This is a genomic window from Aquabacter sediminis, assembly GCF_028863665.1.
Taxonomy (GTDB): domain Bacteria; phylum Pseudomonadota; class Alphaproteobacteria; order Rhizobiales; family Xanthobacteraceae; genus L1I39.
The window spans coordinates 1-56,533 of record NZ_JARBFX010000013.1 but is presented as its reverse complement, the minus strand read 5'-3'; the positions used below and the strand labels follow the sequence as shown (position 1 = coordinate 56,533).

Genomic DNA, 56,533 nt, shown 5'->3' with positions numbered 1-56,533 from the left:
CCCTTCCAGGTGCAGCTTTACGAAGCTGGGATTGAGCTTGAGGGCGTCGATGGGGGTAAGGCGCGCCCCCAGGGTACCTGTGGCCGAGACCTGCGAGGCGAAGCCGAGGCCCGCATGGAACAAGGCGGGCCGGGCGCGATCGCCCAGCACCGCATCGAGAACACGGACGCGGCGCATCGTCTTTCCGGGCCATGCGGCGATGGTCTTTTCCAGCACGGCGCGGCTCTCCGGGTCCGGCTCCACCGCCCAGGCCGCCCCGATGCGGCCGCCAGTGCCGGCAATGATCTGTGCGAGCACCGTGCCATGGTGGGCGCCGCCATCCAGCACCCGTTCCGAGGGTGAAAGCAGCGGCGTGATCTCGGGCAGCAGGAAGCGCGTGGCGGTCTCGACGGGCGCGCCGGCAAAGTCCCACTCCTCGCGCGCCAGCCGCCAGGCGGCAAAGCGCAGATAATGGGCGCGGGAGGCATCGTCGGCGAGGCCCGCCAGCATGGCGTCCGCTGCCTCGAGGCCGGGGCCGCGCAGAGGTGGGGCGAACCAGCCATTGCCCAGGGGATGACGGTCGCGGAAGGCCTCGGTCACGTCATAGGCGGGGATGCAGCGGGCAAAGCCCTGGCGCCGCAGATCCCGGGCCAGGGGCACATAGGGCGCGGTGACCACCGCCACCGCGACCAGGGCTTTGGCCTTCACGGTCTCCGGAACCGCATCGGGCGAGAGCACGGGCAGCCCCGCCCAGGCAGGATCGCGGGTGCACTCGCGCGCATTGCGGTCGATGACGCCCGAAACCGGCTGGCCGACCGCCGCCAGATGGGCCCGGACCAGCTTGCCCAGTGCGCCGGCGCCATAGATCCACAGGTCGTCGCCGGCGGGGTGCGCTGGCGTGCCGGCGGGCGCGCCGGCATTGGCCATGCGCAGCAGCGCGCGGGCGGCGGCAAGGTCGGGCAAGGAAGCAAAATGGCGGCTGAGATGGTGCGCGCATCCCGGCCGCAGGCCGGGGCCGGGCGCCAGCGCGGACAGCCAAGGCGCACGGGCGCGTCTTTCGTCCAGCATCGGCAATCCCTTCACCCTCTCGACCCCTGCGGCAAGATCCGGTGCGAACCGGGCGGGGCACAGTGACCGGCGGGCCTGTCGTGAGCCTTGTGTCCGGCCCGGGCGAGGAAAAGACAGCCTCGCGCCATGCGGGGCCTCTATGAACAGGGCGCCTTTGCCAGCCAGGAGCCGATCGTGCCCAGCCTGCCACCCCGCACCATCCTCTTGACGGGCGCCACCGGCTTCGTCGGGCGGCAGATCCACAAGGCGCTGGTGCGGCAGGGTCACCGGGTGCGGGCGGTGGTGCGGACGGGCACGGCAGGCCGGCTGGGCCATGAGGCGCAGGTGATCGAGGCGCCTGACCTGTTCGCCAAGGATGCCGCATTCTGGGGACAGGCGGCGCAGGGCGTCGACGCCGTGATCCATGCGGCCTGGGTGGCGACCCCCGGCCAGTATCTCACCTCGCCGCACAACCTGGAATGCGTGCGCGGCACGCTGGCCCTCGCGCATGGCAGCGCGGCGGCGCGCGTGCCGCATGTGATCGGCATCGGCACCTGCTTTGAATATGCGCTGCCGGGCGAGCATCTTACGGTGGACGCCCCAGTGGGGCCGGCCACCCTCTACGCCACGGCAAAGCTTGCCACATTCCAGCTGCTGGAGGCCTTCTTCGCCGGCAGCGGCACCACCTTTTCCTGGGCACGGCTGTTCTATCTCTATGGGGAGGGCGAGCATTCCGATCGCCTCGTCGCCCACATCAAGGCCAAGCTCGCCGCCGGCGAGGTGGCGCGCCTGTCGGCTGGAACGCAGGTGCGCGACTTCCTGGACGTGGAAGTGGCGGGCGCCATGGTCGCCCGCATCGTTGAAAGCCGACAGCCTGGCGCAATCAACGTCTGCTCAGGTGTGCCCGTCACGGTCCGGCAACTGGCGGAGCGGACGGCGGACGCCCTGGGGCGCCGCGACCTGCTGGAATTCGGCAGCGCGCCCCCCCGCCCCGGCGATCCGACCGCCGTCGTCGGTGTCTGCAACCTGACGCCGGAGCTGTGCTGACGAGGAGGGGAAGCCCAATCATGAAGGCCGAGATCAAGCCGCGCATCAACCTGGAGGGCCGCACGCGGCTGGAGACGGTCATTCCTCTCGAGGCGCCTTACATTGTCTTTGTGGACCCGGCGAGCGCGTGCAATTTCCAGTGCAGCTTCTGCCCCACTGGCCACCGCGACCTCATCCGCGACACAGGCCGCTACCAGGGCGCCATGAAGTTCGAGGTCTTCACCAAGATCATCGACGACCTGTCGGCATTCTCCCGGCCCATCAAGGTGCTGCGCCTCTACAAGGATGGCGAGCCCTTCCTCAATCGCCGCCTCGCCGACATGATCGCCTATGCCAAAGCGAGCGGGCAGGTGGACTATGTGGACACCACCACCAACGGCACCTTTCTGTCGCCTGAGCGCCTCGCCCCTGTGCTGGAGGCTGGCCTCGACAAGATCAACATCTCCGTCGACGGCATGACTCCCGAGCAATATCGCCGCTTCACCGGCGTCGACTTCGATTTCGACGGCTTCGTGCGCAATGTGCGCTGGCTCTATGACAATAAGGGCGACTGCGAAGTGGTGGTGAAGATCCCCGGAGAGCTGATCAGCGAGGCGCAGCGCCAGGACTTCTTCGATACGTTCGGCGATCATTGCGACCGCATTTTCATCGAGAATTTCGCGCCCTGCTGGCCGCAATTCGACATCGAGGCCCATACGGGCGTGACCATCTCGCAGGGCATCTACCAGCAGCCCGTCGGCGAGACCGAGACGTGCCCCTACATCTTCTACGGCATCTCGGTGAATGCGGACGGGCTGGTGAGCTCCTGCTTCCTGGACTGGGGTCGCAAGCTGGTGGTGGGCGACGTGCGCACCACCTCGCTCAAGGACATCTGGAACGCGCCGGCGCTCAACGCGCTGCGCCTCCAGCATCTGGAAGGACGGCGTCGGGAGAATGCGGTGTGTGGGGGCTGCGGCCAGCTCTCCCATTGCCTCCCCGACAACATCGACCCGTATCGGGGCGAGCTGCTGGCGCGCTTCAAGGCGACGGTTCAGCTCGATCCCTCGGTGCCCGCGCCCGGCGGCACCGTCGCGCTTCCCGCAGCAGCGGAATGAAGATCCTCCACATCAGCGCCCATCTGGGCGGCGGCGTGGGCAAGGCCCATGCCGCCTTGATGGAGGCGGCCCTGACGGACGCGGCCGCCGGCCGAGGCAAGGCGAGCGAGGTCCGGCACACCTATGTGCTGCTGGAGCCGCCCAAGGATCTTGACTATGTGTCCCGCATTGCCGCCGCCGGGGGGCACGTCGTGGTGGCGCCGCCGGTTGAGGAGATCGTCCGTCTGGTGGAGGCGAGCGACATCGTGCAGGTGGAGTGGTGGAACCATCCCCGGCTTTACGCCCTGCTCGCCACCGCTGACCTGCCGCCCATGCGCCTGGCGCTGTGGACCCACATTTCCGGTCTCAATGCGCCCTTGATCCCCGCTGGCCTTCCGGCTCTGGCGGACCATACCCTTTTCACCTCCGCCTGCTCCTATGCCGCGCCCAATCTGGCGCCGGTGATCAAGGCGGGACGCGAGCGGTTTTCGGTGGCCAATTCTGGCTTCGGCTTCGCCCCCATGGTCCGCGCGCTCCCCCAAGCGCCCTTGCGCTGCGGTTATCTGGGCACGGTGGATTTCATCAAGCTCCACCCGCAGGTGTTTGACATCATTGATGCGGTGGAGATGGATCTGCGGGTGTCCTTCTTCGGGCATCTCGATCCACTGGGAGACGTGGCGGTGCGGGCGGCGCGCATGCGGCATCCGGAGCGGGTGCGCTTCATGGGCTATGCCTGTGACCCCGCCTCCATCCTGAGCGAACTGGACCTGTTCCTTTATCTGCTGACCCCGGGCCACTACGGCACGGCCGAGAATGCGCTGGTGGAAGCCATGTCGCTGGGCGTCGTGCCCGTTGTCTTCGACAATGCGGCCGAGACGAGCCTCGTGAGCGACGGCCGCAATGGACATGTGGTCCGGGACGCCGATCAGTGCGTCGCGCTCCTTGATGCGCTTCACCGCACGCCGTCCCGGCTCGCGCCGCTGTCGGCGCAGGCAGCGGCAGACATGAGGCGCACCCGCACGCCGCGGGCCACCTTGCGCACCCTCAGGCGGGTCTATGCCGGAATGATGGGGCTGCCCCGCCGCCGCCGGGATTTTGCCACCGCCCTCGGGGTGGACCCCCGCGGCTGGTTCCTCTCCACCCTGGGCGAGCGGCCCGATGGGGCAGGGGCCTCGGAGCGCCTGATGGGGCGGACCTGCTCCAAGGGGAGCCTCGGCCATTTCCATGCCTGCTTCCCGGAGGATGCCAGCCTGACGGCACTCGGGATGGACATGCGCCCCTGAACAGTCCGCCCGCCGGCCGCACGCGCTAGCGCGCCAAGTTGCCGCGGGCCGGACCTCGAAAGCGCTTCGCCGCGCCTTGCACCCCCTTGAAAAAGAAAACCCGCATGCCCTCCGCCGGTCCGGCCGAGGGCATGCGGGCGCACACCTGCCCGATCAGAGCAGGACGGACTGGCGGATATCCCGCTCGCTGACCACGAGGCCGGGCGCATAGCCCTGGTCGATATATCCCTGCCGCTGGCTCTCGTCGGAGACGAAGACGATGCTGCCGGCGAGGGTTTTCGCGCTGGGCTCAGCAGGCGGGGGAAGCACGAGAATGCGCCGCTCCAGGCCCACGTCCCGCAGCAGCTGGCCGAGGGCTTGCCCGTCATCCACGCCGCTCACCAGGAGCCGCTCGATGCCGGCGACGCCATTGGCGAAACGGGCCAGCGTCTGCGCCATGACCAGAACCGGCAACTGGTCCATATGCTCGAACTCGGCGACCCGGCGCGGGTCCAGATAGGTCAGCCGGCAGATGATCTCATAGGCGCGGATGAAGTCCTTGCGCTGCAGCCACAGGCGCAGGGCGACCCGCATGCGGGTCTCCACGAAGACGTCCACCATGTCGCGGAAGGCGCGGTGCATCTCTTCGTTCAGCACGAGGTTGCGCCGGCGCAGCAGGCTGAAGATCATGTATTCGATGCCGCCGCGATAATTGTCCCAGATGGTCATGGCGTCATCCACGCCCGCCTGGCTGCGCTCCGGCATGACCGGGGTCAGCGTCACCGAGCGGAAATAGGGCATCCGGCGGAAGGCCACCGGCCCCTCGGCGATGACACCGGCAATGTAGCTGAAGGCCCAGTAGCAGAAGCGCGGCGCGGCCGTGATCTGGCGGGCGGCATCGGCGCGGTAGATGACGATCTCCGGGAAGATGTGGTGCTCCACCACATAGCCCAGCAGCGCCGCCTCCTCGCCCGGCCCGAAGATCTTCAGTTCGTCCGGCTGGTGGTAGAACAGGCAGGTGGTGGTCTTGTTGAGGTCGTCATAGACCTCCCACGGCGTATAGCAGGCCCGGATCTCCGGGTTGGCCATCAGGAAATGGATATTGTCGGCCACCGCTTCCGGGATCAGAAGGTCATCGTCGGCGAGGAACAGCATGTACTGCCCCTCAGCCCGGTGGAACACGCTGATGAGGTTGAAGAGAACCTTGTTCTCCTCCTGCCGGAAATAGCGGATGGGCAGGCCATCTGCGCGGTGGCGCTCCACCACCTCCGGCGTGTCGTCGGTGGAATGGTTGTCGGAGACCACCACCTCGTAGCTGAAGTCCCAGCTCTCGCCCCACGCCTTGATCTGGGGGAACAGGTGCTCCAGGAACCGAGCCCGGTTGTAGGTCGGGATGCAGATGCTCAGCGTCACGCCGCCCGCCATTGGGGCCTTCTGTGAGGTCATGGACGATAATCCTGCGCCGCTGCGTCGCGGTCGGAAATGAGGGTGGGGGCGATCTGCCATTGGATGGCGAAGGCGGGGTCGTCCCAGCGATAGGTGCGGGCGAGGTCCGGCGCATAGACGTCGGACACCAGGTAGAAGACCTCGCACTGGTCTTCCAGGGTGAGAAAGCCGTGGGCGCAGCCCTCTGGCACATAGACCGAATTCTGGGCCTGCGCGCTCAATTCGATGCTGGCCCAGCGCAGATAGGTGGGCGAGGCCGGCCGCAGGTCCACGACCACGTCCTGCACCCGGCCCCGGACGGCGCGCACCAGCTTGGCCTCGGCGCGGGGCGCATCCTGGATGTGCATGCCGCGCAGCGTGCCCTTCCTCGGATTGCCGGAGAGATTGGCGTGAACGAACCGGTCCATGAGCCCACGCGCCCGGAAGGTCTCGGCGCAGAAGGCCCGGCCAAACGTGCCGCGGGCATCCTGGAAGGGCGTCAGCGTAATCTCATAGGCGCCGTCCACGGCGGTCGGCAGGAAGGTGAGGCCGGGCAAGGCGGGGGGCGTTGCGGCAGCGGGGGCAGGCGCAGAAGGGGCGCGCAGGGGCCGGCGGGTGCGCAAGCGGGTCGGCCGGCCGCGCGCGGGCTCCATCGGGCCCGGCAGCCCAAGCGCCCCCGCATCCGGCAGGCGCGGCTCGAAGCCTTCGGGCGAATGCGCATTGTCCATGCTCGGTCCTCCCCGGATGGAAGATGCGAAGCGCCCACGCGCCCGATCCTCTTCCACGTCCAGGGCTAAAGGGCCTCGGTTGCCTGGGGCTGACTCTCCGCGGGGCCCGCCGTGGGCGGCGCCCGCCGCATGGCGCATACGTACATTCCCAGATTGTTGCGGTGCGTGCTAACCGTTATCGAGCTATTCTCACCTAGATATAGGACAGCCCAGCGAAAGGCGCGCGCATGGCCGAACCCACAGCGGAGCTTGAGAGGCTCCTGATGCAGCGATCCCTCACCGATCCGCAGCTGCTTGAAGCCGCGGAGACGGCGAGCGATTTCCGCATCCTGCCCGACGCCACCGTGATCAAGATCGGCGGCCAGAGCGTCATCGACCGGGGGCGGGCGGCGGTCTATCCGCTGGTGGACGAGATCGTGGCCGCCCGCAAGGTGCACACGCTTCTCATCGGCACCGGCGCGGGCACGCGGGCGCGCCATCTTTATTCCATCGCGGCCGATCTCAGCCTGCCGGCGGGCTTCCTGTCCCAGCTCGGCGCCTCCGTGGCGGGCCAGAACGCCGCCATGCTCGGGCAATTGCTGGCGCGGCACGGCATTCCCGCCGTCGAGGCGGCGGGATTGTCCGCCGTTCCCCTCTATCTGGAGGAGGTGAATGCGGTGGTGTTCGGTGGCATGCCGCCTTACGCGCTGTGGATGCGCCCCGCCGCCCAGGGCGTCATTCCGCCCTACCGCACCGATGCCGGCTGCTTCCTGGTGGCCGAACAATTCGGCTGCAAGGCCATGATCTATGTGAAGGACGAGGATGGCCTCTTCACCGCCAATCCCAAGACGTCCAAGGACATCGCCTTCATTCCCAGGATCTCGGTGGATGAGATGAAGGCCCGTGGCCTGCACGATTCCATTCTCGAATTCCCGGTTCTGGACCTCCTGAAATCCGCACGCCATGTGCGCCAGGTGCAGGTGGTCAACGGCCTCGTGCCCGGCAATCTCACCCGCGCGCTGGCGGGCGAGCATGTGGGCACCATCATCACCGCCGACTGAGGGCGCGCCATGGCTGAAACCTCCAACAGCATCAAGCATCTGGCCTCCGCGCTCGCGCGCCAGACGCTGCTCGACCGCGACCTGACCTCGCCGGTTGCGGGCCGCAAGCCCATCCGCCTCCTGCCCTGGCTTCAGGTGGTGAAGATCGGCGGGCGCTCCATCATGGATCGCGGCGCCGCCGCCATCCTGCCCCTGGTGGCCGAATTGCGCGCGCTCCTGCCCGAGCATCGGTTGCTGATCCTGACAGGAGCCGGCGTGCGGGCGCGGCATGTCATGAGCGTGGGGCTCGACCTCGGTCTGCCGGTGGGCTCGCTCGCCCCGCTCGCCGCCAGCGAGGCGGGGCAGAACGGGCACATCCTGGCCGCGCTGCTGGCCAGCGAAGGGGTCTCCTATGTGGAGCATCCCACCATTGCCAGCCAGCTCGCCATTCACCTCTCCGCCGCCCGCGCGGTGGTGGGCAGCGCCTTCCCGCCCTATCACCACCATGAATTCCCCAATTCCCGCATCCCGCCGCATCGTGCCGATGCGGGCGCCTTTCTCCTGGCGGATGCGCTGGGGGCGGCGGGGCTGACCCTGGTGGAAGATGTGGACGGCGTCTATTCGGCCGATCCCAACGGGCCGGACGGGGCAAGCGCCCGCTTCCTGCCGGAAGTCCATGCCTCCGCGCTGGCCGAAGCCAAGGGGCCGCTGCCGTTCGATCGGGTGCTGCCGGACCTGATGGCCAATGCCCGTCATCTCACCCATGTGCAGGTGGTCAACGGCCTCGTTCCCGGCCGCCTCACGGCTGCGCTCCGGGGCGACCATGTGGGCACCATCGTGCGCACGGGCGCCGGCACTTGAAGACGGGGGCGGGGCCTTGCAGGCCTCGCTCCGTTCCGCTCATGGGCGGCAGGCCGCCTATTTGTTCAGATAGTAATAGATGCTGCTGCGCGCAGTGCCGAGCGCCTTTGCTACCAGGTCCACGGACCCCTTGAGCGACATCAGCCCCTCCTCCTCCAGCAGGGCCATCAGATCGCGCTTTTCGGCGGTGGTGAGCGATTTCGGCTCCTTGTTGCGGGCGGCGGAGAAGTCGCGGATGCGCTTCAGAATGTCCTCCGACCGCGGCCCCTGGATTCTCTCCTTCAGGCCGTCCCCGGTGCGAATGGCGGTGAAGGCCCGGATATAGTCCGCCATGCCGTTGAGGTACGACACGTCCATATTGAGGCAGAGGGCGGCCACGTAGGTGCCACTGCTGTCCCTGAGGCCAATGGAGGTGCTCTTCACCTGCCGGCCGTCGCGGAGCGTGTTGGCGTAATTGACCAGCTTATCGGGAAAACCCGGATCGCCGATGCGTGCGAGCCCCAGCTCGGTGGCCGGATCTCCAACGGCGCGGCCGGAGATATTGTTCTCGATCTTGACGATGGCATGGGACGGGTTGGTGAGGTCGTGCAGCACCACCTCGCAGAGGGGGGCGAACGTCTCCGCGAGCGCCTGCGCGATCTTTCCGGCTTCCCGCAGGATCAGTTCATGTTCGGAGCGCTTCGACATTTTGTCCGTTTTCGACAATTTTGTTGACATAAATTCAGTTTTCGACATTTTGTCGAAATGTTCAATGGGCGGCCGCGCATCCTCCCTCCTAAGGTGCCGGGGCCCCGTTCTGTCGCGAGCCTGACGTGCCCTCATGACCTCCGAAGCACCCGCTTTTCTTGATCCCCGCACCGGCCAATACTTCCCGCTCCAGACCCTCGCCTGGCGCTCGCCCGAGGGCCATCCCTTGATGGTGACCCCGATGGACGGGCTCACGCGCGGCCAGATCCGCAGGGATCACCGCTCCATCTGGCGCTATGCCGCTGCCCTGCCGGTGGATCCGGCGGGCGCGGTGTCGCTTGGGGAGGGGCTCACTCCGCTCGTTCCGGCCTCCATCGACGGCCTCTCATGTCGCCTCAAGCTGGAGTGGTTCTCTCCCACCGGCTCGTTCAAGGATCGCGGCGCGTCGGTGCTCATCTCTCACCTGCGGGCGCTCGGAATCGAAGGGGTGGTGGAGGACAGTTCGGGAAATGGTGGTGCCGCCATCGCCGCCTATGGGGCGGCGGCTGGCATGCGCGTGGGCATCTTCGCGCCCGCCTACACCCAGCCGGCGAAGATCGCCCAGGCGCGAGCCTATGGGGCGCAGGTGACCCTGGTTCCCGGCACCCGGCACGACACGGAGGAAGCCGCTATGCGCGCGGCCGAGACGACGTATTATGCCAGCCACAACTGGCATCCCATGTTCCTGCAGGGCACGAAGACGCTGGGCTATGAAATCTGGGAGGACCTTGGCTTCCGCGCCCCGGACAATGTGATCATTCCCACCGGCGCCGGGAGCAATGTGCTCGGCTGCCACATGGCCTTCCGGGAATTGCTGGCGGCCGGGGAAATCTCCCGCCTGCCGCGGATTTTCGTGACCCAGCCGGAAAACTGCTGCCCCATTCACGCCGCGCTTCATCCCGCGTGGCGCGGCGGCGCGCCGCTTGAGGTCCATCCGACCGTGGCGGAAGGCACTGCGATCCGTGCCCCCATCCGCTTGCAGGAGCTGGTGGCAGCGATCCGCGACACGGGCGGCTCGAGCGCGGCTGTGTCCGAGGACGAGATCATCGGGGCGGCTCGGCTCCTGGCCTCGAAGGGTTTCTACACGGAGCCCACCTCCGCCCATGCCTTCGCCGGGCTGAAGCAACTGGTGGCGGCGGGTGTGATCGAGGACGGCGAGGAGACCGTCGTGGTGCTGACCGGATCCGGCCTCAAGGCGACGCAATTTTATGCGGAGCGGTTCGCGCAAGTGCCCTGAGTTCGCGGAGGTGCCCTGAGGGAGATGCGGGCCGCTTGGCCCGCATCCATCATTGTAACGCGGTCACTCAGCCGCGCGGATGTTGAGCTTCGCCTCGGCGATGGAGGTGAGCTTCTGGTCGGCCGCCTTTTCCTCGGCGAGGGTGCGTTCCAGGACGCGCGCGCAGTCGGCGCGGCCGAGGCGCTTGGCCCAGGCGACCAGCGTCCCGTAGCGCGTCATCTCGTAATGCTCCACCGCCTGCGCGGCCGCGGCGAGGGCGGCGTCGAGCACTTCCGGATCATCCACCTCGCTGGCGATGTCCTCGGCCTCGTCGATAATGCCGTCGATGGCGGGGCAGGTGGTGGTCTTGGCTTCCACCCCATGCATGCGGAAGACCTCCTCCACGCGGGTCACATGGCCCTGCGTTTCAGTGAGGTGCATCTGGAATGCCTGCTTGAGGGTGGGGTCGCTTGCCTTGTCGATCATCTTGGGAAGCGCCTTCACGATGCGCTTCTCGGCATAATAGATGTCCTGCAGCGTGTGGACGAACAGGTCGTCCATGGTCTTGATGTCCTTGGAGAAAAGACCCATTTCAGTCTCCCTTTCGGTATCGGGGCGCAGCGATTGCGCCCGTGGGCACGGGCATCCCGGGGAAGGGTGGGAGGCGTGCCGGCCTGCCTTCCCAACGGACGCGGGGCAGGGAGGTTCCTCCGGCCAAGCTGGTTGAATGGGCGAAGTGGGCTCGCCCTTTCCCGCGTTAGGCTTATGGTCGGTTGCGTGGAACCGCCTCGTGTCGGGCGCGTTGTGCGCGGTCGATGCACCCGAGACCGGGTCGCGGGGAGAGATTCGATGCAGCTCTTCAAGTGCCAGAATTGTCAGCAGGTCCTCTATTTCGAGAATACCTCCTGCGTGAAATGCGGGCTTCGCCTGGGCTACCTGCCCGACCGGAGCGTGCTCAGCGCGGTGAAGCCGGACGGATCCAATTGGGTGGCGCTGGCGAACCCCAAGGCGCGCTATCGCTTCTGCGCCAATTGGGAGAGCTATGCCTGCAACTGGATGGTGGATGCGGGGGAGGGGGAAAGCTTCTGCCGGGCCTGCCGCCACAACCGCACCATCCCGGATCTCTCCAGCCCCGAGAATCACCGCGACTGGCAGAAGATCGAGCAGGCCAAAAGACGGCTGTTCTACTCCCTCATCCGCCTCAAGCTGCCCTTGCCCGTGCCGGGAAGCGACGATCCCGAGCCGTTGGTGTTCGACTTCCTCGCCGATCCGCCGCAGGGACCGAAGGTGCTCACCGGCCACGACAATGGGGTCATCACCCTGTCTCTGCGCGAGGCGGACGATGCCGCGCGCGAGCAGGTGCGCGCCTCCATGGGCGAACTCTACCGCACGCTACTCGGCCATTTCCGGCACGAGGTCGGCCACTTCTACTGGGACAAGCTGGTGCGCGACGGCGGACACCTGGAGGCGTTCCGCGCCCTGTTCGGGGATGAGCGGGAAGATTATGGCGAGGCGCTGAACCGCCATTACGAGCAGGGCGCGCCGGCCGACTGGCAGGATCGCTTCGTGAGCTCCTATGCCACCATGCATCCCTGGGAGGACTGGGCCGAGACTTTCGCCCACTATCTCCACATCCTCGACACACTGGAAATGGCCGGCGCGTTCGGAATCCGCATTGATCCGGACATCACGGATGATGCCGCGCTCCAGGCGGACATCTCGTTCGACCCGCACCGGGTGCGGGATGTGCGGCGGATCGTGGATGCCTGGCTGCCGCTGACCTATGCGGTCAATTGCCTGAACCGGTCCATGGGCCAGCCGGATCTCTATCCCTTCGTGATCCCGCCCGCCGTGGTGGAGAAGCTCGCCTTCATCCACGATCTGGCACAAGGCCGGGTGCCGAAGGCGCAAGCGGCCTCCCAGGAGGCCGTAACCGCCGCGGCGCAGTAGTCCCGTGGGCGCCGGGCCAAAGCCCGGCTAGCCGGGCTGCTTCGGCCCGTAACCGGCGAGGAAGAGGCGCACCGCCTCGTCTACGGCAACGGCGATCTCGTCCGGCGTGGGCGGGGCGCTGCAGCCGAACAGCAGGCCCTTGACCTTCTTGTCATGGCAAAGGCTGAAGAAGATGTGCGCAGCCTGCACCTCGTCCTTGATCTGGAGGCGGCCGAGATTTGCCTGTTCACGCAGCAGGTCCGCCAGCCGACGCCCGCCCTGGCAAGGGCCGGCCTCGAAGAAGGCCGCTCCAACGCTGGGGAACTTTTCAGCCACCCCCATGACCATGCGGACCATGCGCAGATGGTCGGGCTGCACCATCATGGTCATGAAGGAAATGCCGATGCACCGCAGCATGCCGGCAATGTCGTCGCTCGAGGCGTCCATCTCGAACAGACGTTCGGCGGACTTGCTCCGCTCGCTCAGGACCAGGGCCTTGAACAGCTCTTCCTTGCTGCTGAAATAGACATAGATGGTCGCCTTGGACACGCCGGCCGTCTTGGCCACTTCGTCCATGCTGGCGCCGTCGAAGCCCTTGTCGAAGAAGACCCGGCGGGCGCCGTCGAGAATTTCCCGGCGCTTGGCGGATTCCGGTTCCTGGCGGCTGCCCGTGCGGGCGGGGGCGTCTGTGGTTGTGGTGCTCATCTCTCCCTCGGCCCGAGAGCCCGCTCCCGCATCATCGCGGCAGCGAGACGGTGTGCGCGGCAAGCCCCTGGATCACCGGGTTGCATGGCATGTCCCACACCGTCACGCCAGACGCTTCCGGAAAAAACCGACGCACCCCAGGTTTGAATCGGGCGCATCGCGGCTCGTCCAGGGCATTGACTAAACCGTTTGGTTTGGTATGTAAAGAAATATGAACTGAACGTTTCAGTTTGATCCCATCCTGCACAACGAGGCCCTCAATGGCCCAGACTTTGGCCTCTCCCGTCTCCGCGCCAGTGGCTTCCCCGGCGGCGGCCTCCCCCCGTTCCAGGCGGGAGGATGCCGCGCAGGACGCGCGCGCTCCCGAGCCGTTGGACCGCGAAGGTCACGCCCCAACCCATGCCGAGGCTCCCTCCGTCACGTCCCGGCAGCCGGAGACTGCGGCGCCCTTGCCGCCGACCAGGGACGGGAGCCGCCCCCGCAAGCCGTCCCGGAGGCGCAGGATCCTCGGCGCGGTGCTCGCCGTGGCCGTGGCAGCGGGCGGCTATTTCGGCTTCCACTGGTGGACGGTGGGGCGCTTCCTGGTCTCCACCGACGATGCATATGTGGCGGCGGACACGGCCGTGCTCGCGGCCAAGGTGAGCGGGCACATCGTCAGCATCGACGTGGACACCAACCAGCCCGTCCATGCGGGCGACGTCATCGCCCATATCGATGATGGCGACTATGCCCTCTCCCTGCAGGCGGCGGAGGACAAGATCGCCACCCAGCAGGCCACCATTGCCCGCTATGGCCAGCAGATCATCGCCGGGCAGGCGAGCGTGGATCAGGCGGTCGCGGAACTGGCGGCGGACGAGGCGGAGTTGAACCGCACCCAGCTCGACTATGAGCGGCAGTCCAAGCTCGCCAAGTCGGAATTTGCCAGCCGCTCCACGCTGGAGAATGCCGTCGCGGCCCGCGACAAGGCGCAAGCGTCCGTCGACGCCGCGAAGGCGGCCGTCGCCTCGGCTCAGGCCAATGTGGCGGTGCTCAAGGCCCAGCAGACCGAGGCCTCCCGCACGCTGGCGGAACTGACGGTCTCCCGCGACCAGGCCAAGCGCAACCTCGACTTCACCTTCGTGCGCGCGCCCTTCGACGGCATCGTCGGCAACCGGGCGGTGCAGGTGGGGCAATTGGTGCAGGCGGGCACGCGCCTCATCGCCCTGGTGCCCATCTCCAAGGTCTATGTGGACGCCAATTTCAAGGAGACCCAGCTCGGCCGCCTGCATCCCGGCCAGGCGGTGGATGTGGAGGTGGACGCCTTCCCCGGCCGCGCCTTCCATGGCCGCGTGCTGAGCATCGCGCCGGCCTCGGGCTCGGTCTTCAGCCTGCTGCCGCCGGAAAACGCCACCGGCAACTTCACCAAGATCGTCCAGCGCGTGCCGGTGCGGATCGAGCTTGACGACGAGGCGCGGCAAGCGGCTGTGCTGCGGCCGGGCATGTCGGTCAACGCCATCGTCGACACGCGCAGCTGAGGCCCGCCATGTCCGGCTCACTCGCCTTGCCCGCCGCGGCGGCCCGCCCCTCGTCCGAGGGGCGGCGCATGTTCGCCTTCCTGTGCATGGTCTTCGGCATGTTCATGGCGATCCTGGACATCCAGATCGTCTCGGCCTCGCTGTCGGAGATCCAGGCGGGGCTGGCGGCGAGCTCGGATGAGATTTCCTGGGTCCAGACCTCCTATCTCATCGCCGAAGTGGTGATGATCCCGCTGTCGGGCTTCCTGTCGCGCGCCTTCTCCACGCGCTGGTTGTTCGTGGCCTCGGCGGTGGGCTTCACCACCATGAGCCTCTTGTGCGCCACCGCCACCACCATCAGCCAGATGATCGTCTATCGCGCCCTCCAGGGCTTCCTGGGCGGCGGCATGATCCCGACCGTGTTCGCGGCGGCCTATTCAGTCTTCCCGCGCGAGAAGCAGTCGGTGGTCTCGCCCATGATCGGCCTCGTGGCGACGCTGGCGCCCACCATCGGGCCGACGGTCGGCGGCTATCTCACCGACCTCTTCTCCTGGCACTGGCTGTTCCTGGTGAACGTGGTGCCCGGCATCTTCGTCGCCATCGCCTGCGCCATCCTGGTGGATTTCGACGAGCCGGACCTGTCCTTGCTCGACCGCTTCGACTGGTGGGGCCTTCTCTTCATGGCCGGCTTCCTGGGCAGCCTGGAATATGTGCTGGAGGAAGGGCCCACCAATGACTGGTTCGAGGACCACACCATCCTTGCTTTCGCGGTGGTCTGCGCGGTCTCCTCGGTCGCCTTCTTTGCCCGTGCGCTGATGGCGCGCCACCCGGTGGTGGAGTTGCGGGCCTTCGCCAACCGAAATTTCGCGGTGGGCTCGGCCTTCAGCTTCGTCATGGGCATCGGGCTTTATGGCCTGACCTATCTCTACCCGCTCTATCTGGGGCGGGTGCGGGGTTATTCGGCGCTCATGATCGGCGAGACCATGTTCGTCTCGGGCCTTGCCATGTTCCTGACCGCACCCATCGCCGGGCGCCTCTCGGCCAAGGTGGATCCGCGCATCATGATGGCGGCCGGGTTTCTCGGTTTTGCGCTGGGCACGTGGCAGGTGACCTCGATCACCAAGGACTGGGACTTCTGGGAATTGCTGGTGCCCCAGATCCTGCGCGGCGTGTCCTTGATGATCGCCATGATCCCCATCAACAACGTCTCGCTCGGCACCTTGCCGCTGGCGCAGCTGAAGAATGCCTCGGGCCTGTTCAATCTCACCCGCAATCTCGGCGGGGCGGTGGGGCTCGCGCTGATCAACACCGTGCTGAACAATCGCTGGGACCTTCACCTCGCCCGCCTGCACGAGAATGTGCAATGGGCGCGGGGGGCGGCCGTGGAGCGGTTGGACACCATGACGTCGGCGCTCTCCGCGCTCGGCTCCGATGCGGAGCTGGCGGCGCTGAAGAAGCTGGCGGGGCAGGTTCGCATCCAGGCGGAGGTGATGGCCTTTTCGGACGTCTTCCTGGTGCTGACCGGCCTGTTCGTGACCCTCTTCTTCTTTGCCCCGCTCATGCGGCGGCCGGTGAACAAGGGGGGCGGCGGGGGCCATTGAGGGCGCCCGTCAGGCGCCCATCACGCCTTCCAGGCGCCGGGCCAGGGCAATGAGCCTTGGCCGCACGTCCTTCAGCAGGAAGTCCGGCGAGGTGATGACGGTGGGCGCGCCGCAATTGACCACCATGGGATCGAGCCCGCCGCCGGGGCGGAAGCCCACGGCGATGGCGCTCACCGTCTCCTGCCACTCCCCGAAAGAGCAGCAGCAGCCCAGCGTGCGATGGTCCTCCAGCGCCTGTTCCAGGCCCTTTTGGAGCTTGGGCCAGGCCAGCGGATCGAGCCGGCTCAGCTCCTCATAAAGCGCCGCGCGCTCGTCCGGTGCCAGCGCCGCCACATAGGCCCGGCCCATGGAACTGCGCGCCATGGACATGCGCGAGCCCACGTCGATGTTGAGCGAGATGGCCGCCGCGCCGCGCAGGCATTCCACATAGCGCATGCTCAGCCTGTCCCGCACCCCGAGGCCCACCGTGCCGTCGGAGAAGGTGGCCAGCTCGCGCATGCCGGCGCGGGCGATCTGGCGCACCGAAAGGCCGCCCAGCGCCACCGACCCCAGCGCCATCAATTGCGTGCCCTGGCGGTACTTCCCCGCCTCCTCGACGAAATGCAGGTAGCCGAGCTTGGTCAGCGTGTAGGTGAGCCGCGAGACGGTGGAGCGGGGCAGGCCGCAGCGGGCGGCGATCTCGTGATTGGCCAGCAGCGTTTCCCCCGGCTTGAAGGCCGAGAGCACCTCCAGCCCCCGGGCCAGCGCGGTCACGAAATGGCGGTCGTCCTTCGGCCCGGCTTCGGCCTCGCTCTGAGAAGGGGGGACGCGGGGCATGGGTGAGCCTCAGAAGGGGCACGGTGGGACACAGGGCAGCGGCCATTCTGCAATGCAGAATGCACGCTGCTGGAAGCACCAAGCCAATGCCGGACATGGCTTGACATGGGCTCATCCATAGCCCAACACGACCCTAACTGTGAACTTCAATTCTGCAATGCAGAATGCGAGGGAGGATGCCATGGGACCGGTGCGGACGGAAGCAGGTGCGGACGGCGTGATGCGCCTCACCATCGACAATCCCCCGGTCAATGCGCTCTCCGCCGCCGTGCGCGCCGGCATCGCAGCCGGCATCGCGCAAGCCAATGCGGACCCCGCGGTGCGCGCGGTGGTGGTCACGGGCGCGGGCAAGGCGTTCGTGGCGGGCGCCGATATCTCCGAGTTCGGCAAGCCCCCGCTGCCGCCCTCTTTGCCGGACGTGCTCCAGGCGGTGGAGGCCAGCGCCAAGCCCGTGGTGGCGGCCATCAATGGCGTCGCTTTGGGGGGCGGCCTGGAGCTGGCGCTGGCGTGCCATGCCCGCGTTGTCAGCCCCAAGGCCCGCCTCGGACTGCCCGAGATCAAGCTCGGCATCATCCCCGGCGCGGGCGGCACGCAGCGCCTGCCCCGCATTCTCGGCGCCGCCCGCGCCTTCGATCTGATGGCCAGCGGCGAGCCGGTGGAGGCAGCCGAGGCCCTCTCCACGGGCCTTGCCGACCGCATGGCCGACGCCGACCTCCTGGCCGAGGCGGGCCGCCTTGCGCTGGAGCTTTCCGACCAGCCCCAATTGCCGCGCGTGCGCGACCGCGCCGACCGCTTCTCCGACGCCGACCGCGCCGCGTTCGAGGCGGCCGCCGCCGAGGCCATCAAGCGCGCCCCGCGCATGCCCAACGTATCCGCCCTCGCCAAGGCGGTGCGCGGCGCGCTGGACCTGCCGTTCGAAGAGGGGCTCGCCCTTGAGCGCGCCGCCTTCCAGGACCTGGTGAAGGATCCAAGCTCCAAGGCCCTGCGACACCTCTTCTTCGCCGAGCGCGCTGCCGCGCGGGTGCCCGGCATCGGCAAGGAGGTGCGCCCGCGTCCCATCGCACGCGCCGCCGTCATTGGGGCCGGCACCATGGGTGGGGGCATTGCCATGTGCTTTGCCCAGGCGGGCATTCCCGTCACCCTCATCGAGGTGAAGGCGGAGGCCCTGGAGGCGGGGCTCGCCCGCATCAAGGCCAATTACCAGACGTCCGTGAAGCGCGGCTCTCTCGCGCCGGAGGACATGGCGGCGCAGCTGGCTTTGATCTCGGGCGGCGTGGGCCTGGAGGCGGCGGCGGAAGCCGACGTGGTGGTGGAAGCCGCTTTCGAGGACATGGCGGTGAAGAAGGAGATCTTCGGTACCCTCGACCGGGTGGCCAAGCCCGGTGCCATCCTCGCCACCAACACCTCCTATCTGGACGTGGATGCCATCGCCGCCGCCACCAGCCGGCCGCAGGATGTGGTGGGACTTCATTTCTTCAGCCCGGCCAATGTCATGCGTCTCTTGGAAGTGGTCCGCGCCAAGGCCACCGCGCCGGACGTGCTGATGACCGGCCTCGATCTCGGCCGTCGCCTGGGCAAGGTGCCGGTGGTGGTGGGTGTGTGCTACGGCTTCGTGGGCAACCGCATGATGGCCAAGCGCAGCCAGGCGGCCGAACGCGTGCTGCTGGCCGGCGCGCTGCCCCACGAGGTGGACGACGCCTTCACCGCCTTCGGCTTCCGCATGGGGCCTTTCGCGGTGCTGGACTTGGCCGGCCTCGACATCGGCTGGCGGGCGCGCAAGGTCACGGGCGTGAAGGCCCCGGTGGTGGATGCGCTCTGCGAGCGGGGCCATTTCGGCCAGAAGACCGGGCGCGGCGTTTATCTTTATCCGGCCGGCGCCCGTAAGGGCGAGCGAGACCCGGAGACCGAGGCGCTCATCCTCGCCCTGTCCGCCGACCGGGGCATCACGCGCCGCGCTTTCACGCCGGACGAGATCATGGCGCGCCTGCTCTATCCCATGGTGAATGAGGGCGCGCGCATCCTGGAGGAGGGCATCGCGGCGCGCGCCGGCGACATCGACCTTGTCTGGATCAACGGCTATGGCTGGCCCCCCTTTACCGGCGGTCCCATGCACTGGGCGGAGAGCGTCGGACTTCCCAAGATCGTGGAAGCGCTGAACACTTTCGCCGAGGAGACCGGCGACGAGAGCCTGCGCCCTGCAGCCTTGTTGCGGACGCTGGCGGAGCAGGGCGGTTCCTTCGCCGACAAGGCATAGGTAAGGACAGAGGGCAGCCGCCATGGACCTGCGCTTCACGCCCGAGGAGACCGCCTTCCGCGACGAAGTGCGGGCCTTCTTCCGCACCGAGATCCCCGCCGCCATCCGCGCCAAGGTCTCGGAAGGGCGCCCCCTTGCACGGGAGGACTACGTCACCTCCCAGCGCATCCTGAACGACAAGGGGTGGGCGGTGCCCCATTGGCCTCTGGAGCATGGCGGCCAGCCTTGGAGCGCGGTTGAGCGCTACATCTTCATGGAAGAGCTGATGCAGGCGGCGGTGCCGCTGCCCTTGCAGTTCAACTGCTTCATGGTGGGCCCGGTGATCGCCACCTTCGGCAGCGCGGAGCAGAAGGCCCGCTTCCTGCCGCGCATCAAGAGCCTGGAGGACTGGTGGTGCCAGGGCTTTTCCGAGCCCGGCGCCGGCTCGGACCTCGCCTCGCTGAAGACGCGCGCCGTGCGCGAGGGCGATCATTACATCGTCGACGGCCAGAAGACCTGGACCACGCTCGGCCAATATGCGGACTGGATGTTCTGCCTCGCCCGGACCGATCCGTTGGCCAAGAAGCAGGCGGGCATCTCCTTCCTACTCATCCCCATGGACAGCCCGGGCGTCACCGTGCGGCCCATCATCACCATCGACGGCCGGCACGAGGTCAACGAGATCTTCCTGGACCAGGTGCGGGTGCCGGCGGAACTATTGGTGGGCGAGGAGAACAAGGGCTGGGACTATGCCAAGTTCCTGCTCTCCAACGAGCGCACCGGCATCGCCCGCATCGGCATGTCCAAGGAGCGCCTCGCCCGCGTCAAGCGCCTGGCGCAGGCAACGCCGGCCGGGGCGAGGACCGTGTGGGACGACATGGATTTCCGCAGCCGTCTCGCGTCCGTGGAGATTGAGCTGAAAGCGCTGGAGATCACCCAGATGCGGGTGGTGGCGGCGCAGGCGACCCGCGATCCCACCAAGCCCGACCCGGCCTCTTCCATCCTCAAGATCAAGGGATCGGAACTCCAGCAGGCCACCACCGAATTGCTGCTGGAACTGGCCGGCCCGCAGGGGATCGCGGCGCGGGGTGGCCTTGGCGACGACCTGGACGGCCTGTTCGCCTTCGCGGAGACGGCGGCGCCGGTCTATCTCAACCATCGCAAGGTCTCCATCTATGGCGGGTCCAACGAGATCCAGCACAATGTGATCGCCAAGGCGATCTTGGGCCTGTGAGGGGGATGCGCTGTGGATTTTGACCTTTCCTCCGAGCAGCTTCTCCTCAAAGACAGCGTGGAGCGCTGGGCGAGCGACACTTACGGCACGCTGGAGCAGCTCACCGCCGCCCGCGCGGCGCCCCTGGGCTTTCCGGAGCCCGGCTGGGCGGCTCTGGCCGAGCTCGGCCTTCTCGCCTTGCCGTTCCCGGAGACCGATGGCGGTTTTGGTGGCGGGCCGGTGGATGTGCAGATCGTCATGACCGCGCTGGGGCGGGTGATGGCGCCCGAGCCTTATCTCGCCAGCATCGTGCTGGGGGGCGGCGCCGTGCGCTGGGCCGGAAGCGCCGCGCAGCGGGCGGACATCCTACCCAAGGTCATGGATGGCTCGCTCCGCCTTGCCTTCGCCCATGGGGAGGCGCAGGCGCGCTATGACCTCAATGACGTGGCCACCTCGGCGCGCTCGGTGGAGGGCGGCTTCCGCCTCGACGGACGCAAGAGCGTGGTGCTCAACGCCGATGCCGCCGGCCTGCTGGTGGTGAGCGCGCGCACCTCAGGCGAGCGCCGGGCGCAGGAGGGCATCTCCCTCTTCCTGGTGCCGGCGGACGCGCCGGGGCTGACCCTCTCGGCCTATCCGACCCAGGATGGCGGGCGGGCGGCGGACCTGACCCTCACGGATGTCTTCGTCCCCGCTGACGCCCTTCTGGGACCGCGGGATGGCGGCCTTGCCGTGGTGGAGAAGGTGGTGGATGGCGCCATCTCGGGGCTCTGCGCGGAGGCGGTGGGCCTCATGGAGGCGCTCACCGCCCTCACGGTGGACTATCTGAAGACCCGCCGGCAGTTCGGCGTGGCCATCGGCACCTTCCAGGCGCTCCAGCATAAGGCGGCGGACATGCTGGTGGCGCTGGAACAGGCGCGGTCCATGACCCTCTATGCGGCCATGATGGCGGAGGCGGAGGATGCCGAAGCGCGGCGCCTGGCCTTGTCCGCCGCCAAGGTGCAGGTGAACCGTGCGGCCCGCTTCGTGGGCCAGAGCGCGGTGCAGCTCCATGGTGGCATCGGCATGACCATGGAATATCTTGGCGCCCACCATTTCCGGCGCCTCGCCATGATCGAGCTGATGCTCGGCGACACGACATATCATCTGCGCCGCGTCACCGAGAGCGGCGGCCTTCTGGCCGCCGAATAGGCTCCTCAGCCGAGCAGGGTTTTCGCGGCTGCGAGGAGATATTCATCCTTGCCGTGCGGGGCCATCAGCGAAAGGCCGACAGGGCAGCCCTCCAGCGTGCCGAGCGGCAGGGAGATCTGCGGAACGCCCGCATGGCCGGCGGGGCACAGCAATTCCAGCGCCCGCGCGCGGAAGGTCTCCAGCGCATCGCCGGGTGTGTTGCGCAAGGGCGCGATGCCCGGCGCGGTGGGCAGGATGATGAGCGTGTCGCTGCCGAGCAGCGCATCCATGCGCGCCCGCACCTCGTCGCGCACCACCCGCGCGGCGGCAACCTCGCCGGCATCGAGGGCCGAGGCGGCGGCGAAGCGCTCGCGCACGCCGGGGCCGAAATTGGGCTTCACCTTCTGGACCCAGGCGCCATGGGCCGCCCAGGCCTCGTCCGACTGGATGAGGCGGAAGGCATTACGCCAGGCGGGCAGGGCTCCCTTGGACACATCCACCTCTTCCGCCGCGCCGAGCCGTTCAGTCACCCGCGCGAGGGCGGGCGCAAGGGCGGCTGTCACGTCAGGGCCGGCGGCCTCGAACAGGTCGCGCGCAAGCAGCAGGCGGCCGGGGGCGCCCACCTCGGCAAGGCCACCGAACAGCACTTCCCCCACTTGCGCGAAGAGCACCGGGTCGCGCGCGAACCAGCCGACGCTGTCATAGGAAGGGGCCAGCGGCACGGCGCCGTCGATGGCGATGCGGCCATGGGTGGGGCGCAGCCCGATGATGCCGCAATAGCTCGCCGGCAGGCGCACCGAGCCCCCGGTATCGGAGCCGACGGCGAAGTCCACCAGCCCGCCGGCCACCGCCGCTGCCGAGCCGGAGGACGAGCCGCCGGGAATGCGGCCGGGCGCGGCCGGATTGATGGGGGTGCCGTAATGATGGTTCTCGCCGTTCAGGCTCCAGGCCAACTCGTCGGTGTGGGTCTTGCCCACCAGATGGCCGCCGGCGGCCAAGAGCTTGTCCACCACCGAGGCGCTGCGGCTGGGAATGTCGTGTGTGGCGAGCCAATCCGGACTGCCGGCGGCGGTGGGCACGCCGGCCACGTCAAAGAAGTCCTTCACCGCGAAGATGCGGCCGGACAGGGGGCCTTCGCCGGTGGGCGCGCGGTCGAAATGGCCGTGGGGGACGAAGGCGTCGAGGGTGTCCGTCACAGTCATGTCAGGCTCTTGCAGGTGTGGCCCTGGCCGGGCAGGAAGGTCATCCCTCTTACCCGCTTCGCACTGATTTGCCGACACAAAAGGCGATGGCCTTCCATTCGTGAAGCCCGTCTGGCCAAGCTTCCGCTCAGGCCGCCGGGGTCCGGGCGCGGGTCAGGAACTTCTCTTCATAGAGCCGCCGGGCGCGGCTCATATGGGAGATTGTGAGCGCCTCCAGGTCCTCCATCTGGCCGGCCACAAGCAGGTCCACCAGTCGGCGATGCTCGTCGCAGGCCTGGGCGAGGGCGGCGGCATCCGCCACCCCATAAGCGCGGATGGGAAAGCTCAGCCAGTCGTGCTGGCGGATGGTGGCCACCAGGAAGGGGTTGTCGCAGAGAGCGAAGACCGCATCGTGGAACATCATGTTGGTGCGGTGGATGGCGACGAGGTCGCCCTCGCGCGCCGCCGCCGCATGGGCCTCCAGCCAGTGCCGCACCGGCTTGAGCGCCTCCTCCGAAGGCGGGCGGATGCGCGCCACCGCCGCCCGGTGGAGCACCTCGCGCATGTCATAGAGCCGCGCGATCTCGCCCTTCTCGAAGCGCCGCAGTTCCGCGCCCCGATAGCGCGGTTTCACCACCACGCCGAGGCGTTCCAGCTCTTCCAGCGCGGCGCGCACCACGTGGCGCTTGGCGCCGTAATCCTCCATCAGATGGTCTTCGATCAGCCGGTTCCGGGGCAGGATGCGGCCGGCAATGATGTCCGCCTCCAGCGCCGCGATCACCGCCGCCACCGGCGCCGCGAGCGGGCGCTCGTCTCCGGGCAAGGTGAAGCGGGCCTCCGCCGCGGCGGCCTCTTCGGCATCCTCGTCGACAGCGGGGCGGGAGCGGGGCATCGGCGGCACTTTCACCGGAGGGGCGCGGGACAGCAATGACGGGCTTGGGCGTACGATTCCACGCCCTTTTTATCAATAATATCATCGAGCGGATCATCGGCATCTACCCCCTGGCAGCCATGGGCGGCGCGCGTCTAGCGTGCCGGCGCAATTCAGGAGGACACGCCGATGCCAGTGAGCGCACGGGCCATCACGCCGCCACGGGAGGAGATCGTCTCCATCGATCCAGCCAACGGCCGCATCGTCGGGACGGTGGCTGCAACGCCGCTCGAGGCCATTGACGGGGTCGTGGAGCGGGCCTGGCAGGCCTATCGCACTTCGCCCTGGCGGGCCATGGCGCCCCAGCGCAAGGCGCTGGTGATGCAGGAGATCGCCCGCCGCATCGCGGCGGAGAAGGAGAGCCTGGCTCAGCTCCAGATGCGCGACAGCGGCAAGCCGCTGGCCGAGTGCCGGGGCATGGTGGAGTCGGCCGCTGGTGCCTTCCGCTATTATGCGGGCGTGGTCGAGACCATGGAGACGCAGGTCCAACCCTCGCGCGGCGAGTATGTGGCCATGACGGTGGTGGAGCCCTATGGCGTGGTGCTCTGCATCACCCCCTGGAACTCACCCATCATGAACGAGGCCGGCAAGGTCGCCCCCGCTCTGGCGGCAGGCAATGCCGTGATCCTGAAGCCCTCTGAGGACACGCCCTTGCTGGCGCCCGAACTGGTGCGCATCTGCCTGGAGGCCGGCCTGCCCGAGGGCCAGCTCCAGGTGGTGCAGGGGCGGGGCGAGACGGTGGGCGCGGCGCTCGTCGCCCATCCCGGCGTGCGGATGATCTCATTTACCGGCGGCACGGTCACGGGCCGCGCCATCGGCAAGGTGGCGGGCGAGCGCCTCGCGCCGGTGGCGCTGGAGCTGGGCGGCAAGTCGCCCCATGTGGTGTTCGCCGACGCCGATCTCGACCATGCGGTGGCGGCGGTGGCCGCCGGCATTTTCGGCTCGGCTGGCCAGAGCTGCGTCGCCGGCTCCCGCCTGTTCGTGGAAGAGAGCGTCTATCGCGAGGTGGTGGACCGGGTGGCGGCGCGTGCCCGCGCCGTGCGGGTGCGCGCACCCGATGACCCGGAGGTGGAGGTGGGGCCGCTCGCCTCTTTCCATCATCGCGACAAGGTGGCGGCCCATGTGGCCCGGGGCCTTGCCCAAGGTGGGACGGTGCTGGCGGGTGGCGGCATTCCGCAGGGGCCCGCCTATGACGGCGGCGCCTATTACTTGCCGACCGTCATCGAGGGCCTCGGCCCCGATGCCATGTTGTGCCAGGAGGAAATCTTTGGCCCGGTCCTTGTGGCGCTGCCCTTCAAGGACGAGGCGGACCTCATCGAGAAGGCCAACGGCACCGCTTTTGGCCTCGCCTGCGGCATCTGGAGCGAGAGCTTCAAGCGCGCCTGGCGGGTGGGCCGGGCGCTGGAGGCCGGCTCGGTCTGGATCAACACCTACAAGCAGTCCCACATCTCCTCGCCCTTCGGCGGCTTCAAGGCCAGCGGCATCGGCCGCGAGAAGGGCATCGAAGGGCTGCGCCTCTACGGCCAGGTGAAGAGCATCTTCCTCGGCCTCCACGAAAATCCCCTGTCCATCGCACGCTGACGGAACCGCCATGACTTCGACCGAACGCAATCCCGCCCTCGCCATTGCCGGCGGCCGCTTCCTGATCGTGGGCGGCGCCAGCCTGGTGGGCTCCACCACCGCCGATCTGCTGCTCGCCCAGGGCGCCGCCGAAGTGGTGATCCTGGACAATTTCTCCTTCGGTGCCCGCGAGACCATCGCGCATCTGGAGGGCAATCCCCGGGTGCGCATCGAGACGGCGGATATCACCCGCCTGCCGCAACTCCTGCGCGCCATCCGCAATGTGGACGGCGTCATTCACCTCGCCGCCATGATGACCATCTCCATGGATCGCGATCCCGAGGTGGGCCTGGAGGTGAACATCGACGGCGTGCGCAACGTCATCGCCGCCTGCTGCGCCAATGGCGTGCGCAAGCTGGTCTTCGCCTCTTCCAATGCGGTCTATGGCTATGGCCCGGGGGTCGCGGGCGAACTGGTGGAGAAGACGCCCTTCCATTCCGCCGGCGCGCCGCCCGCCGCCGTGCTCTATGGCGCCTCCAAGATCATCGGCGAGCAGCTCTGCCGCGATGCCTTCCGCCGCTATGGCCTTGACTATGTGATCCTGCGCTATTCCACCGTCTATGGGGAGCGCCAGCATTACCGCGCCGCCAATGCGCTCTACATCATCGAGACCCATGACCGGCTGAAGAAGGGCCTGGCCCCCCGCGTCCTGGGCGATGGCTCGGAGACCAAGCACTTCGTCTATGTGGGTGATGTGGCCCGCGCCAATGCGGCCGCGCTTGCCTCCCCCGCCACCGATGTTGCCGTGAATCTCTCCGGCCCCGCGCCGGTGACCACCCTGGAACTGGTGAACCTGGTGGCCGAGGTGGCCGGCATTCCCATCGCGCCCGAGCATGTGGAGCCCGAGCCCGGCAAGGTGCGCCTCACCACCGGAGGGGCCTTCCGCATCGCGCATGAGGAGGCCGAGCGCGTCATCGGCTGGAAGCCGGAAGTCACCATGCGCGAGGGCATTCGCCGCCTCATCGCCTGGCGCGACGGCATCACCGCCCAGGCGGCAGAGTGAACGGCCGCGCGCCGCTCTCCCCTCGACAGCAAAACCATAATCTGGAGGACACCATGGACCATAACCTGACCCGCCGGCGCTTCATGGGCACCGCGGTCGGCCTAGCCGCCGGGCTCGTCGCGGCGCCCGCCGTGTTGCGGGCCGATACCTTCCCCAGCCGACCCGTGGAACTGGTGGTGGGCTTCGCGCCCGGCGGCGGCACGGATGTGACCGCCCGCACCTTCGCCGGCTATCTCTCCACGGAGCTGGGCAGCCAGGTGATCGTGCTCAACAAGCCCGGCGCTTCCGGCGAGATCGCGCTCGCTGGTGTCGCCCGCGCCAAGCCCGACGGCTACACGCTGGGCGTCACCAATATGCCTGGCCTCGTCACCTTGCCCATCGAGCGGCAGACCAAGTTCCAGCTGTCTGACTTCGACTATGTGGCGAACCTCGTCTCCGACCCTTCCGCTTTCTCGGTGCAGCCGGACAGCCCCATCAAGACGCTGAAGGACCTGGTCGAAGCGGCCAAGAAGGATCCCGGCGGCGTTACCTTCGGCTCCACCGGCATCGGGACCGACGACCATCTGTGCCTGGTCCTGTTCGAGCAGGCCACGGGGGTGAAGCTGAACCACGTGCCCTTCCAGGGCGCCGGCCCCATGCGCACGGCGGTGCTGGGCGGGCAGGTGACGGTGGCGGGGCTGAACGTGGGCGAGGTCGCCCCCTTCCAGACCCAGCTGCGCATGATCGCCCAGGGCGGGGCCACCCGCTCCCGCTTCGCACCGGACGTACCCACCTTCAAGGAGCAGGGCGTGAACGTGGAGATGGGCTCCGAACGCGGCATCGTCGCCCCCAAGGGGCTGCCCGCCGACGTGATGGCGAAACTCTCCGAGGCCACGGCCAAGATCATGAAGAATCCGGAGTTCCTCGCCAAGATCGAAAGCCAGTACACGCAGGAAGACTACCTGCCCGGCCCCCAATGGCGCGAGCGCCTCGCGGTCGCCGACGCCAAGTTCCGGGCCCTGTGGCAGTCCCAGCCCTGGTCGGGCAAGGCCTGACCTAGCCTTTCAGGCGCGCGGCTTCCGCCGGTGGCAGGAGCCGCGTGTCCACCAGCCGGCGCACGTCCGCAAGCATGAGCTGCGCCCCACGGGAACGGTTGAACAGGTCGAGCACCACCTCGATGTCGGCATCCCGCATCCGGCCGTCCCGGAGGAAGTCGCTTTGTGTGCCGAACAATCCCTCGGCCACCCCTGCGGCGGCCGGGGCATTGAGCGCCGGCAGTGCCGACTGGACCATGCGGGTGACGCGCACCCGGTTCGTGGGGTCGCAGGCGAAGGCGAGAGTTTGCGTGATCGCCGCGACCGTCCTGCCTGCGGCCTCCTCGTTGCCAGGCAGAGCGAGCCAGGGGCGCCGGGCGGCCAGGACGATGGCCTGATACCCTCCGAGCGCATCTGAGACTTTGCCCAGCAGGCCGAAACCCGCCTGCTGGACAAGATCGGTATAGGGAGCACCCAGCAACGTGGCGTCGAACTCACCGGCCAGCAGCTTTTCAAAGCGCAGATTGGTGGCGCCGGCATAGACCACCTCATAGTCCCGATCGCGCTCCAGGCCGTCCCGGCGCAAGATATGGAACAGGGCACTCGCATAGCCGGTGTCCGTGTCCACCGCCACACGCCTGCCCTTGAGGTCCGCCAGCGCGGCAAGGCCGGGACGGGCCGCCAGGGACAGGAAACCCCGGTGAATGCCGGCGATGATCACCAGGTCCGAGGCCGCGGGATGTGACGCGCGATGACAGTCCAGCACGTCGTCGAGGCTCATGGCCACGAGGGGCTCTGGCCCGTCGAAGGCGATGGCGTGGGCTTCGTCCGCGTCCCTCACGAAACGGCGCACCGGTGCCTGAAGGGCCGACGGATCGCCCGCGTGGCGCTGTTCGGCCACGCTGAGCAGGATCTCGGTGGCATCGCGGAAGAGGGCAATCGGAGCGGGGTGGGCGGCGCTTTGCCAGAGAACATGGCTCATCGGACATCTCCATGCGCACGGAAGGGGTAAGGGAGGGGGCGCCCGCCCCTGAAGCGCCACCCTACCAGGCACGTCGTCGACCCTGCATCTGGCGACTCAGACCAAGCGTGTGTTCGGCGCGGGGGCAGTTCCGGGATGTCCGCGGGAGGATGCCTCTGGCGGCCCGGACCTTCGGGTGCAGGGCGCGCGACGAGAGCTTGCCAACAAAAAAGGCCGGGATGCGAGGAGCATCCCGGCCTTTTGCGTGAAGAACAAGGGCGCTCAGCCACCCGACATGGGCACCGGGATCGGTGCGGGGGCGGAGGCTCCGACCGCTGCGCGCAGCGGCTGGGGCGTGCGCACCACGCGGGGCAAATCGAGGCGGGACCACACATCGCAGAGCGATTCGGCCAGATGGTTGATCATCCGGTCGGTGTGGAACGGGGTGGGCGTGATGCGCAGGCGCTCGGTGCCGCGCGGCACGGTGGGGTAGTTGATGGGCTGGATATAGATGCCATGCTCGGCGAGCAGCACGTCGCTCGCCGCCTTGCAGGCCTTGGCATCGCCCACCATCACCGGAACGATATGGGTGGGCGTGTCCATCTGCGGCAAGCCGGCGGCGGCCAGCGCCGCCTTGACCTTGGAGACCTGCGCCCGCTGCCCGTCCCGCTCGGCCTGGGAGACCTTGAGGTGGCGGATGGAGGCGGTGGCGGCCGCGGCGACCGCCGGGGGGAGGGCGGTGGTGAAGATGAAGCCGGGGGCATAGGAGCGCACGGCATCCATCACCACGCGCTTGCCGGTGAGATAGCCGCCCACCACGCCGAAGGCCTTGCCCAGCGTACCCTCGATCACGTCGACGCGATGCATGACGCCGTCACGCTCGGCGACGCCAGCGCCGCGCGGGCCGTACATGCCCACCGCGTGCACTTCGTCGAGATAGGTCATGGCGCCGTAGCGCTCGGCCAGATCGCAGATGGCCGCGATGGGGGCGATGTCGCCGTCCATGGAATAGACGCTCTCGAACACCACCACCTTGGGGCGGTTGCCGGCGGCCTGGAGCAGCTCTTCCAGATGGGCGAGGTCGTTATGGCGGAAGATGGCCTTCTGCCGGCCGCCCTGGCGGACGCCCTCGATCATGGAATTGTGGTTGAGTTCGTCGGAGATCACCACGCAGTCGGGGATCAGCTTGACGATGGTGGAAATGCCCGTGGCATTGGAGACATAGCCGGAGGTGAAGACCAGCCCCTGCTCCTTGCCGTGAAGATCCGCCAGCTCGCGCTCCAGCATCACGATTTCGTGGCTGTTGCCGGAAATGTTGCGGGTTCCGCCCGCGCCGGCACCGCGCAGCGAGGCAGCCTCGCGCATGGCCTCGATCACCGACGGATGCCGGCCCATGCCCAGATAGTCGTTCGAGCACCACACCACGATCTCGCGGGGGCCTCCGGCCGAGTGCCAAAGCGCGCGGGGGAAGCGGCTCGCATCGCGTTCAATTTCCGCGAAGGTGCGGTAGCGGCGCTCCCGGCGCAGGGCGTCGACGGCGTCAGCGAAGAAGTGGTCGTAGGTCATTCCGAATCCTGCGGGGGACGAGGTCGCGGAGGGATCCTCTTCATTCTCACTCTAGGCCGCCACCTTGCTCCTTGTATTGATACCAATCAAGAGCACATGTCCGCGACGCGGCGATCCGGCGCGGGCGACGCAAGCCTGGCGGCAGCATCCGGGACCCTTGGTCTGGGCTGCCTCAGCCGTTGCCGGGCGTGCCGGAAAAGTGGCACCAATGTGGATCAAAATTCATCAAATTGCCGCTTGCGAAGGCGGGCGAATTCTCCTAAATCCCCGCTTGCCCAATTTCGCACGTGCCTGTGGTCGCGTGTCGGTCGGTGGAAGTCCGGACAAGAGGCCGGAAAGCTACCAGGACGACCGATAGCCGGAGGGAACCGGCCCACCCCGCTCCTCACGCGGGGGACGTGACTTGAAGCAACGACGTAGCGGGCTTTTTTGGTCTCAGTCGGCCCTCCAAAGGTCGGCGTTACTGAAGAGGCACTACATCTTGCCGGCCGTGCGGAGCGGGACTTCCCCACTCCAAGCGCGCGCATCTCTTGAACGCCTCGCGTTCGTCTAACGACGAGCCGAGCGAAGGGATGCCGTTCGGCGCGATGATGCGGCCGGTTTGCGACCGGCGAAGCGGGTATGGCCCGTCGGGAGGAGTGCGCGTCCACACCGCGCTTCCCCCACGGGTGCGTGCCCCGGACAGGCAGGTGCCTGTCCGTCCTGTCGTCGCGCGGTCAAACGCGCTTCACGAGGCTTCAGGTCACGGGGAGGTTTCCATGACCAATCGCATCCGCGAATTTCTCAAGACCCGTCACGAAGACGGTCCCTGCGTGGTGGTGGATCTGGACGTGGTGCGCGCGAATTACGCCGCCTTCTCCCGCGCCCTGCCGGACACCCGTGTCTTTTATGCCGTGAAGGCCAATCCCGACGCCGCCATCCTGCAGGCGCTGGCTGAGCTCGGCTCGTGCTTCGACACCGCCTCCGTGGGCGAAATCGAGATGGTGCTCGCCGCCGGTGCCGGCCCCGAGCGCATCTCCTTCGGCAACACGATCAAGAAGGAGCGCGACATCGAGCGCGCCTACAAGATCGGCGTGCGCCTGTTCGCGGTGGATTCCTACGAGGAAGTGGAGAAGATCGCCCGCGTCGCCCCCGGCGCCAAGGTGTTCTGCCGCATCCTTTGCGACGGTGCCGGTGCCGAATGGCCGCTGTCCCGCAAGTTCGGCTGCGAGCCCGAAATGGCCGCAGACGTGCTGGAGCATGCCCACCGCCTGGGTCTCCAGGCCTATGGCGTGTCCTTCCATGTGGGCTCGCAGCAGAAGAATGTGCATGCCTGGGACCAGGCGCTGGCCTCTGCCGCCGGCATCTTCCAGGACTGCGCCCTGCGCGGCATCACCCTGTCCATGGTGAACCTGGGCGGCGGCTTCCCCACCCGCTACCTGCAGGACGTGCCGGCGGCGGCCGCTTATGGCGAGGCGATCTTCGATTCGCTGCGACGTCACTTCGGCAATTCCATCCCCGAGACCATCATGGAGCCCGGTCGCGGCATGGTGGGCAATGCCGGCCTGATCGAGACCGAGGTGGTCCTGATCTCCAAGAAGTCCGAGGCCGAAGCCCTGCGCTGGGTCTATCTGGACATCGGCAAGTTCGGCGGCCTCGCCGAGACCATGGACGAGGCCATCCGCTACCCGCTGCGCACCCCGCGTGACGGCGACGACACCGCTCCCTGCGTGCTCGCCGGCCCGACCTGCGATTCGGCGGACGTGATGTATGAGAAGACCCCGGTGCACCTGCCGGTGTCGCTCGCCATCGGCGACAAGATCCTCATCGAGGCTTGCGGCGCCTACACCACGACCTATTCGGCCGTGGCCTTCAACGGCTTCCCGCCGCTGAAGTCCTACGTGATCTGACGATCACGCCTTCCGCACCGATCCCGGCGCCTTGATGGCGCCATGCAAGCCGGGCATGCGCCCGGCCGGGTCGGCGTCTTTCGGCCTTCGGTTGTGGCACAGGAGGTGCCGATGACTGAGATTGTTGCTGAGAAACTGGAAGAGGTCGCCGCGCGCGAGGCCCTGTTGGACCTCATCATGCCGGCCCGGTTCGAGAAGTCGTCCGAGCGCATCCGCGAGGGCCGGCTGCCGGCCGAAGGCCTGTCCTTTGTTGCCCATGGCCCCGATGGTCGCCTGGCGGCCACCGTGCGTCTGTGGAACGTGACGGCCGGCCCTGGCTGCCCGGCGCTCCTGCTTGGCCCGCTCGCGGTGCATCCCTGGTTCCGTTCCGTGGGACTTGGCGCCGAGATGATGCGCGTCGCCATTGCGGAGGCGACCCGCCTCGGCCACGGCGCCATCCTGCTGGTGGGCGATGCGCCTTATTATGCGCGCTTCGGCTTTTCCAGCGCGCTGACCGGGCAGCTCTGGATGCCCGGCGCCTATGAGCGCGACCGGCTGCTTGGCCTGGAACTGAAGGCAGGTGCCTTGTCCGGCGCCCGTGGCCTCATCAGCCCCACCGGCGCCCGGGTGGAACTGCCCTCTGTCGCCGAACTGGTGGCAGGCCTCGACGGGCTGAAGCGCATCGCCTGAGCGTGGTGCGCACCGAATCAGGGAAGGGGAGCGCAGACGTTGCGCGCCCCTTTTTCGTTACAGGCCCTGATAGAGCGGAAAGCGGCGGCACAGCGCCTCCACTTTCCCGCGCACCGCGCATTCCACCCCGCCATTGTTCTCCGCACCGTTGGCCGCGAGGCCACGGAGCACGTCGGCGATGAGGTCGCCCACGGTTTCGAACTCGGTGATGCCGAACCCGCGCGTCGTGCCAGCGGGCGTGCCCAAGCGAATGCCAGAGGTGACGGCAGGCTTTTCCGGATCGAAGGGAATGCCGTTCTTGTTGCAGGTCAGCCCCGCCCGCTCCAGCGCGGCCTCCGCCGCCTTGCCGGTCACGCCGAAGGGCCGCAAATCCACCAGCACGATATGGCTATCCGTGCCGCCGGAGACGATGGCCGCGCCCCGCTCCACCAGCCTGGCGGCGAGCGCGCGGGCATTGGAGACCACCTGAAGGGCATAGGTGCGGAAGCTGTCGTCCAGCGCCTCGCCGAACGCCACCGCCTTCGCCGCGATCACATGCATGAGCGGGCCGCCCTGGAGGCCTGGGAAAACGGCGGAGTTGATCTTCTTCGCCAGGGCCTCGTCATTGGTGAGGATGAGGCCGCCGCGCGGGCCGCGCAGGGTCTTGTGGGTGGTGGACGTGACGATATGGGCGTGGGGAAAGGGCGAGGGATAGGCGCCCGCCACGATCAACCCCGCATAATGAGCGGCATCCACCATGAGGGTTGCTCCCACCTGATCGGCGATGGCGCGGAAACGGGAAAAGTCGATGATTCGCGGGTAGGACGATCCACCCGCAATGATGAGCTTCGGTTGATGCTCCAGGGCGAGACGCTCAACCTCGTCATAGTCGATGAGCGCGGTCTCGCGGCTGACGCCATAGCCCACGGCCTTGAACCACTTGCCCGAGAGGGTGGGCGGGGCACCGTGGGTGAGGTGGCCACCGGCGGCCAGCGACATGCCCAGGATGCAATCGCCCGGCTGGAGCAGGGCCATCAGCACCGCGCCATTGGCCTGCGCCCCCGAATGGGGCTGCACATTGGCGAAGGCGCAGCCGAACAGGGCCTTGGCGCGATCAATGGCGATCTGCTCCACCACGTCCGCTTGCTCGCAGCCGCCATAATAGCGCCGGCCCGGATAGCCTTCGGCGTATTTGTTGGTGAAGACGCAGCCCTGCGCCGCCAGCACCGCTTCCGAGACGATGTTTTCGGAGGCGATGAGTTCGATCTGGTCGCGCTGGCGGTGAAGCTCGGCGGCGATGGCGCCGAACACGGCCGCATCCGCGCCGGGCATGCCCAATGTGGGCGCGGGAGACAGGGACGGAGCAAGGGCGGTCATGGGTACGTTCCTCTCTTCTGGATAAGCAGGGGCGTTCCACCGGAAGGCCGGCGGTTGGATCGGGTGTAGCGGGAAAGCGGGGCGCGGCTGTGCCGCTGCCCCCTTAAGGAGAGCCGGGTCCGGCTCTTCCTGTCAGCATTCGGGGACGTTCACGGCGAGACCGCCCTGGGACGTCTCCTTGTACTTGGACTGCATGTCGAGGCCGGTCTGGCGCATGGTCTCGATGACCTGGTCCAGCGACACGAAATGAGTGCCGTCGCCCCGCATGGCGAGAGAGGCGGCGGCGATGGCCTTGTTGGCGCCGAAGGCATTGCGCTCGATGCAGGGGATCTGCACCAGCCCGCCAATGGGATCGCAGGTCATGCCCAGATGATGCTCCATGGCGATCTCGGCCGCATTCTCGATCTGGGCCGGGCTGGCGCCGAGCGCCGCTGCAAGGCCGGCCGCCGCCATGGAGGCGGCGGACCCCACCTCGCCCTGGCAACCCACCTCCGCACCGGAAATGGACGCATTGGTCTTGATGAGCGCGCCGATGGCGGCGGCGGTCAAAAGGAAGGCCCGGATTTGTGCCGGGCCGACGCCGGGGCAGAAATCTCGTGCATAGCGCAGCACCGCCGGCACGATGCCGGCCGCCCCGTTGGTGGGGGCGGTCACCACGCGCCCGCCGGAGGCATTTTCCTCGTTCACCGCGATGGCGAAGACCGAGACCCAGTCCATCACCTCGTGCGGAGCCCGCGCATTGCCACCCGCATCCGCCTCCAGCCGTTCGCGGATGGACTTGGCCCGTCGGCGCACCTTCAGCCGGCCGGGCAGCACGCCGTCGCGGGCAAGCCCGCGATCGATGCAGGCGAACATGGTGGTGGCGAGGGCATCGAGACGCTCTTCCACCTCAGCGCGGGGGCGCAGGGCGCATTCATTGGCCATCTGCAGATCCGCCGGGGTGAGGTCGGTCTGGGCGCAGCGGGTGAGAAGCGTGCGGGAATTGGCGAAGGGATAGGGGACGGGCGTCGCCTCTGCCTCCACGCTCTCGCCTTCGCGCACCACAAAGCCGCCGCCGATGGAATAATAGACGTGCTCCTCCAGCACCTCCCCGGCCTCGTCGAGGGCGCGAAAGCGCATGGCATTGGTGTGGAAGGGCATCAGGGTCTCGAAGTCGAAGACAAGATCCTTCTCTGGGTTGAACGCGATACGCCGGCCGCCGGGCAGGGCGAAGGACTTCTCGATATCGAGCCGCGCCACCAGCGCCGGCACCGCGTCCGGATCAAGCGTTGCCGGCGCGCAGCCCAGAAGGCCGAGGCAGATGGCCTGGTCGGAGGCATGGCCCTTTCCGGTCCAGGCCAGAGAGCCGAACAGCTCCGCCTTTACCCGCGCCGTGCCCTCCGGCATCGCCTCGCGGAAGCGCCGCCCGGCCACCATGGGCCCCACCGTATGGGAGGAGGAGGGGCCGATGCCGATCTTGAACAGGTCGAACACGGAGATCATGGCGTTTCCGGGCGGGGAGAGAAGAAGGCGGTCAGGTCGCCTGGAATTCCAATGCGGCCTCAGTGAGGAAACCGTGCACATAGGTCGCGAAGGAACGCCAGCACTCCACGCGATAGATGTGCTCGGTGCCCGGACGGAGCAGCACGATTTCCGCCTTGCCCAGCAAGGTGCGGGTGGCCGATCCCGCCGGAAAGGCAGCGTCCGACAAATCGAGGGCGCAGCCGGCATTCAGGACGGTCGCTGCCTGCGCTCCCGCAACCGCTATGCCCACATTGCGATGGCCCGCCTCCACCAGGGAATGGTGGGTACCAGCCAAGGCGCCGGCGACCGCGCGGCCGGCGGCCTCGTCCGCGTCGCGCGCGATGAGCAGCCACTCGTCGGGGCCAAGGCGGGCGGCAAGGCCCGTATCGGTGGACCGGCAGGAATTGATCGGGCCGGAGAGGTCGAAGCCGCCGGCGCTGCCGATGGATGCGGCCCGCGTCGGATCGAGACGCAGCACGTAACGCGCCGCCGGGGGCAGGGGGGCGATGCTCGCCGCGGCGAGCAAGGCGAGCCGTCCGGGCGCGAGGGCGGGCGTACGGGCGGCGGGGGAGGAGATGGAGGCCATTGTTTCAGCTCCTCACGCGGCGGCTGCGGGCTGCGGCGCGCCGTTCACGCGCGTGCCCTTGGCATCGAAAAAGACCGGCTCCACCACCTTCACGGCGGCAAAGCCCTCTGGCGTGGTGACATGGAGGCGCGTGCCCATGCGCGCCCGCCCGCCGGAGACGAGCGCCAGCGCGATGGATCGCCCGCAGGCATCGCTCCAATAGGACGAGGTGACATGGCCGATCATGGTCATGGGCAAAGGCTGGTTGGTGTCCTCGACGATCTGGGCGCCTTCGTCCAAGACGATCTTGGGATCATCGGTGAGCAGTCCCACCAATTGCTTGCGGTCGGCGCGGAGCATGTCAGGGCGCACCAAGGAGCGCTTGCCGACGAAATCCGGCTTCACCTTCGACACCATGCCGCCGAGGCCGAGATCGTCCGGCGTCACCGTGCCGTCCGTGTCCTGACCGACAATGATGAAGCCGCGTTCCGCGCGCAGCACGTGCATGGTTTCGGTGCCGTAGGGGGTAATGCCATAGGCCTGCCCCTTCTCCCACAGGGCTTCCCACACCGCGCGGGCATGGTCTGAGGGCACATTGATCTCAAAGCCCAGTTCGCCCGTGAAGGAGACGCGGAAGAGACGTGTCGGGACGCCCAGAATGTGGCCGGTGCGCACACTCATGTGCGGGAAGGCTTCGGGCGAGAGGTCGATATCATCGACCAGCGGCGCCAGCACCTCGCGGGCCTTGGGCCCCTGGAGGGCGATCACCGCCCACTGCTCGGTGGTGGAGGTGAGATACACCTTCAGGTCAGGCCACTCGGTCTGGAGATAATCCTCCATATGCGAGAGCACGCGGGGCGCCCCGCCGGTGGTGGTGGTGACATGGAAGCGGTCGGGCGCCATGCGGGCGACCACGCCGTCATCGAAGACGAAGCCGTCTTCCTTCAGCATCAGGCCATAGCGGCACTTTCCCGGCTCCAGCTTCAGCCAGGCATTGGGATAGATGCGGTTCATGAACTCGGCCGCATCCGGCCCCACCACCTCGATCTTGCCCAGCGTGGACGCATCGAAGATGCCGACTCCCTCGCGCACCGCCCGGCATTCCCGCCGCACGGCCGCATGCATGTCCTCGCCGGGCTTGGCGAAGTACCAGGCGCGGCGCCACAGGGCCACGTTCTCGAACCGCGCCCCGTGCTCCACCGCCCAGTCATGGAGCGGGGCGGTGCGGATGGGATCGAACAGGGTGCCGCGCGACTGGCCGACGATGGCGCCGAAGGTGACCGGCGTATAAGGCGGGCGGAAGGTGGTGGTGCCCACCTGCGGCACGTCTTTCCCGAGCGTCTGCGAAATGATGCCCAGGGCATTCATGTTCGAGCTCTTGCCTTGGTCGGTCGCCATGCCCGTGGTGGTGTAGCGCTTCACATGCTCGACGCTCTTGAAGCCCTCCTGCACGGCGAGCTCCACGTCCTTGGCGGTGACGTCGTTCTGGAAGTCGATGAAGGCGCGGACCTTGCGGGGCTCGGCGTCTGTGGGCATCACCCGCACCGGCTGGAAGCCGGTGAAGGAGGCGGGGGCGGAAAACGCTCGGGTTCCCGAATGGCCGGCGGATTGTGCTCCTGCCGCCCAGCCATCGGCGAGGCAGGCGGAAAGGTCATAGAGCCCCCGGCAGGCGCCGGCCGAACGGTTGGCCTGGACCGGCGTGCCGGGCAGAAAGGCGTCAAGCGCCGGGTCAAAGGCGAGCTTGCCGCGTGACTGGGAGAACAGATGGACGGCCGGCGTCCAGCCGCCCGACATGCCCACGCCATCGCAGGCGAGCGTGCGCCGCGCGCCCACCGTGCCGCTGGAGACCGGCGCCACGATCAGCCCCGTAACCGCCTTGCGGCCGGTGGAGCCGACCACGGTGTGGGAGGTCAGCACCTCAACACCGGCAGCGCGGGCGGCCGACAATTCGGGGCCGCAGGCCTCTTCAGCCCGCAGATCGACCACGGTGACGTCGAGCCCGGCTGCCTTGCAATCCAGCGCGGCCTGATAGGCGGACGCCCCCGTGGTGGCGATGACGAGGCGCCGGCCGGGCAGGGCGGCATAGCGGTTCACGAACACCCGGATGCTTTCCGCCAGCATGATGCCGGGGCGGTCATTGTCGGCGAAGGCGAGCGGGCGCTCGTGGGAGCCGGTGGCGATCACCACCTCCTTGGCGCGCACCTGCCACAGCCGCTCGCGCGGCAGGTTGGCGGCGGGCTTGGCGAGCGCATCTGTGACGCGTTCGGTCAGCACCACATGATTGTGGTTGTAATAGCCGAATGCCGTGGTGCGCGGCAGGAGCACCACATTTTCGCGGGCCGCCAGGGCGGCAAGAGCCTGCGCGACGAAAGCCGAGGCGGGCACCCCATCTATGGTGGACGTCAGATCGTGCAACAGCGTGCCGCCCATCTCCGCCTGCTCGTCGGCGAGGATGACGCGCTTGCCGCCTTCTGAGGCGGCCAGAGCGGCGGCAAGGCCGGCGGGACCGGCGCCGACCACCAGCACGTCGCAATGGGCGTTGCGGTGGACATAGCGATCCGGATCCGGCTCGGTGGGTGCGACGCCAAGGCCGGCGGCGGCGCGGATGACGGGCTCATAGAGCTTGTGCCAGGCCTTGGCCGGCCACATGAAGGTCTTGTAGTAGAATCCCGCCACGAAGATGGGCGCCAACACATCGTTCACCGCGCCGATGTCGGTTTCCAGCGACGGCCAGTGGTTCTGCGTGGAGAGGGCAAGGCCTTCGGTGGCTTCCACCACCGTGGCGCGGTTGTTGGGATCGGCGCGGCCAGGCCCTCGGCTCACGTTCAAAAGCGCGTTCGGCTCGTCGGAGCCGTGGGAGAGGATGCCGCGCGGGCGGTGATACTTGAACGAGCGACCCACCAGCTTCACGCCATTGGCGATCAGCGCGGACGCCACGGTGTCGCCGGGGCGTGCGTCCAGCGCGGTGCCGTTGAAGGTGAGGTGGATCCTGCGGGTGCGGTCGATGCGGCCGCCGGCGGGCAGGCGATTGGTCTCGGCCATCACTTCGTCCCCTCGGTCAGGTCCGGGCGCGGCGTGCCCATGGGATAGGTGGCGATGAAGGCATCCGAATAGGTGTCGCGCAGCGCATTGAACCAGCGCCCGCAGCCGTGGATGTGGAGCCAGCGCTCCGCATGGCGGCCCTTGGGATTGCTGCGCACATAGAGATATTCCGCCCAGGCCGCGTCATCGAGCGCGGACGGGTCGGCGGGTCGGGCGATATGGGCCTCGCCGCCGCAGCGAAATTCGATTTCCGGGCGGGGGCCGCAATAAGGGCAGGTCACGAGCAGCATGGCAAAGCCTCAATGGGCCACAGCCGCCGCCGCCGCCTCGTCGATGAGGCGGCCGGTGCGGAACCGGTCCAGGGTGAAGGGGGCATTGATGGGGTGGGGCGCGCCGGTGGCGATGGTGTGGGCGAACACATGGGCCGAGCCCGGCGTCGCCTTGAACCCGCCCGTGCCCCAGCCGCAATTCACATAGAGACCGGGCACCGGGGTCAGCCCGATGATGGGCGAGCGATCCGGCGTCACGTCCACGATGCCGCCCCAGGAGCGCAGCATTTTCATGCGCGTGAACTGCGGCAGCAGTTCCACGATGGCGTCGAGCGTGTGGGTGGTGATGTGCAGGCCGCCCTGCTGGGAATAGGAGGTGTACTGGTCCGTGCCGGCGCCGATCACCAGCTCGCCCTTGTCGGACTGGGAGATGTAGGCGTGCACCGCGTTCGACATGACGACGCAGGGAAAGCACGGCTTCACCGGCTCGGACACCAGCGCCTGCAACGGGAAGCTCTCCAGCGGCATGCGCACGCCCGCCATGGCCATGAGGACGCTGGTATGGCCCGCCGCCGAGACGCCCACGCGCTTGGAGCGGATGGTGCCGCGCGTGGTCTCCACCCCGGTCACGGCGCCATCGGGGCCACGCAGGATGCCGGTGACCTCGCAATTCTGGATGATGTCCACCCCGCGCGCATCGGCGCCGCGGGCATAGCCCCACACCACCGCATCGTGCCGCGCCGAGCCGCCCCGCCGCTGGAGCGCGCCGCCCACGATGGGGTAGCGGATGTCGGGGGAGATGTTGAGCGGCGGGCAGAATTCCTTCACCTGCTCCCGGGTGAGCCACTCATTGTCGATGCCGTTGAGACGGTTGGAATAGACGTGCCGCTTGAAGCTCTGCACGTCGTGCTGGGTATGGGCCAGCATGAGCACGCCGCGGGCGGAATACATGACGTTGTAGTTGAGGTCCTCGGAGAGGCCCTCCCACAGCTTCAAGGCATGCTCGTAGAGCGCGGCGCTTTCGTCATAGAGATAGTTGGAGCGGATGATGGTGGTGTTGCGGCCCGAATTGCCGCCGCCGATCCACCCCTTTTCCAGCACCGCCACATTGGTCAGGCCGTGTTCCTTGGCCAGGTAATAGGCCGCGCCGAGGCCATGGCCGCCGCCGCCCACGATGATGGCGTCATACTGCGCCTTGGGCTCGGGATCGCGCCATTGGGGCGTCCAGCCCTTATGGGCGTTGGCCGTCTCCTTCAGGAGCGAGAACAGGGAAAAGGAACGCATCAGCCACCTCGGCCGGATCGAGTGTGAGCGCACAATGGGCCTGAGGCGCCTTTCCATCTTGCATCGGCGCGACTATGGTTTGGAACAAATGCGACATTCTCAGCCGGCAAGGGGAGGGGCAATCTCCCGCGCCATCCCCCGCGCCAAGCTCAGGGTGGGCTTCGTGCTGATGCACAACTTCACCCTCACCGCCTTCTCCACGTTCGTGGACGTGCTGCGCCTCGCCGCCGACGAGGGCGACCGCTCGCGCCCTATCGAATGCGCCTGGCAGGTCATGAGCCCGCGCCGGCTGCCCGCCCGCTCGTCCTGCGGCATCGAGATCCAGCCGACCTCCGATCTCACGGATCCCTCAGCGTTCGACTATGTGGTGGTGGTGGGCGGTCTCCTCCATGGCATGCCGCCCTTGCCGCCGGAAATCGGCGCCTATCTCGCCCGCGCCGCACAGGCGGGGGTGAAGCTGGTGGGGGTGTGCACGGGCAGCTTCGTGCTGTGCCGCCTCGGCCTCATGGCGGGCCGCAAATGCTGCGTCAGCTGGTATCATTACCGGGACTTCCTGGAGGAGTTCCCGGCCCTCGTGCCGGTGGCGGACCGTCTGTTCGTGCGGGATGGCGACCGCATCACCTGTCCGGGCGGCACCGGGGTGGCCGATCTTGCCGCGCGGCTGGTGCAGGACCATCTGGGCGCGGCGGCGGCGCAGAAGGCGCTGAACATCCTTCTCATCGACCGCCCCCGCTCGGAAGAGAGTGCCCAGCCCGTGCCGCTCGGCACCGTGCCAAGCGACGACAGCCGGGTCTCGCGCGCCTTGCTGCTGATGGAGCAGAACCTGGCCGAGCCGCTGCCCATCGCGGACATTGCCGGCCGCCTGGGACTTGGCGCGCGACAACTGGAACGCCTGTTCGGAGAGGCCATGGGCGAGAGCCCCCAGGCGGCCTATTTGGCCCTGCGTCTGCGCCACGGGCGCTGGATGCTGCAGAACACCAGCCTGTCCGTCGCCCAGGTGGCGGCGGAACTGGGCTTTGCCGATGCCTCCCATTTCGGCCGGGCGTTCAAGGCCAGTCATGGCCAGACGCCGGCCGCTTTTCGAAAAGGGCATCTGGCCGCCGGCGCCGCCACCGGCGGCACAGCGCGGGAGAATGCGGACCGCCGCGTCTTCGACTGAGCCGCGCGGTCCGCGAAGGAACCGCCCGTCAGGCGGCCCGGACGGTGGCGAGGAAGGCCGCCATCTGCTGCTCCAGGCGGCGGGTCTGTTCGGAAAGCGCCCCCGCCGCGCCCAGCACCATGCCGGCGGCAGCGCCCGCCTCATCGGCATTCTTCGCCACGTCGGTGATGAGGCCGCTCACGGAGTTGGTGCCGGTGGCAGCCTGATCCACATTGTGCACGATTTCGCGGGTGGCGACGCCCTGCTGCTCCACGGCGGTGGAAATCTCCTGTGCGAAGTCGCGCATCATGCCGATCTGCGTGCTGACACCCTCGATCACGCTCACCGCCTGCTGGGTGGCGGCCTGGATCTCGCCGATCTGGGTCTCGATCTCCTCCGTCGCCTTGGCGGTCTGGGAGGCCAGTTCCTTCACCTCTGCCGCCACAACCGCAAAACCCTTGCCCGCCTCGCCTGCGCGCGCCGCCTCGATGGTGGCGTTCAGTGCGAGCAGATTGGTTTGGGACGCGATGGTGGAGATGAGGCCGATGAAGTCGCCGATCCGGGCTGCGGCGCTTGAGAGATGGCGGATCACTTCGCCGGTCTTGGCAGCCTCGGCCACGGCGCTGGCGGACAGTTCGGTGGACTTGCGCACCTGGCGGGCGATCTCGTCCACGGACGCGCCCATCTCTTCGGCGGCGCTCGCCACCACCACCACATTGCTGGAGGCCTGGGTGGCGGCGGCGGCCACGGAGGTGGACCGGCTGGAGGTGAGCTGGGCGACGGTGGTCATGCGCTCCGCCGTCTTGTGCAATTCACTGGAGGCGGTGGAGACGTTGCTGATGATGCCGCCCACCTCGCCCTGGAACCGGTCGGCCAGCGCCAGCATGCTGCTGCGGCGCTCGTCTTCCGCCGAACGGCGGGCATGCTCGTTCTCGCGCTCCAGCTCGGCATTGCGCAGCAGCTGGTCCTTGAACACCAGCAACGCGTTGGCCATGGAGCCAACCTCGTCGCGCCGGCCGGTGCCGGGCACGGCGACGGTGTAATCGCCGCCGGCCAGTTCGGTCATGGTGCGGGTGAGGGCCGAGACGGGGCGCACCACGCGGCCGATCACCACCGCAAGGCCGAACAGGGCGATGGCGAGGCTGACGACCAGCACGGCGCCATAGGTGAGGAACGCCATCTTGGCGCTGGCCTGTGCCGTCTCGGCCTGCGACAGCAAGGCGTCGAGGGCAGCGCTGGCCACGTCGGCGATTGTGGTGAGTTTAGGCGTGTTGATGTCGCGCCAGGCGGCGATGGTCAGGGTGGGAGCCTCGCCCGCGCTCAGCCGCTTGATCTCCGCATCGCGCATGGCATCGAAGGCGCCGGAGAAGAACTCGGCCTGCGCGTTGGCCACGGCGGCCTTGAGGGTGAGCGGCGTGTTGTCTGCCGTCACGATTTCCTGGACGGTCTTCCAGGCGAAATCGGCCTGGGCATCATTGATGGTGACGGTTCGGATCTCTTGCGGTGTGAAGGGACGGCGCTCCGCGAGGGCGGTGTTCAGGGCAAGGGAGGATAGGCCGGCAAAGGTGCGCGCCGCCCAACCCATGGAGCGGGCCAGCAGCAATTGCGACATGGCGGGGTCCAAGGCGCGGATGTCCGCCTCCATGCTGCTGGAGGTGGCCTCGAGGGCGTCGATCAGCGCCTGGCCGTCGGAAGAAATGCGCCGATAGACCTCCGGATCCCGCTGCTCGAGCGGGCGCGCCAGATTTTCGTCCACCAACTTGCGCACCGCGACCACCGCCCCATAGCGGGCCTTCAACTTGTCCACCAAGTCCCGCCGGGGGGCGCCCGCCTGCCGGTCCAGGGCGGCGAGGGCGGCGGCCATGGAGCTTTCCACCACCGCTCGGTCTTTCAACAGGCGCGTGCGAATGGCCCCAATGTCCCCGGCGGCCAGCAAGCCCGTGGTGGAGCCGCCGCGTTCGAAGCGGAAGACGGACACGGCGCGGAACAGGTCGCGGTCAATGCGTACGTCCTCCTCCACCCGATCGGCGGCCACATAGGTGCCGTAGGAATTATACAGCGCTACGGAACAGAGCGCCGCCATGATGGCGCTCAAGACGCAGAACAGGGAAACCAGTGTGGTCTTGATGGAAAGCTGCATGGCCGGGCTCGCATTCGGGGCATCAGGCCCTCTCTTTGCGGCATGTCGCTTTCCTCGAGCTTGCGCTGCGGCCCGCTCTCAGCCGCTGCCACCCCAGACCCGCTCCAGAAATTCGGTGAACACCTTCACGCTCGGCGACTGCACGGGGGTCGACCAGACCGCGCAAGTGGGGATCGGGTCGGGCACGTCGTCGAGGGGGCGGATGACGATGCCGCGCCGCTGGAGATTGCGCACGCAGCTCGCATAGATGCTCACGCCCACGCCCGCCGCCACCAGCCCGAAAATGCCTTCCGAAGAGGACGCCTCCTGCACGATGTTGGGATGGAAGCCATGGCGGTGACACAGGTTGAACAGGTCGCGGCGATAGGCGCCCCAGTTCTCGCCCGTGCCCAACACGAAGGGTTCGCCTGCAAGGTCGGCGAGGCGCAGGGCCCGCACGTTGGAAAGGGGATGCGTCACCGGCAGGAGGGCCACGTGCCGGTCGCTGTCGAAGGGATAGGAGACCATGGTCTCGCTCTCGAACGCGCCGATCATGAAGCCCACGTCGATGCGGTCCGCCAGCAGCGCCTCCTGCTGTTTCAGCGTGGGGACGAAGGACAGTTCGAGCCGGATTTCCGGCCGGTAGCGGCTGAAGGCGCGCAGCAGTTCCGGCAGCCGGCCATTGATGGCGAAGTCCATGTAGCCGATGCGCAAGGTGCCCGTGAGGCCGGTGGCGGTGCGCCGGGCAATGGTGACGGCCCGCTCCAGGTGGTCGAGGCCGGAGCGACAATGGATTTGGAAAGCCCGGCCGGCATCCGTCAGCTCCACCGAGCGCGTGGTGCGCCGGAGCAGCGGCACGCCCACTTCCCGCTCCAACTCGCTGATGAGGCGGCTCATGCCCGGCTGGGTCATGTTGAGGCGGTTTGCTGCCCGGCTGAAGTGCAGTTCTTCGGCCAGGACGAGGAAGCTGCGAATGTGGCGGAGGTCATAGCGCATGGTCCATTCATAACAAATGAGGAATGAAAAAAGGTCAAATTAGAATTTCCCGTTCTCGATTGCCGGCTCCATCCTGCCTCTCATGCTCCCCGCCGCGGAGGGAAGCGTCCCCCAAGGAAGGATTGGACCCATGTCGTTCGACAAGGAATTGGACGCGGCACTCAATGCGGCGTTCGAGAAGGCGACCGCCCTTTACCAGACCCGTGGCTTTCAGCGCCGCGTGGGCTTCGGCCGGCGTCCCGCCCTGGTGAATGTGGATCTCGCCAATGCCTGGACCCGTCCGGGCAACCCCTTCACCTGCGAGAATATCGACGAGCAGATCATTCCCGGCGTCCAGGCCCTGCTGGCCGCCTGCCGCCGCAACGGCCATCCGGTGGTTCATGTGACCACTTGCTACCAGGTGACCGACCCCACCGTCGCCGCCACCGACATGGGCCTCTGGCACTGCAAGATCCCCGTCGAGGTGGTCGCGGCCGACAAGCCGGACCTGTGGGCCATCGACAGCCGCATCGAGCCCATCCCCGGCGAACAGGTGCTCATCAAGAAGCGGGCGTCTGCCTTTGCCGGCACCTACCTGTCCGGCTTCCTCCGGGCCAACGGCGTGGACACCATCCTGGTCACCGGCGTGACCGCATCGGCCTGCGTCCGCACCACCTTGTGCGACGGTCTCGCCGAGGGCTTCCGCACCATCGCGGTGAAGGAGTGCATCGGCGACCGCGTGCCCGGCGCGGTGGCGTGGAACCTGTTCGACATCGACGCCAAGTTCGCCGACGTGGAGCCCCTGTCCCGCTGCATCCAGTATCTGGACGAGGTGGGCACCCGCGCCGCCGCATGACCGGATTTCAAGGCGTCCACGGGACTGTCCCGCGGGCGCCTTGAGGTGTCGGCGCCCGCGCCGGCCTTTGAATCAAAAAGACCGCACCTTCCAAACAAAAACACACCTCCAGAGGCGATCATGACCAAGACCATCGACAGCCTTCTCGGCGCGCCTTCGCGCCGTTCCGTGCTCGTGGGCCTGGGGGCCGCCGGCCTTGCCATGGCCGGTCCGCGCGGCGCGCTCGCGCAGGACAAGACCCTCGTCGTCTCCAACTGGGGCGGCGACTGGAACGAGCGCACCCGCAAGTTCGTGGAGATCCCCCTGGTGGAGAGCCAGGGCATCAAGGTGGTCAACGACCTCGGCATGGAGCCCGAGCGCAAGGCCAAGCTGCTGGCCGAGAAGCGCCTGCGGCGGGGCACGGTGGACGTGATCCACCTCAACGAGGGCGATGCCTATGAGATGTTCAGCCAGGACGTGCTGGCCGACATCGACTTTGCGAAGGTGCCCAATTATGCGGATGTGGTCCCTTCGCTGAAGACCAAGCCCTATTTCGTGCCTTGGCTCTATAGCGGTGTGGTCATCATCTACAACAAGGACAAGGTGCCTAATCCTCCGAAGTCCTATGCGGAGCTTTGGGACAAGAAGTGGGCCGGGAAGCTCGGCCTCACCAACCAGCTCTATTTCAACTATGTGATGATGGCCGGCCTCATCAAGGGCGGTTCCGTCACCAACACGGAAGAGGGCAAGAAGCGTCTCGTGGAGCTCAAAGAGCTCACCCAGCCGCGCATCTATGCTGCCCACCAGCAACTTGCCGCCGGCCTTGCCAATGGCGAGGTGGACATTGCGGTGAACTACAAGGCGCGCGGCCTGCAATGGGCCAATGACGGCTCGCCGCTGGCCATCCAGTATCCCGCCGAAGGCGCCATCGCGGTCATGTTCGGCGCCGCCTTGCCCAAGCGCGCGCCCAGCCCGGATCTCTCCACCATCTATTTCAACGCCATGCTCGACCCCAAGGCCATGGCCCAGCTGGCCTCCACCAGCTTCTACGCCCCCGCCAACGGCAAGGCGGACCTTTCCCCCGAGCTCAAGGCCAAGATCGACTTCACGCCCGAGCAGGCCGCCGCGCTGAAATTCCCCGACTATGCCCATGTGGCCCAGAACACATCCGAGTGGCTGGAATTCTGGAACAAGAGCATCACGCGCTGACGCCTCGCCGGCGCAAGCCCGTCTGACGAGGCCTGCGCCGGGGTCCGCGAACCGGACGGCCATGGCTGGGAAGATGGGATGAGCGAGATGGCGGTTGTGGCCGGTCCCCCGTCCGGGGGCGGTGGGAAAAGGTGGCGGGTCTCGCCGGTCTTCGGGCTGGCAGGACCGGCCAGCCTGTTCGTGGCTCTGGCGCTGCTCGGGCCGCTGGTGCTGATGTTCCGCTACTCGCTGAACCGCTTCGTGCCGGGCCAGCTGATGGTGGAGGCGCTGACGCTCGCCAACTACCAGAAATTCTTTGCCGACGCCTTCTACCAGGAAGTGCTGTTCACCACGGTCTGGGTGTCGGCGCTCTCCACTTTCCTGTGTCTCCTCCTCGGCTTCCCGGTGGCCTATGTGCTGGTGCGTCAGGCGTCCCAGCGCTGGAAGGGCGTGCTGCTCATTCTCATCATCCTGCCCCTGCTCATGGGCAATGCGGTGCGGACCGCCGCCTGGATGGTGGTGCTGGGTGACAAGGGCCTGTTCAACGCTTTGACTGCGCTCGTGGGCGTCCCACCGGCGCGGATCATGTACACGCCCACCGCCGTGGTGATCGGCCTCGTCTCGGTGCTGCTCCCCTTCATGATCGTGACGCTGCAGAGCGTTCTGGAGGGCATCGACCGAAACCTGGAGGATGCGGCGTCCTCCCTAGGCGCGAGCCATGGCACCACGCTCTGGCGCGTGGTGCTGCCGCTGGCTTTGCCGGGCATCCTGGCGGGGACGATGATGTGCTTCATCCTCTCCATGAATGCCTATGCGACCCCCGTGCTCATCGGCGGGCCGCAATTCCACATGATGGCGCCCACCGTCTACCAGCAGGTGGCCAAGGTCATGAACTGGCCCTTCGGCGCCGCGCTGGCCTTCGTGCTCATGGCGGTGACGCTGGTGCTCACCACCACCGCGAATGTGCTGGTGCAGCGGCATTATCGCCGCTGGTCCGAGTGAGGAGGGCGCACCCGTGAATCCCGCTCAGGTCGCACGCCTCTACGGAGTGCTCTCCACTCTGGTGATGGCCTTCATCCTGCTGCCGCTGGTGGCCATCGTGTGGGTGAGCTTCTTCTCCAACCGCATCCTGGCCTTCCCGCCAGAGGGCTATACGCTTTCATGGTATGCGCGGGCCTGGTCCATGGATGCGTTCCGGGACGGCTTCATCACCTCTGTGCAAACGGCCGCATGCGCCGCTTTCTTCTCGCTGCTGCTGGGCGTTCCTGCGAGCCTGGCCTTGGTGCGCCATGTCTTTCCGGGCCGCGAGGCGATCCAGACCCTCCTGCTGGCGCCCATGATCGTGCCGGGCATCGTGGGCGGCGCGGCGCTGTTCATCTTCTACCTGGAAGCCGAAGTGCTGCTGGACGTGCAGATCGCCGGCACCTTGCCTGGCCTTCTCATCGCCCACACCCTCATTGCCTTGCCCTGGACGGTGCGGCTCGTGACCGCGGCCCTGGTGGGGGCGAACGCGTCCATCGAGGAAGCGGCCGCAAGCCTTGGCGCCTCGCCCTTCACGGTGTTCCGGCGGGTGACTTTGCCGGTCATCAAGCCGGCTGTGGTGGCGGCGGCGCTGTTTTCCTTTGTGATTTCCTTCATCGATCTGGAGAAGTCCATCTTCCTGGTGGGGCCGGGGCGAACCACGCTCCAGATCGCCTTGGTCAATTATCTGGAATGGAACCTGGATTCCACGGTCGCGGCGGTCGCGAGCGTGCAGATCCTCATCATCGGCGCGCTCCTGATCATCAGCGACCGCTATGCCCGGCTCAGCCGGGCCTTCTGAGGGAGGCGAGCCATGTCGGACGTGGTGCTGCAATCGGTGGTGAAGCGGTATGAGGCCATGGTCGCGGTTGACCATGTCTCCCTCGCCATCAAGGAAGGGGAGTTGGTGGCGCTGCTGGGGCCGTCCGGCTGCGGCAAGACCACAACGCTGCGCATGATCGGCGGCTTCATCCCGGTCACCGAGGGGCGCATCCTGGTGGCCGGGCGGGATGTGACCGCCCTGCCGCCCTTCAAGCGCAATATGGGCTTCGGCTTCCAGAACTACGCACTCTTTCCGCACATGAGCGTGGCGGAGAACGTGGCCTTCGGCCTGGAGATGCGAAAGATCGTCAAGGCCGAGCGCGAAGCGCGGGTGAAGGCGGCGCTCGACCGGGTGCGCCTTGGTCATCTCGCGGCCCGCCTGCCCAAGCAATTGTCGGGCGGGCAGCAGCAGCGCGTGGCGCTGGCCCGCGCGCTGGTGATCGAGCCGGACGTACTGCTGCTGGATGAGCCCTTGTCCAATCTTGATGCCCAGCTGCGGGCGGAGATGAAGGACGAGATCCGAGAGATCCAGCGCTCGCTGGGCATCACCACCATCTTCGTGACCCATGACCAGGACGAGGCCCTCTCGGTTGCGGACCGTGTGGTTGTGATGCAAGCAGGGCGCATCGAGCAGGATGGCACGCCGGACACGGTGTTCGAGACCCCCCGCTCCCATTTCGTGGCGCAGTTCATGGGCGTGACCAATCTCTTCAAGGGCGAAACTACGGCCGATGGCCGGTTCCGGCTGGGCGGCGGAGAGGTGATCGCGGTGCCGCAACCACCTGCGCCGGGCGCAGCGCTGGCCTTCGCCTTGCGTCCCGAGCGCATCGACCTTGTCGGCGAGGCGGGCGATGGTGACGCCGCCAACCGGCTGGACGTGGAAATCGAGGCCGCGACCTATCGGGGCCTTGTGATCGATTATCGCCTGAAGACCGCCACTGGCCTCACCCTCATCGCCCGCCGCCCCGCCCCCGCCGTGGGCGGTCCGCCGGCCCTGGAGAAGGGCCAGCGCGTCACGGCCCGCTGGCAGGTGGAAGCCGGCGTCCTGGTTCCGGTTTGACATGACCGGGGGCCGGCCATGGCTGGCGCCCACCTCAAGGAAAGGGCCGCCTCAGACCGGCCCGCGCAGAAGGAAGTAGAACGTGAGCAGCCTGCACGATCGGCTCGTCGTCATTGACGGCCTCATCATTTCCGATTTCGGTCCGGACATCTTCAAGGAGATGCGCAAGGGCGGCATCACCGCCGCCAATTGCACCTGCTGCGTGTGGGAAGGCTTCACCGAGACCATGCGCAACGTGGTCAAGTGGAAGACCTGGTTCCGCGAACATGCGGACCTCATCTCCCAGGTCTACACAACTCAGGACATCCTCAAGGCCAAGGCCGAGAACAAGACCGGCATCATCCTGGGCTGGCAGAACACCACGGGCATCGAAGATCAGATCGGCTATCTCGAACTGTTCCACGAGCTCGGCGTGCGCATCATCCAGATGACCTACAACACGCAGAACTTCGTCGGTTCCGGCTGCTATGAGAGCACCGACAGCGGGCTTTCCGACTATGGCCACGACGTGGTGGCCGAGATGAACCGGCTCGGCATCCTCTGCGATCTTTCCCATGTGGGGCCGAAGACCTCCCACGACACCATCGTCGCCTCCAAGCAGCGCGTCGCCTATTCCCACTGCCTGCCGGCGGGTCTGAAGGCGCATCCGCGCAACAAGTCCGACGAGCAGCTTCGCTTCATCGCGGAAAAGGACGGCTTTGTCGGCGTCACCATGTTCCCGCCCTTCCTGGAGAAGGGGCCGAATTCCACCGTGGACGATTATGTGGCGGCCATGGAATATGTCATGAACCTGGTGGGCGAGGACAAGGTTGGCGTCGGCACCGACTTCACCCAGGGCTATGGCAAGCCCTTCTTCGACTGGCTGACCCACGATAAGGGCTTCGGCCGCAAGCTCACCGATTTCGGGACCGTCATCAACCCGGAAGGCTTCCGCGAGATCGCCGACTTCCCCAACCTCACCGCCGCCATGGAAAAGCGCGGCTGGAGCGAGGCGCGCATCGAGAAGGTGATGGGCGGCAACTGGCTGCAGCTGCTGAAGGATGTCTGGCGCGCGTGATGTGACCACCGGCCCGGCGTGCCTTCGGCGCGTCCGGGGGTCCGCCCCGTGCCGCCCGGCCCCGTTTGCGGGACGGCATGGGGCGCCTTTCCAGTTCTGAAGCGAGACGTGAGAATGGCGAAGCCCGAAATCGAAATCGACGTGGATCCGGCAACCGGGCAATGGTTCGTGGACAAGATGCCCATGATCCTGGTGCCGCAGCACTTCTACAACAACAACCATTTTGCCCTGGAAGCCGCGCTGGGGGCCGAGGGCCTCGACGCCGCCCTTGCGCCGGCAGGCCGCACCTCCGCCTATGTGTGGTGCAAGAAGCAGAGCGAGGTCTATGGCCTCTCCGGGCTCGATGTGTTCGCCCACTATATGAAGCGTCTGTCCCAGCGGGGGTGGGGCCGCTTTACCATCGTCGCCGCCGATCCGGCCGCCGGCACCGCCACCATCCGGCTGGACCATTCCTCCTTCGTCACGGACGAGACCCGAAAGGCCGGGCGGCGGCTGTGCTACATGTTCGCCCCCTGGCTGAAGGGCGCCATGGAATTCGTGTGCGAGCAGGACGGTACGCCCCGCAACCTGGTGGCCGAGGAGGTGCAGTGCGCCGCCGAAGGTTACGACCATTGCGTGTTCGAGGTCCGTCCCGTCTGACCAAGCGGAAGTGCCTCCGGAAAATCCTGTCACCTCAATGTCATACGTGACCTTTAGGCACGTTGGAGACTGGCGGCAGGGTGTGCCGCGGGGGGGACATCACGATGCAGCCGATCCTCAAGGTCGAGGACGTACGCAAATCGTTCGGGGCCGTTCAGATCCTCAAGGGGGTGAGCTTCAACATTGAGGAGGGCGATCTCGTCTCGATGATCGGTCCCTCCGGATGCGGCAAGTCAACCCTCCTGCGCTGCCTGAACGGCCTTGAAACCATCGATTCCGGCGCCGTGGAAGCCTGCGGCGTGCGGATGGAGAAGAAGCCCTCCGTCACCCCCGAGAGCTTCGCCGAAGCGGCCCACCGCCTGCGCAAGAATGTGGGCATGGTGTTCCAGAGCTTCAATCTCTTCCCCCACAAGACCTTGCACCAGAACGTGATGCTGGCCCCCATGGTGGTGAAGGGCATCGGGCGGGACGAAGCGGCCGCCAATGCCGAACGCCTCCTGAAGAAGGTGGGCTTGTTCGAGCAGATGGACCGCTATCCCATCAACCTGTCCGGCGGCCAGCAGCAGCGCGGCGCCATCGCCCGCGCGCTCGCCATGGCGCCCAAGGTCATGCTGTATGACGAGCCCACCTCCGCGCTCGATCCCGGCCTCGTGGACGAGGTGCTGGACGTGATGAAGGAGCTGGACGCCGAGGGAATGACGCAGATCGTCGTCACCCACGAAATGCGCTTCGCGCGCGATGCGTCCGACTACATCATCTTCATGGAGAAGGGGGAGATCGTGGAGATCTCCGACGAAGACGAAATCTTCGAAAACCCTAAGGATCCGCGCACGCGCCAGTTCCTGCGCCGCTTCGCGTGACGCCGGCCGGCCCGCGCCGGGCCGTCTCTCCGCCTTCAGCATTCCGCCCGCCGCTTCGCCCCGGGGACCGCCATGCGCCTTCTTCTTGCCCTGCTCGTCTTTCTGGCCGCCGCCGGACCGGCCCTCGCCCAAGCGCCCGCCCAAGCGCCGGCCAAGCCGCTCCTGAAATATGGCGGCGATGCCACGTCCGGCGCGCCCTATACCTTCACGGATCCGGCGGACCCCAACCTCATCGAGGGCTTCGAGGTGGACATCATGAATGTCCTCGCTCCGAAGATGGGCCGCACGCCACAATTCGTGCAGAACGACTGGTCGAACCTCATTCCGGGCCTTGATGCGGGCCTCTACGCGGCGGTGATCAACGGCCTCGAAATCACGCCTGAGCATCAGGCGGCGGCCGATTTCTCCGTGCCCTATTACGTCACCTACGGCCAGATCGTGATCCGCAAGGGCGATCCGGAACTGGCCGATCTCGCCGCGCTCCGGGGCAAGAAGGTCGGGACCCTCAAGGCGGGCCAGATGGAGCGGGTGCTGCGCCAGTTCGGTGGCATCGACGTGCGCAGCTACGAGGAAGAGATCGACGCCTATTCCGATCTCAAGCTCAAGCGCATCGACGCGACCGTGATGGATTTTCCCATCGCGGTCTATTACGCGCAGCCCGACAGCGAATTGCAGTTTACCGGCGGCCCGGTGGGCCGGATCGAGTATGGCATCGCGGTGAAGAAGGGTTCCGATCCCAAGCTCCTGGGCGAGATCAACCAGGCGCTCTCCGAAATGCAGAAAGACGGCTCCATGCGCCAGATCCTGGATCGCTGGGCCATCTGGACGCCCATGATGGCTCAGCTGACTGGCGACGACCGGCCCATGCAGGCGCAGCCCGTCGCCTATAACCGCTATGTGGACGAAACCCAGCCGAAGGGTTGGATGGCCCAGCTCGAACGCTATATGCGCTTCCTGCCCCAGCTCGGCCGCGCCGCGGTCATGACCATGGAAATCTCCATCCTGGCCATGATCATCGCGGTCGGCTTCGGCGCGACGCTGGCCCTGTGCCGGGTCTATGGCGGCACGGTGCTGGATCGGCTCGCCCAGATCTATATCGAGGTGGTGCGCGGCACCCCCCTGCTGATCCAGGTGCTGTTCATCTATTACGGCCTGCCCAAGATCGGCCTGCAGCTTGAGCCGTTCGTGGCCGGTGTGCTGGCGCTCGGCTTCAACTATGCGGCCTATGAGGCGGAAAACTATCGCGCCGGCCTCCTGGCCATTCCCCGCACCCAGATGGAGGCGGCGGTGGCCCTCAACATGACGGAGCGCCAGTCTCTGCGCCATGTTGTGATCCCGCAGGCGGCCCGCATCGTGCTGCCGCCCACCACCAACGACTTCATCTCGCTGATCAAGGATTCCTCGCTGGTGTCGGTCATCTCGCTGGTGGAACTGACCAAGACCTACGAGATGATCTCCACCACCTATTACGACTATTTCGGCACTGGCATCCTGGTGGCCGCCGTCTACCTGCTGCTGGGCTTGCCCTTCGTGCGCCTCGCCCATTGGGCCGAGCGCTATGCCAGCCGCGGCACCACCCGCGGCTCGTGAGGGGAAGGGGCGAAGGGCGGATAGCCGCCTTCGCTAACCAAAGCTGGGACACGCGGGAGCCGACGGGATCGGCCACAGCAATGAGAAAAGGGCCTCTCCCGTCGTGAGGGAGAGGCCCTTTTGTTATCAACTTCCGCGCGCCGCAGCACGCGAGGCGGCGCGGGATCGAGATCAGCGGCGCGGGGCGGTGCTGGTGGCGGATGCCACCTTCGGCGCAACCGGGGCATGGCTCAGGAGCGCCTCGATCCGGTCCTTCTCCTTGCGGAACTCCGCCAGGAAGCGCCCATCCAGCGCGCGCCCACGCGGCAGCTTGATGCGCATGGGATCCACGAACGAGCCGTTGATCTTCACTTCGTAATGCAGATGCGGACCGGTGGAGAGGCCGGAGGAGCCGAGATAGCCGATCACCTGGCCCTGGCGCACCTGCGTGCCCACCTTGATGCCTCGGGCGAAGCCGGATTGGTGGGAATAGGTGGTCACATAGCCGTTGGCGTGCTGGATCTCGGTGTGGCGGCCATAGCCCGACTTCCAGTCGGAATAGATGATGGTGCCGTTGCCAGCGGCGAAAATGGGCGTGCCCACCGCGTCCGACCAGTCGACGCCCGTGTGCAGCTTGGAATAGCCGAGGATGGGATGGCGGCGATAGCCGAAGGGCGAGCGCATGATGCCGCCCGCCATGGGCTTGCGCACCAGGAACTTCTTCGCGCTCTTTCCGTCCTCGTCATAATAGTCCACGAGGCCGTCATCGGCGGTCTGGAAGCGGTAGTAACGCTTGGTCTCTCCCGCGGTGGTGAGAGTGGCATAGAGCACTTCCGGCTCGCCATTCTCCTCGGTGTAGAGCACCTCGAATGCATCTCCCGCCCGCACGCGGCGCTGGAAATCCACATCGAAGGAATAGACCCGCACCAGATCGGCAATCACGGAGCGAGGCACTTCGTTGCGCAGGGCGGTTTCGTAGAGGCTTTCATAAAGCCGGATGCCGGGACCATCATCATCCCCTTCGGCCTCTTCGGAAACGCCCGCCACATCGGTCTCGGTGGGCTCGGCCACGGAGACGAAGCGGCCCGTATCCGACATGGCCACCGTGCCTTCATGGCCGGCATCGCTGAACAGCGACACCCGCAGCGGGTGGATCGCCTTGTCCTCGGACTGAAGCAGAAGGCGGATGCGCAGCCCGTCCTTGACGGTGCCATCGCGGCCGCGCTGGAAGGCGGCGGCCACCGCGCGGGCTTCTTCCTTGCCCACCCCGTTGTCGGTGAGAATGGAGACAATGGTGTCTCCCTTCTTCACCACGAAGGTCTGGTCGGTCCAGTCATTGCCGCCGGTGGTCTCAGGGCTGGTCTTGCCGAGGAAGCTGACATTGTCCGGCAGCTCCGGCGGCGGGGCCGCGGCGGCCGTCGGCGGCAGAGAATGTGCGGGATAGGGGCCAGGCGTCGCATAGGCCAGCACCGCGCCGGGCAAAGGCGGCTTCTGGGGGCCGCCGGTAATGGCGGCGGGCAGCCCGATCGGCGGCTGGAGGCGAGCGAGTTCCGCAACCTCGCGCACCTTCACCACCACCTGGTCCATAGAGACGCCGGAGCCGAAATGGGTGCTGCCAGGCAAGGCGGACAGATCCCGCGTCACCACGGTGACTTCGCCCGTGGGCTCCGCCTGGGGCGCGGCCTGCTCGTTGTCCACGGACTGGGCGACAATCTGGGCCGGGTTGAAGCGTGGAATGTTGCTCGACACGCTGGTGACAGTCATGGCGAGGTTCGCGTTCACGCGCGTGAAGGGGCGAACCTTGATGATCTCCTTGTCGCCCACCTTCGTTGTGGTGGAGAGGCGGAAGGTCTGGCGGGCGCTGGAGGCATCGGAAAGCAGCGACATGCGATCGCCCTTGCGGGCAGCATTCGAACTGCGCTCGCCGGCTGCAAGCGTGCTCCGCAGCGCGTTGCGCACGGTCTCGGGCATCAGGGCAAAGCGGTGGTCGCCGTCGAGCGCGGCATAGACCGCGCCGCCCATGAGAAAGGAACCGCACAGGCCCGTGAGCAGGGTCGCGGCCAGCCAGCGCACGGAAACCCGCCGCCGATCGATCTGCTGCTCGCCGCCGCCGACCCCAAGCGGGGGCTCATCGCCGAGCCCGACAGCGCTCGTCGCGTCACGCCAGGAACCGGCAGAACGTCTCTGCTGCAACTCGCAACCCTTATGTCTCGCCCCGCGCAGGCGGCGCACCCTCACCCCGGTCCCGCGCGACATTCCGGCCCTGCGCCGGAACAAGCCACGCCTTTGCCGCGACGCTCCAGCATCGGGCGTGCGGATGTGAAGGGCAAGAGAAGGCAAAACGATGGCGGTTGGGAAAGTGAAGGCCGTTTCGGCCCGCTGTCCACCGCTCAGCAAGCCGCTCTCGCACAAGGGGAAACGAAATCCAAAGGCGCGCGGGTGTGCGGGCGCACAGCCACGTGTGCGGGAAGCCCGCACGGCACGCCGTTGCGTGGAGGCTACGGGCAGCACGGCAGTAACGGCGCGCCAGCCAGGCCGCTGCCGATGGGCAGAGTGGCGCGCCCAGCCGGCCAGTTGAGCGCTGGCCGCAAAAAAAATGCAGGCCGAGCCACTGAGACAGGCCTTAAAGGCTTGAAGGAATCACGCCCCTGTGGAAAAAATCACCCGCACGAACTGTTGCAGTGCAACGGTTTTGCGTGTGCGTTGCAGCGCGTCATCCACAGCCCGGATCGGACTGAATAGGTCCGTTTTGGAAGGGTGTTGACACGGCAAAGGGTCTCCCCCTATAAACCGCCCATCAACGACGGGCTGCGGCCGCGAGTTCAGCGGCTGGTTCGTCGTCTCTGGATGCTTCTCACG

The 56,533-nt window shown here is 67.3% G+C and carries 48 protein-coding genes (1 of these 48 cut by a window edge); 27 read left to right on the top strand and 21 right to left on the bottom strand.

Annotated elements, in window-relative coordinates; translation table 11 throughout:
- On the bottom strand, positions 1-1,047 hold the 5' portion of the coding sequence (locus PV781_RS20885; RefSeq protein ID WP_274777554.1) for an FkbM family methyltransferase. The gene continues 216 nt to the left of window position 1, outside the view; the window shows 1,047 of its 1,263 coding nt (coding positions 1-1,047); its start codon is at positions 1,045-1,047; its stop codon lies beyond the left edge, outside the window.
- 126 nt (positions 1,048-1,173) lie between these two features.
- On the opposite strand from PV781_RS20885, the gene PV781_RS20880 reads away from it, so the two are divergent.
- From PV781_RS20880 to PV781_RS20870, 3 genes are read left to right on the top strand one after another with little or no spacing between them, the layout of a single operon-like run.
- Complete coding sequence (locus tag PV781_RS20880; protein WP_274777553.1) at positions 1,174-2,073, top strand: NAD-dependent epimerase/dehydratase family protein; 900 nt, start codon at positions 1,174-1,176, stop codon at positions 2,071-2,073.
- A gap of 20 nt (positions 2,074-2,093) precedes the next feature.
- Entirely contained in the window at positions 2,094-3,167 is a 1,074-nt protein-coding gene (locus PV781_RS20875) for a radical SAM/SPASM domain-containing protein (protein WP_274777552.1), read from the top strand.
- Entirely contained in the window at positions 3,164-4,429 is a 1,266-nt protein-coding gene (locus PV781_RS20870) for a glycosyltransferase (protein ID WP_274777551.1), read from the top strand. The genes PV781_RS20875 and PV781_RS20870 overlap by 4 nt, the downstream gene beginning before the upstream one ends.
- A 153-nt stretch (positions 4,430-4,582) precedes the next feature.
- Here the strand turns inward: PV781_RS20870 and PV781_RS20865 are convergent, their stop codons facing one another.
- Together PV781_RS20865 and PV781_RS20860 are read right to left on the bottom strand one after the other, a co-directional pair.
- Entirely contained in the window at positions 4,583-5,854 is a 1,272-nt protein-coding gene (locus PV781_RS20865) for a glycosyltransferase family 2 protein (RefSeq protein ID WP_274777550.1), read from the bottom strand.
- Positions 5,851-6,561 (bottom strand): dTDP-4-dehydrorhamnose 3,5-epimerase family protein, encoded by a 711-nt coding sequence (locus PV781_RS20860; RefSeq protein WP_425532444.1) that lies wholly within the window; start codon positions 6,559-6,561, stop codon positions 5,851-5,853. Before PV781_RS20860 ends, PV781_RS20865 begins: the two co-directional genes overlap by 4 nt.
- A 227-nt stretch (positions 6,562-6,788) precedes the next feature.
- Between PV781_RS20860 and PV781_RS20855 the strand changes: the two genes are divergently transcribed.
- Together PV781_RS20855 and PV781_RS20850 are read left to right on the top strand one after the other, a co-directional pair.
- Positions 6,789-7,601, top strand: coding sequence for an amino acid kinase family protein (locus PV781_RS20855; protein WP_274777549.1), 813 nt, complete (start codon positions 6,789-6,791; stop codon positions 7,599-7,601).
- A 9-nt stretch (positions 7,602-7,610) separates the two neighbouring features.
- The gene (locus PV781_RS20850) at positions 7,611-8,441 is read left to right on the top strand and encodes an amino acid kinase family protein (RefSeq protein WP_274777548.1); all 831 of its coding nucleotides are present in this window, start codon (positions 7,611-7,613) and stop codon (positions 8,439-8,441) included.
- A gap of 57 nt (positions 8,442-8,498) precedes the next feature.
- Here the strand turns inward: PV781_RS20850 and PV781_RS20845 are convergent, their stop codons facing one another.
- Positions 8,499-9,128: a helix-turn-helix transcriptional regulator gene (locus PV781_RS20845; protein ID WP_274777547.1), complete on the bottom strand. Its 630-nt coding sequence runs from the start codon at positions 9,126-9,128 to the stop codon at positions 8,499-8,501.
- A gap of 133 nt (positions 9,129-9,261) precedes the next feature.
- Here PV781_RS20845 and PV781_RS20840 point away from each other — a divergent pair, with 133 nt between their 5' ends.
- Positions 9,262-10,404, top strand: a complete 1,143-nt coding sequence (locus tag PV781_RS20840) for a threonine synthase (RefSeq protein WP_274777546.1) — start codon at positions 9,262-9,264, stop codon at positions 10,402-10,404.
- A gap of 63 nt (positions 10,405-10,467) precedes the next feature.
- Here PV781_RS20840 and PV781_RS20835 read toward each other — a convergent pair whose 3' ends face one another.
- Positions 10,468-10,974: a YciE/YciF ferroxidase family protein gene (locus PV781_RS20835; RefSeq protein ID WP_274777545.1), complete on the bottom strand. Its 507-nt coding sequence runs from the start codon at positions 10,972-10,974 to the stop codon at positions 10,468-10,470.
- Positions 10,975-11,232: 258 nt separating this feature from the next.
- Between PV781_RS20835 and PV781_RS20830 the strand changes: the two genes are divergently transcribed.
- Positions 11,233-12,333: a zinc-binding metallopeptidase family protein gene (locus PV781_RS20830; RefSeq protein WP_274777544.1), complete on the top strand. Its 1,101-nt coding sequence runs from the start codon at positions 11,233-11,235 to the stop codon at positions 12,331-12,333.
- A 27-nt stretch (positions 12,334-12,360) separates the two neighbouring features.
- On the opposite strand, the gene PV781_RS20825 is transcribed toward PV781_RS20830, so the two are convergent.
- Complete coding sequence (locus PV781_RS20825; protein WP_274777543.1) at positions 12,361-13,017, bottom strand: TetR/AcrR family transcriptional regulator; 657 nt, start codon at positions 13,015-13,017, stop codon at positions 12,361-12,363.
- A 260-nt stretch (positions 13,018-13,277) separates the two neighbouring features.
- Here PV781_RS20825 and PV781_RS20820 point away from each other — a divergent pair, with 260 nt between their 5' ends.
- Complete coding sequence (locus PV781_RS20820; protein ID WP_425532443.1) at positions 13,278-14,531, top strand: HlyD family secretion protein; 1,254 nt, start codon at positions 13,278-13,280, stop codon at positions 14,529-14,531.
- 8 nt (positions 14,532-14,539) lie between these two features.
- A complete protein-coding gene (locus tag PV781_RS20815) occupies positions 14,540-16,111 on the top strand; it encodes a DHA2 family efflux MFS transporter permease subunit (protein WP_274777542.1) in 1,572 nt (523 codons plus the stop codon).
- A 9-nt stretch (positions 16,112-16,120) separates the two neighbouring features.
- Here the strand turns inward: PV781_RS20815 and PV781_RS20810 are convergent, their stop codons facing one another.
- Positions 16,121-16,927 (bottom strand): IclR family transcriptional regulator, encoded by an 807-nt coding sequence (locus PV781_RS20810; protein ID WP_274777541.1) that lies wholly within the window; start codon positions 16,925-16,927, stop codon positions 16,121-16,123.
- A gap of 181 nt (positions 16,928-17,108) precedes the next feature.
- Here PV781_RS20810 and PV781_RS20805 point away from each other — a divergent pair, with 181 nt between their 5' ends.
- Genes PV781_RS20805 through PV781_RS20795 form a run of 3 tightly spaced genes read left to right on the top strand, consistent with a single transcriptional unit; the run spans position 17,109 to position 21,561 of the window.
- Positions 17,109-19,181: a 3-hydroxyacyl-CoA dehydrogenase NAD-binding domain-containing protein gene (locus PV781_RS20805; RefSeq protein ID WP_274777540.1), complete on the top strand. Its 2,073-nt coding sequence runs from the start codon at positions 17,109-17,111 to the stop codon at positions 19,179-19,181.
- Positions 19,182-19,203: 22 nt separating this feature from the next.
- A complete protein-coding gene (locus PV781_RS20800) occupies positions 19,204-20,394 on the top strand; it encodes an acyl-CoA dehydrogenase family protein (RefSeq protein ID WP_274777539.1) in 1,191 nt (396 codons plus the stop codon).
- Positions 20,395-20,406: 12 nt separating this feature from the next.
- Positions 20,407-21,561 (top strand): acyl-CoA dehydrogenase family protein, encoded by a 1,155-nt coding sequence (locus tag PV781_RS20795; protein WP_274777538.1) that lies wholly within the window; start codon positions 20,407-20,409, stop codon positions 21,559-21,561.
- Positions 21,562-21,566: 5 nt separating this feature from the next.
- Here PV781_RS20795 and PV781_RS20790 read toward each other — a convergent pair whose 3' ends face one another.
- Both PV781_RS20790 and PV781_RS20785 read right to left on the bottom strand, forming a co-directional pair.
- Positions 21,567-22,742 (bottom strand): amidase, encoded by a 1,176-nt coding sequence (locus PV781_RS20790; protein ID WP_274777537.1) that lies wholly within the window; start codon positions 22,740-22,742, stop codon positions 21,567-21,569.
- Positions 22,743-22,869: 127 nt separating this feature from the next.
- On the bottom strand, positions 22,870-23,613 hold the full coding sequence (locus PV781_RS20785) for a GntR family transcriptional regulator (protein WP_274777536.1): 744 nt from the start codon (positions 23,611-23,613) through the stop codon (positions 22,870-22,872).
- 168 nt (positions 23,614-23,781) lie between these two features.
- Between PV781_RS20785 and PV781_RS20780 the strand changes: the two genes are divergently transcribed.
- The 3 genes from PV781_RS20780 to PV781_RS20770 are packed head-to-tail and all read left to right on the top strand — an operon-like array spanning position 23,782 to position 27,309.
- On the top strand, positions 23,782-25,233 hold the full coding sequence (locus PV781_RS20780; RefSeq protein WP_274777535.1) for an aldehyde dehydrogenase: 1,452 nt from the start codon (positions 23,782-23,784) through the stop codon (positions 25,231-25,233).
- 10 nt (positions 25,234-25,243) lie between these two features.
- The gene (locus tag PV781_RS20775; RefSeq protein WP_274777534.1) at positions 25,244-26,275 is read left to right on the top strand and encodes an NAD-dependent epimerase/dehydratase family protein; all 1,032 of its coding nucleotides are present in this window, start codon (positions 25,244-25,246) and stop codon (positions 26,273-26,275) included.
- 53 nt (positions 26,276-26,328) lie between these two features.
- A complete protein-coding gene (locus tag PV781_RS20770; RefSeq protein ID WP_274777533.1) occupies positions 26,329-27,309 on the top strand; it encodes a Bug family tripartite tricarboxylate transporter substrate binding protein in 981 nt (326 codons plus the stop codon).
- Between the two features lies 1 nt (position 27,310).
- On the opposite strand, the gene PV781_RS20765 is transcribed toward PV781_RS20770, so the two are convergent.
- A complete protein-coding gene (locus PV781_RS20765) occupies positions 27,311-28,270 on the bottom strand; it encodes an ABC transporter substrate-binding protein (protein ID WP_274777532.1) in 960 nt (319 codons plus the stop codon).
- A 261-nt stretch (positions 28,271-28,531) separates the two neighbouring features.
- Positions 28,532-29,815: a 5-aminolevulinate synthase gene (gene hemA, locus PV781_RS20760; protein ID WP_274777531.1), complete on the bottom strand. Its 1,284-nt coding sequence runs from the start codon at positions 29,813-29,815 to the stop codon at positions 28,532-28,534.
- Between the two features lie 758 nt (positions 29,816-30,573).
- Between hemA and PV781_RS20755 the strand changes: the two genes are divergently transcribed.
- Both PV781_RS20755 and PV781_RS20750 read left to right on the top strand, forming a co-directional pair.
- Positions 30,574-31,704: a type III PLP-dependent enzyme gene (locus tag PV781_RS20755; protein ID WP_274777530.1), complete on the top strand. Its 1,131-nt coding sequence runs from the start codon at positions 30,574-30,576 to the stop codon at positions 31,702-31,704.
- Positions 31,705-31,815: 111 nt separating this feature from the next.
- Entirely contained in the window at positions 31,816-32,373 is a 558-nt protein-coding gene (locus PV781_RS20750) for a GNAT family N-acetyltransferase (RefSeq protein WP_274777529.1), read from the top strand.
- A gap of 57 nt (positions 32,374-32,430) precedes the next feature.
- Here the strand turns inward: PV781_RS20750 and glyA are convergent, their stop codons facing one another.
- From glyA to PV781_RS20720, 6 genes are all read right to left on the bottom strand, one after another.
- The gene (gene glyA, locus PV781_RS20745; RefSeq protein ID WP_425532442.1) at positions 32,431-33,729 is read right to left on the bottom strand and encodes a serine hydroxymethyltransferase; all 1,299 of its coding nucleotides are present in this window, start codon (positions 33,727-33,729) and stop codon (positions 32,431-32,433) included.
- A gap of 132 nt (positions 33,730-33,861) precedes the next feature.
- Positions 33,862-35,211: an L-serine ammonia-lyase gene (locus PV781_RS20740; protein WP_274777528.1), complete on the bottom strand. Its 1,350-nt coding sequence runs from the start codon at positions 35,209-35,211 to the stop codon at positions 33,862-33,864.
- Between the two features lie 31 nt (positions 35,212-35,242).
- Positions 35,243-35,818 (bottom strand): sarcosine oxidase subunit gamma, encoded by a 576-nt coding sequence (locus tag PV781_RS20735; protein ID WP_274777527.1) that lies wholly within the window; start codon positions 35,816-35,818, stop codon positions 35,243-35,245.
- Between the two features lie 12 nt (positions 35,819-35,830).
- On the bottom strand, positions 35,831-38,839 hold the full coding sequence (locus PV781_RS20730; protein ID WP_274777526.1) for a sarcosine oxidase subunit alpha family protein: 3,009 nt from the start codon (positions 38,837-38,839) through the stop codon (positions 35,831-35,833).
- On the bottom strand, positions 38,839-39,129 hold the full coding sequence (locus PV781_RS20725; protein ID WP_274777525.1) for a sarcosine oxidase subunit delta: 291 nt from the start codon (positions 39,127-39,129) through the stop codon (positions 38,839-38,841). The genes PV781_RS20730 and PV781_RS20725 overlap by 1 nt, the downstream gene beginning before the upstream one ends.
- A 9-nt stretch (positions 39,130-39,138) precedes the next feature.
- The gene (locus PV781_RS20720; protein WP_209103230.1) at positions 39,139-40,392 is read right to left on the bottom strand and encodes a sarcosine oxidase subunit beta family protein; all 1,254 of its coding nucleotides are present in this window, start codon (positions 40,390-40,392) and stop codon (positions 39,139-39,141) included.
- 88 nt (positions 40,393-40,480) lie between these two features.
- Here PV781_RS20720 and PV781_RS20715 point away from each other — a divergent pair, with 88 nt between their 5' ends.
- A complete protein-coding gene (locus PV781_RS20715; RefSeq protein WP_274777524.1) occupies positions 40,481-41,551 on the top strand; it encodes a GlxA family transcriptional regulator in 1,071 nt (356 codons plus the stop codon).
- Positions 41,552-41,579: 28 nt separating this feature from the next.
- Here PV781_RS20715 and PV781_RS20710 read toward each other — a convergent pair whose 3' ends face one another.
- Both PV781_RS20710 and PV781_RS20705 read right to left on the bottom strand, forming a co-directional pair.
- Positions 41,580-43,670, bottom strand: coding sequence for a methyl-accepting chemotaxis protein (locus PV781_RS20710; RefSeq protein ID WP_274777523.1), 2,091 nt, complete (start codon positions 43,668-43,670; stop codon positions 41,580-41,582).
- A 78-nt stretch (positions 43,671-43,748) separates the two neighbouring features.
- Positions 43,749-44,645, bottom strand: coding sequence for a LysR family transcriptional regulator (locus PV781_RS20705; protein WP_274777522.1), 897 nt, complete (start codon positions 44,643-44,645; stop codon positions 43,749-43,751).
- 130 nt (positions 44,646-44,775) lie between these two features.
- Here PV781_RS20705 and PV781_RS20700 point away from each other — a divergent pair, with 130 nt between their 5' ends.
- The 9 genes from PV781_RS20700 to PV781_RS20660 all read left to right on the top strand — a co-directional run bounded on the left by PV781_RS20700 (position 44,776) and on the right by PV781_RS20660 (position 53,695).
- On the top strand, positions 44,776-45,480 hold the full coding sequence (locus PV781_RS20700; protein ID WP_274777521.1) for an isochorismatase family protein: 705 nt from the start codon (positions 44,776-44,778) through the stop codon (positions 45,478-45,480).
- 120 nt (positions 45,481-45,600) lie between these two features.
- Positions 45,601-46,668, top strand: coding sequence for an ABC transporter substrate-binding protein (locus tag PV781_RS20695; RefSeq protein WP_274777520.1), 1,068 nt, complete (start codon positions 45,601-45,603; stop codon positions 46,666-46,668).
- A 78-nt stretch (positions 46,669-46,746) separates the two neighbouring features.
- Positions 46,747-47,649 carry an ABC transporter permease gene (locus tag PV781_RS20690; RefSeq protein ID WP_274777519.1) on the top strand — a complete coding sequence of 301 codons (903 nt, stop codon included), beginning with the start codon at positions 46,747-46,749 and terminating at the stop codon, positions 47,647-47,649.
- A gap of 13 nt (positions 47,650-47,662) precedes the next feature.
- On the top strand, positions 47,663-48,469 hold the full coding sequence (locus PV781_RS20685; RefSeq protein ID WP_274777518.1) for an ABC transporter permease: 807 nt from the start codon (positions 47,663-47,665) through the stop codon (positions 48,467-48,469).
- Positions 48,470-48,481: 12 nt separating this feature from the next.
- Positions 48,482-49,549 carry an ABC transporter ATP-binding protein gene (locus tag PV781_RS20680; RefSeq protein WP_274777517.1) on the top strand — a complete coding sequence of 356 codons (1,068 nt, stop codon included), beginning with the start codon at positions 48,482-48,484 and terminating at the stop codon, positions 49,547-49,549.
- 82 nt (positions 49,550-49,631) lie between these two features.
- Positions 49,632-50,606, top strand: coding sequence for a dipeptidase (locus PV781_RS20675; RefSeq protein WP_274777516.1), 975 nt, complete (start codon positions 49,632-49,634; stop codon positions 50,604-50,606).
- 114 nt (positions 50,607-50,720) lie between these two features.
- Positions 50,721-51,245, top strand: a complete 525-nt coding sequence (locus PV781_RS20670) for a 4-vinyl reductase (protein WP_274777515.1) — start codon at positions 50,721-50,723, stop codon at positions 51,243-51,245.
- Between the two features lie 104 nt (positions 51,246-51,349).
- On the top strand, positions 51,350-52,105 hold the full coding sequence (locus tag PV781_RS20665; RefSeq protein ID WP_274777514.1) for an amino acid ABC transporter ATP-binding protein: 756 nt from the start codon (positions 51,350-51,352) through the stop codon (positions 52,103-52,105).
- 72 nt (positions 52,106-52,177) lie between these two features.
- The gene (locus PV781_RS20660; RefSeq protein ID WP_274777513.1) at positions 52,178-53,695 is read left to right on the top strand and encodes an ABC transporter substrate-binding protein/permease; all 1,518 of its coding nucleotides are present in this window, start codon (positions 52,178-52,180) and stop codon (positions 53,693-53,695) included.
- A gap of 171 nt (positions 53,696-53,866) precedes the next feature.
- Here PV781_RS20660 and PV781_RS20655 read toward each other — a convergent pair whose 3' ends face one another.
- Positions 53,867-55,867 carry a M23 family metallopeptidase gene (locus tag PV781_RS20655; RefSeq protein WP_274777512.1) on the bottom strand — a complete coding sequence of 667 codons (2,001 nt, stop codon included), beginning with the start codon at positions 55,865-55,867 and terminating at the stop codon, positions 53,867-53,869.
- A gap of 447 nt (positions 55,868-56,314) precedes the next feature.
- Positions 56,315-56,533, bottom strand: a 219-nt coding sequence (locus tag PV781_RS20650; protein ID WP_274777511.1) for a hypothetical protein, incomplete at its 5' end; no start/stop codon positions are given.

Excerpts from the sequence above, each read along its gene's own strand:
- PV781_RS20880 (WP_274777553.1), top strand. The coding sequence starts at position 1,174 with ATGCGGGGCCTCTATGAACAGGGCGCCTTTGCCAGCCAGGAGCCGATC.
- PV781_RS20875 (WP_274777552.1), top strand. The coding sequence starts at position 2,094 with ATGAAGGCCGAGATCAAGCCGCGCATCAACCTGGAGGGCCGCACGCGG.
- PV781_RS20870 (WP_274777551.1), top strand. The coding sequence starts at position 3,164 with ATGAAGATCCTCCACATCAGCGCCCATCTGGGCGGCGGCGTGGGCAAG.
- PV781_RS20865 (WP_274777550.1), bottom strand. The coding sequence starts at position 5,854 with ATGACCTCACAGAAGGCCCCAATGGCGGGCGGCGTGACGCTGAGCATC.
- PV781_RS20860 (WP_425532444.1), bottom strand. The coding sequence starts at position 6,561 with ATGGACAATGCGCATTCGCCCGAAGGCTTCGAGCCGCGCCTGCCGGAT.
- PV781_RS20855 (WP_274777549.1), top strand. The coding sequence starts at position 6,789 with ATGGCCGAACCCACAGCGGAGCTTGAGAGGCTCCTGATGCAGCGATCC.
- PV781_RS20850 (WP_274777548.1), top strand. The coding sequence starts at position 7,611 with ATGGCTGAAACCTCCAACAGCATCAAGCATCTGGCCTCCGCGCTCGCG.
- PV781_RS20845 (WP_274777547.1), bottom strand. The coding sequence starts at position 9,128 with ATGTCGAAGCGCTCCGAACATGAACTGATCCTGCGGGAAGCCGGAAAG.
- PV781_RS20840 (WP_274777546.1), top strand. The coding sequence starts at position 9,262 with ATGACCTCCGAAGCACCCGCTTTTCTTGATCCCCGCACCGGCCAATAC.
- PV781_RS20835 (WP_274777545.1), bottom strand. The coding sequence starts at position 10,974 with ATGGGTCTTTTCTCCAAGGACATCAAGACCATGGACGACCTGTTCGTC.
- PV781_RS20830 (WP_274777544.1), top strand. The coding sequence starts at position 11,233 with ATGCAGCTCTTCAAGTGCCAGAATTGTCAGCAGGTCCTCTATTTCGAG.
- PV781_RS20825 (WP_274777543.1), bottom strand. The coding sequence starts at position 13,017 with ATGAGCACCACAACCACAGACGCCCCCGCCCGCACGGGCAGCCGCCAG.
- PV781_RS20820 (WP_425532443.1), top strand. The coding sequence starts at position 13,278 with ATGGCCCAGACTTTGGCCTCTCCCGTCTCCGCGCCAGTGGCTTCCCCG.
- PV781_RS20815 (WP_274777542.1), top strand. The coding sequence starts at position 14,540 with ATGTCCGGCTCACTCGCCTTGCCCGCCGCGGCGGCCCGCCCCTCGTCC.
- PV781_RS20810 (WP_274777541.1), bottom strand. The coding sequence starts at position 16,927 with ATGCCCCGCGTCCCCCCTTCTCAGAGCGAGGCCGAAGCCGGGCCGAAG.
- PV781_RS20805 (WP_274777540.1), top strand. The coding sequence starts at position 17,109 with ATGGGACCGGTGCGGACGGAAGCAGGTGCGGACGGCGTGATGCGCCTC.
- PV781_RS20800 (WP_274777539.1), top strand. The coding sequence starts at position 19,204 with ATGGACCTGCGCTTCACGCCCGAGGAGACCGCCTTCCGCGACGAAGTG.
- PV781_RS20790 (WP_274777537.1), bottom strand. The coding sequence starts at position 22,742 with ATGACTGTGACGGACACCCTCGACGCCTTCGTCCCCCACGGCCATTTC.
- PV781_RS20785 (WP_274777536.1), bottom strand. The coding sequence starts at position 23,613 with ATGCCCCGCTCCCGCCCCGCTGTCGACGAGGATGCCGAAGAGGCCGCC.
- PV781_RS20780 (WP_274777535.1), top strand. The coding sequence starts at position 23,782 with ATGCCAGTGAGCGCACGGGCCATCACGCCGCCACGGGAGGAGATCGTC.
- PV781_RS20775 (WP_274777534.1), top strand. The coding sequence starts at position 25,244 with ATGACTTCGACCGAACGCAATCCCGCCCTCGCCATTGCCGGCGGCCGC.
- PV781_RS20770 (WP_274777533.1), top strand. The coding sequence starts at position 26,329 with ATGGACCATAACCTGACCCGCCGGCGCTTCATGGGCACCGCGGTCGGC.
- PV781_RS20765 (WP_274777532.1), bottom strand. The coding sequence starts at position 28,270 with ATGAGCCATGTTCTCTGGCAAAGCGCCGCCCACCCCGCTCCGATTGCC.
- hemA (WP_274777531.1), bottom strand. The coding sequence starts at position 29,815 with ATGACCTACGACCACTTCTTCGCTGACGCCGTCGACGCCCTGCGCCGG.
- PV781_RS20755 (WP_274777530.1), top strand. The coding sequence starts at position 30,574 with ATGACCAATCGCATCCGCGAATTTCTCAAGACCCGTCACGAAGACGGT.
- PV781_RS20750 (WP_274777529.1), top strand. The coding sequence starts at position 31,816 with ATGACTGAGATTGTTGCTGAGAAACTGGAAGAGGTCGCCGCGCGCGAG.
- glyA (WP_425532442.1), bottom strand. The coding sequence starts at position 33,729 with ATGACCGCCCTTGCTCCGTCCCTGTCTCCCGCGCCCACATTGGGCATG.
- PV781_RS20740 (WP_274777528.1), bottom strand. The coding sequence starts at position 35,211 with ATGATCTCCGTGTTCGACCTGTTCAAGATCGGCATCGGCCCCTCCTCC.
- PV781_RS20735 (WP_274777527.1), bottom strand. The coding sequence starts at position 35,818 with ATGGCCTCCATCTCCTCCCCCGCCGCCCGTACGCCCGCCCTCGCGCCC.
- PV781_RS20730 (WP_274777526.1), bottom strand. The coding sequence starts at position 38,839 with ATGGCCGAGACCAATCGCCTGCCCGCCGGCGGCCGCATCGACCGCACC.
- PV781_RS20725 (WP_274777525.1), bottom strand. The coding sequence starts at position 39,129 with ATGCTGCTCGTGACCTGCCCTTATTGCGGCCCCCGCCCGGAAATCGAA.
- PV781_RS20720 (WP_209103230.1), bottom strand. The coding sequence starts at position 40,392 with ATGCGTTCCTTTTCCCTGTTCTCGCTCCTGAAGGAGACGGCCAACGCC.
- PV781_RS20715 (WP_274777524.1), top strand. The coding sequence starts at position 40,481 with ATGCGACATTCTCAGCCGGCAAGGGGAGGGGCAATCTCCCGCGCCATC.
- PV781_RS20710 (WP_274777523.1), bottom strand. The coding sequence starts at position 43,670 with ATGCAGCTTTCCATCAAGACCACACTGGTTTCCCTGTTCTGCGTCTTG.
- PV781_RS20705 (WP_274777522.1), bottom strand. The coding sequence starts at position 44,645 with ATGCGCTATGACCTCCGCCACATTCGCAGCTTCCTCGTCCTGGCCGAA.
- PV781_RS20700 (WP_274777521.1), top strand. The coding sequence starts at position 44,776 with ATGTCGTTCGACAAGGAATTGGACGCGGCACTCAATGCGGCGTTCGAG.
- PV781_RS20695 (WP_274777520.1), top strand. The coding sequence starts at position 45,601 with ATGACCAAGACCATCGACAGCCTTCTCGGCGCGCCTTCGCGCCGTTCC.
- PV781_RS20690 (WP_274777519.1), top strand. The coding sequence starts at position 46,747 with ATGAGCGAGATGGCGGTTGTGGCCGGTCCCCCGTCCGGGGGCGGTGGG.
- PV781_RS20680 (WP_274777517.1), top strand. The coding sequence starts at position 48,482 with ATGTCGGACGTGGTGCTGCAATCGGTGGTGAAGCGGTATGAGGCCATG.
- PV781_RS20670 (WP_274777515.1), top strand. The coding sequence starts at position 50,721 with ATGGCGAAGCCCGAAATCGAAATCGACGTGGATCCGGCAACCGGGCAA.
- PV781_RS20665 (WP_274777514.1), top strand. The coding sequence starts at position 51,350 with ATGCAGCCGATCCTCAAGGTCGAGGACGTACGCAAATCGTTCGGGGCC.
- PV781_RS20660 (WP_274777513.1), top strand. The coding sequence starts at position 52,178 with ATGCGCCTTCTTCTTGCCCTGCTCGTCTTTCTGGCCGCCGCCGGACCG.